Annotated in this window: 69 protein-coding genes, 1 rRNA gene and 2 other annotated features; of the genes, 1 reads left to right on the top strand and 69 read right to left on the bottom strand. The window is 41.0% G+C overall.

Translation table 11 applies throughout. The annotated features are described in order from the left end of the window. Positions 1-222: 222 nt before the first annotated feature. Together ACFX4I_RS20780 and ACFX4I_RS20775 are read right to left on the bottom strand one after the other, a co-directional pair. Complete coding sequence (locus ACFX4I_RS20780) at positions 223-753, bottom strand: ECF transporter S component (protein WP_377422738.1); 531 nt, start codon at positions 751-753, stop codon at positions 223-225. Between the two features lie 327 nt (positions 754-1,080). Continuing rightward, positions 1,081-1,629 (bottom strand): TetR/AcrR family transcriptional regulator, encoded by a 549-nt coding sequence (locus ACFX4I_RS20775; protein ID WP_377422736.1) that lies wholly within the window; start codon positions 1,627-1,629, stop codon positions 1,081-1,083. 170 nt (positions 1,630-1,799) lie between these two features. Here ACFX4I_RS20775 and ACFX4I_RS20770 point away from each other — a divergent pair, with 170 nt between their 5' ends. Next, a complete protein-coding gene (locus ACFX4I_RS20770; RefSeq protein WP_377422733.1) occupies positions 1,800-3,254 on the top strand; it encodes a DHA2 family efflux MFS transporter permease subunit in 1,455 nt (484 codons plus the stop codon). 170 nt (positions 3,255-3,424) lie between these two features. On the opposite strand, the gene rpsI is transcribed toward ACFX4I_RS20770, so the two are convergent. From rpsI to rrf, 67 genes are all read right to left on the bottom strand, one after another. Continuing rightward, entirely contained in the window at positions 3,425-3,817 is a 393-nt protein-coding gene (rpsI, locus tag ACFX4I_RS20765; RefSeq protein ID WP_057915234.1) for a 30S ribosomal protein S9, read from the bottom strand. A 20-nt stretch (positions 3,818-3,837) separates the two neighbouring features. Continuing rightward, complete coding sequence (gene rplM, locus ACFX4I_RS20760) at positions 3,838-4,275, bottom strand: 50S ribosomal protein L13 (RefSeq protein ID WP_034304960.1); 438 nt, start codon at positions 4,273-4,275, stop codon at positions 3,838-3,840. 267 nt (positions 4,276-4,542) lie between these two features. After that, the gene (gene truA / locus ACFX4I_RS20755) at positions 4,543-5,283 is read right to left on the bottom strand and encodes a tRNA pseudouridine(38-40) synthase TruA (protein WP_377422731.1); all 741 of its coding nucleotides are present in this window, start codon (positions 5,281-5,283) and stop codon (positions 4,543-4,545) included. A 14-nt stretch (positions 5,284-5,297) separates the two neighbouring features. Then, positions 5,298-6,095 carry an energy-coupling factor transporter transmembrane component T family protein gene (locus ACFX4I_RS20750; RefSeq protein ID WP_230301708.1) on the bottom strand — a complete coding sequence of 266 codons (798 nt, stop codon included), beginning with the start codon at positions 6,093-6,095 and terminating at the stop codon, positions 5,298-5,300. After that, the gene (locus ACFX4I_RS20745) at positions 6,095-6,961 is read right to left on the bottom strand and encodes an energy-coupling factor ABC transporter ATP-binding protein (protein WP_377422728.1); all 867 of its coding nucleotides are present in this window, start codon (positions 6,959-6,961) and stop codon (positions 6,095-6,097) included. Before ACFX4I_RS20745 ends, ACFX4I_RS20750 begins: the two co-directional genes overlap by 1 nt. Continuing rightward, positions 6,937-7,776 (bottom strand): energy-coupling factor ABC transporter ATP-binding protein, encoded by an 840-nt coding sequence (locus ACFX4I_RS20740; protein ID WP_377422749.1) that lies wholly within the window; start codon positions 7,774-7,776, stop codon positions 6,937-6,939. Before ACFX4I_RS20740 ends, ACFX4I_RS20745 begins: the two co-directional genes overlap by 25 nt. Before the next feature lie 373 nt (positions 7,777-8,149). Then, the gene (gene rplQ / locus ACFX4I_RS20735) at positions 8,150-8,512 is read right to left on the bottom strand and encodes a 50S ribosomal protein L17 (RefSeq protein ID WP_034304973.1); all 363 of its coding nucleotides are present in this window, start codon (positions 8,510-8,512) and stop codon (positions 8,150-8,152) included. 82 nt (positions 8,513-8,594) lie between these two features. Continuing rightward, the gene (locus ACFX4I_RS20730; RefSeq protein ID WP_034304976.1) at positions 8,595-9,539 is read right to left on the bottom strand and encodes a DNA-directed RNA polymerase subunit alpha; all 945 of its coding nucleotides are present in this window, start codon (positions 9,537-9,539) and stop codon (positions 8,595-8,597) included. Positions 9,540-9,716: 177 nt separating this feature from the next. Continuing rightward, complete coding sequence (rpsK, locus tag ACFX4I_RS20725; RefSeq protein ID WP_028390438.1) at positions 9,717-10,106, bottom strand: 30S ribosomal protein S11; 390 nt, start codon at positions 10,104-10,106, stop codon at positions 9,717-9,719. A 22-nt stretch (positions 10,107-10,128) separates the two neighbouring features. After that, a complete protein-coding gene (gene rpsM / locus ACFX4I_RS20720) occupies positions 10,129-10,494 on the bottom strand; it encodes a 30S ribosomal protein S13 (protein WP_063235804.1) in 366 nt (121 codons plus the stop codon). A gap of 22 nt (positions 10,495-10,516) precedes the next feature. Then, positions 10,517-10,630: a 50S ribosomal protein L36 gene (gene rpmJ / locus ACFX4I_RS20715; RefSeq protein ID WP_003156543.1), complete on the bottom strand. Its 114-nt coding sequence runs from the start codon at positions 10,628-10,630 to the stop codon at positions 10,517-10,519. 40 nt (positions 10,631-10,670) lie between these two features. Continuing rightward, on the bottom strand, positions 10,671-10,889 hold the full coding sequence (gene infA / locus ACFX4I_RS20710; RefSeq protein ID WP_028390440.1) for a translation initiation factor IF-1: 219 nt from the start codon (positions 10,887-10,889) through the stop codon (positions 10,671-10,673). A 565-nt stretch (positions 10,890-11,454) separates the two neighbouring features. Then, positions 11,455-12,108, bottom strand: coding sequence for an adenylate kinase (locus ACFX4I_RS20705; RefSeq protein WP_377422726.1), 654 nt, complete (start codon positions 12,106-12,108; stop codon positions 11,455-11,457). Between the two features lie 58 nt (positions 12,109-12,166). Beyond that, a complete protein-coding gene (gene secY, locus ACFX4I_RS20700) occupies positions 12,167-13,462 on the bottom strand; it encodes a preprotein translocase subunit SecY (protein ID WP_230301706.1) in 1,296 nt (431 codons plus the stop codon). Beyond that, positions 13,462-13,902, bottom strand: coding sequence for a 50S ribosomal protein L15 (gene rplO, locus ACFX4I_RS20695; RefSeq protein WP_063235801.1), 441 nt, complete (start codon positions 13,900-13,902; stop codon positions 13,462-13,464). Before rplO ends, secY begins: the two co-directional genes overlap by 1 nt. A gap of 32 nt (positions 13,903-13,934) precedes the next feature. Continuing rightward, positions 13,935-14,117 carry a 50S ribosomal protein L30 gene (rpmD, locus tag ACFX4I_RS20690; RefSeq protein ID WP_076372857.1) on the bottom strand — a complete coding sequence of 61 codons (183 nt, stop codon included), beginning with the start codon at positions 14,115-14,117 and terminating at the stop codon, positions 13,935-13,937. A gap of 16 nt (positions 14,118-14,133) precedes the next feature. Further along, positions 14,134-14,634: a 30S ribosomal protein S5 gene (gene rpsE, locus ACFX4I_RS20685; RefSeq protein ID WP_034304987.1), complete on the bottom strand. Its 501-nt coding sequence runs from the start codon at positions 14,632-14,634 to the stop codon at positions 14,134-14,136. Positions 14,635-14,656: 22 nt separating this feature from the next. Next, positions 14,657-15,019 (bottom strand): 50S ribosomal protein L18, encoded by a 363-nt coding sequence (gene rplR, locus ACFX4I_RS20680; protein WP_063235799.1) that lies wholly within the window; start codon positions 15,017-15,019, stop codon positions 14,657-14,659. Between the two features lie 32 nt (positions 15,020-15,051). Then, positions 15,052-15,588: a 50S ribosomal protein L6 gene (rplF, locus tag ACFX4I_RS20675; RefSeq protein WP_214794260.1), complete on the bottom strand. Its 537-nt coding sequence runs from the start codon at positions 15,586-15,588 to the stop codon at positions 15,052-15,054. 30 nt (positions 15,589-15,618) lie between these two features. Further along, entirely contained in the window at positions 15,619-16,017 is a 399-nt protein-coding gene (gene rpsH / locus ACFX4I_RS20670) for a 30S ribosomal protein S8 (protein WP_034304995.1), read from the bottom strand. 30 nt (positions 16,018-16,047) lie between these two features. Continuing rightward, a complete protein-coding gene (locus ACFX4I_RS20665) occupies positions 16,048-16,233 on the bottom strand; it encodes a type Z 30S ribosomal protein S14 (RefSeq protein ID WP_034304998.1) in 186 nt (61 codons plus the stop codon). A gap of 25 nt (positions 16,234-16,258) precedes the next feature. Beyond that, positions 16,259-16,798, bottom strand: a complete 540-nt coding sequence (gene rplE, locus ACFX4I_RS20660; protein WP_063235797.1) for a 50S ribosomal protein L5 — start codon at positions 16,796-16,798, stop codon at positions 16,259-16,261. A gap of 29 nt (positions 16,799-16,827) precedes the next feature. Next, positions 16,828-17,139, bottom strand: coding sequence for a 50S ribosomal protein L24 (gene rplX / locus ACFX4I_RS20655; RefSeq protein WP_063235796.1), 312 nt, complete (start codon positions 17,137-17,139; stop codon positions 16,828-16,830). Between the two features lie 43 nt (positions 17,140-17,182). Continuing rightward, the gene (gene rplN, locus ACFX4I_RS20650; protein ID WP_061440386.1) at positions 17,183-17,551 is read right to left on the bottom strand and encodes a 50S ribosomal protein L14; all 369 of its coding nucleotides are present in this window, start codon (positions 17,549-17,551) and stop codon (positions 17,183-17,185) included. A gap of 41 nt (positions 17,552-17,592) precedes the next feature. Continuing rightward, a complete protein-coding gene (gene rpsQ, locus ACFX4I_RS20645) occupies positions 17,593-17,856 on the bottom strand; it encodes a 30S ribosomal protein S17 (protein ID WP_034305007.1) in 264 nt (87 codons plus the stop codon). Between the two features lie 18 nt (positions 17,857-17,874). After that, positions 17,875-18,078 carry a 50S ribosomal protein L29 gene (rpmC, locus tag ACFX4I_RS20640; RefSeq protein WP_034305010.1) on the bottom strand — a complete coding sequence of 68 codons (204 nt, stop codon included), beginning with the start codon at positions 18,076-18,078 and terminating at the stop codon, positions 17,875-17,877. Further along, positions 18,068-18,502 carry a 50S ribosomal protein L16 gene (rplP, locus tag ACFX4I_RS20635; protein ID WP_053349061.1) on the bottom strand — a complete coding sequence of 145 codons (435 nt, stop codon included), beginning with the start codon at positions 18,500-18,502 and terminating at the stop codon, positions 18,068-18,070. Before rplP ends, rpmC begins: the two co-directional genes overlap by 11 nt. Before the next feature lies 1 nt (position 18,503). Continuing rightward, the gene (gene rpsC / locus ACFX4I_RS20630; RefSeq protein ID WP_063235795.1) at positions 18,504-19,160 is read right to left on the bottom strand and encodes a 30S ribosomal protein S3; all 657 of its coding nucleotides are present in this window, start codon (positions 19,158-19,160) and stop codon (positions 18,504-18,506) included. A 3-nt stretch (positions 19,161-19,163) separates the two neighbouring features. Beyond that, complete coding sequence (rplV, locus tag ACFX4I_RS20625; protein WP_034305017.1) at positions 19,164-19,505, bottom strand: 50S ribosomal protein L22; 342 nt, start codon at positions 19,503-19,505, stop codon at positions 19,164-19,166. A 17-nt stretch (positions 19,506-19,522) separates the two neighbouring features. Continuing rightward, the gene (gene rpsS / locus ACFX4I_RS20620) at positions 19,523-19,801 is read right to left on the bottom strand and encodes a 30S ribosomal protein S19 (RefSeq protein ID WP_034305018.1); all 279 of its coding nucleotides are present in this window, start codon (positions 19,799-19,801) and stop codon (positions 19,523-19,525) included. Positions 19,802-19,861: 60 nt separating this feature from the next. Beyond that, the gene (rplB, locus tag ACFX4I_RS20615) at positions 19,862-20,692 is read right to left on the bottom strand and encodes a 50S ribosomal protein L2 (RefSeq protein ID WP_053349063.1); all 831 of its coding nucleotides are present in this window, start codon (positions 20,690-20,692) and stop codon (positions 19,862-19,864) included. A gap of 26 nt (positions 20,693-20,718) precedes the next feature. Then, positions 20,719-21,003, bottom strand: coding sequence for a 50S ribosomal protein L23 (gene rplW, locus ACFX4I_RS20610; RefSeq protein ID WP_057915217.1), 285 nt, complete (start codon positions 21,001-21,003; stop codon positions 20,719-20,721). Next, positions 21,003-21,626, bottom strand: coding sequence for a 50S ribosomal protein L4 (gene rplD, locus ACFX4I_RS20605; RefSeq protein ID WP_053349064.1), 624 nt, complete (start codon positions 21,624-21,626; stop codon positions 21,003-21,005). Before rplD ends, rplW begins: the two co-directional genes overlap by 1 nt. A 25-nt stretch (positions 21,627-21,651) precedes the next feature. Beyond that, entirely contained in the window at positions 21,652-22,281 is a 630-nt protein-coding gene (gene rplC, locus ACFX4I_RS20600) for a 50S ribosomal protein L3 (protein ID WP_034305028.1), read from the bottom strand. Positions 22,282-22,321: 40 nt separating this feature from the next. Continuing rightward, positions 22,322-22,630: a 30S ribosomal protein S10 gene (gene rpsJ, locus ACFX4I_RS20595; protein ID WP_019244375.1), complete on the bottom strand. Its 309-nt coding sequence runs from the start codon at positions 22,628-22,630 to the stop codon at positions 22,322-22,324. Positions 22,631-23,050: 420 nt separating this feature from the next. Further along, positions 23,051-24,238, bottom strand: a complete 1,188-nt coding sequence (gene tuf, locus ACFX4I_RS20590; protein WP_034305030.1) for an elongation factor Tu — start codon at positions 24,236-24,238, stop codon at positions 23,051-23,053. Between the two features lie 120 nt (positions 24,239-24,358). Next, a complete protein-coding gene (gene fusA / locus ACFX4I_RS20585; protein ID WP_061440380.1) occupies positions 24,359-26,437 on the bottom strand; it encodes an elongation factor G in 2,079 nt (692 codons plus the stop codon). A gap of 44 nt (positions 26,438-26,481) precedes the next feature. Beyond that, the gene (gene rpsG / locus ACFX4I_RS20580; protein WP_057915212.1) at positions 26,482-26,952 is read right to left on the bottom strand and encodes a 30S ribosomal protein S7; all 471 of its coding nucleotides are present in this window, start codon (positions 26,950-26,952) and stop codon (positions 26,482-26,484) included. A gap of 41 nt (positions 26,953-26,993) precedes the next feature. Beyond that, the gene (gene rpsL / locus ACFX4I_RS20575) at positions 26,994-27,416 is read right to left on the bottom strand and encodes a 30S ribosomal protein S12 (protein ID WP_053349068.1); all 423 of its coding nucleotides are present in this window, start codon (positions 27,414-27,416) and stop codon (positions 26,994-26,996) included. A gap of 104 nt (positions 27,417-27,520) precedes the next feature. Further along, on the bottom strand, positions 27,521-27,769 hold the full coding sequence (locus ACFX4I_RS20570; RefSeq protein WP_034305040.1) for a 50S ribosomal protein L7ae-like protein: 249 nt from the start codon (positions 27,767-27,769) through the stop codon (positions 27,521-27,523). Between the two features lie 293 nt (positions 27,770-28,062). Continuing rightward, positions 28,063-31,662, bottom strand: coding sequence for a DNA-directed RNA polymerase subunit beta' (gene rpoC, locus ACFX4I_RS20565; protein ID WP_230301705.1), 3,600 nt, complete (start codon positions 31,660-31,662; stop codon positions 28,063-28,065). Between the two features lie 184 nt (positions 31,663-31,846). Continuing rightward, positions 31,847-35,416: a DNA-directed RNA polymerase subunit beta gene (rpoB, locus tag ACFX4I_RS20560; RefSeq protein ID WP_377422722.1), complete on the bottom strand. Its 3,570-nt coding sequence runs from the start codon at positions 35,414-35,416 to the stop codon at positions 31,847-31,849. A gap of 238 nt (positions 35,417-35,654) precedes the next feature. Further along, the gene (locus ACFX4I_RS20555; RefSeq protein WP_230301720.1) at positions 35,655-36,260 is read right to left on the bottom strand and encodes a class I SAM-dependent methyltransferase; all 606 of its coding nucleotides are present in this window, start codon (positions 36,258-36,260) and stop codon (positions 35,655-35,657) included. Between the two features lie 194 nt (positions 36,261-36,454). Beyond that, positions 36,455-36,814, bottom strand: coding sequence for a 50S ribosomal protein L7/L12 (gene rplL, locus ACFX4I_RS20550; RefSeq protein ID WP_034305050.1), 360 nt, complete (start codon positions 36,812-36,814; stop codon positions 36,455-36,457). Positions 36,815-36,877: 63 nt separating this feature from the next. After that, entirely contained in the window at positions 36,878-37,378 is a 501-nt protein-coding gene (gene rplJ, locus ACFX4I_RS20545; protein WP_034305052.1) for a 50S ribosomal protein L10, read from the bottom strand. A 39-nt stretch (positions 37,379-37,417) separates the two neighbouring features. Further along, positions 37,418-37,568, bottom strand: a sequence feature (ribosomal protein L10 leader region). Positions 37,569-37,614: 46 nt separating this feature from the next. Then, complete coding sequence (rplA, locus tag ACFX4I_RS20540) at positions 37,615-38,310, bottom strand: 50S ribosomal protein L1 (RefSeq protein ID WP_057276474.1); 696 nt, start codon at positions 38,308-38,310, stop codon at positions 37,615-37,617. A gap of 104 nt (positions 38,311-38,414) precedes the next feature. After that, entirely contained in the window at positions 38,415-38,840 is a 426-nt protein-coding gene (rplK, locus tag ACFX4I_RS20535; protein ID WP_034305057.1) for a 50S ribosomal protein L11, read from the bottom strand. 174 nt (positions 38,841-39,014) lie between these two features. Then, positions 39,015-39,548, bottom strand: coding sequence for a transcription termination/antitermination protein NusG (nusG, locus tag ACFX4I_RS20530; protein WP_230301702.1), 534 nt, complete (start codon positions 39,546-39,548; stop codon positions 39,015-39,017). Between the two features lie 257 nt (positions 39,549-39,805). Further along, positions 39,806-39,988, bottom strand: a complete 183-nt coding sequence (secE, locus tag ACFX4I_RS20525) for a preprotein translocase subunit SecE (protein WP_076372883.1) — start codon at positions 39,986-39,988, stop codon at positions 39,806-39,808. Positions 39,989-40,038: 50 nt separating this feature from the next. Then, entirely contained in the window at positions 40,039-40,188 is a 150-nt protein-coding gene (gene rpmG, locus ACFX4I_RS20520) for a 50S ribosomal protein L33 (protein WP_081113075.1), read from the bottom strand. 199 nt (positions 40,189-40,387) lie between these two features. Further along, positions 40,388-41,020 carry an RNA polymerase sporulation sigma factor SigH gene (gene sigH, locus ACFX4I_RS20515; protein ID WP_230301719.1) on the bottom strand — a complete coding sequence of 211 codons (633 nt, stop codon included), beginning with the start codon at positions 41,018-41,020 and terminating at the stop codon, positions 40,388-40,390. Between the two features lie 85 nt (positions 41,021-41,105). Then, positions 41,106-41,615 (bottom strand): NYN domain-containing protein, encoded by a 510-nt coding sequence (locus ACFX4I_RS20510; RefSeq protein ID WP_230301701.1) that lies wholly within the window; start codon positions 41,613-41,615, stop codon positions 41,106-41,108. A gap of 4 nt (positions 41,616-41,619) precedes the next feature. After that, positions 41,620-42,363, bottom strand: coding sequence for a 23S rRNA (guanosine(2251)-2'-O)-methyltransferase RlmB (rlmB, locus tag ACFX4I_RS20505; RefSeq protein ID WP_063235788.1), 744 nt, complete (start codon positions 42,361-42,363; stop codon positions 41,620-41,622). Next, positions 42,360-42,782, bottom strand: a complete 423-nt coding sequence (locus ACFX4I_RS20500; RefSeq protein WP_230301700.1) for a Mini-ribonuclease 3 — start codon at positions 42,780-42,782, stop codon at positions 42,360-42,362. The genes rlmB and ACFX4I_RS20500 overlap by 4 nt, the downstream gene beginning before the upstream one ends. A gap of 3 nt (positions 42,783-42,785) precedes the next feature. Beyond that, the gene (cysS, locus tag ACFX4I_RS20495) at positions 42,786-44,183 is read right to left on the bottom strand and encodes a cysteine--tRNA ligase (protein ID WP_098373570.1); all 1,398 of its coding nucleotides are present in this window, start codon (positions 44,181-44,183) and stop codon (positions 42,786-42,788) included. A 1-nt stretch (position 44,184) separates the two neighbouring features. Continuing rightward, positions 44,185-44,835 (bottom strand): serine O-acetyltransferase, encoded by a 651-nt coding sequence (gene cysE, locus ACFX4I_RS20490; RefSeq protein ID WP_141994055.1) that lies wholly within the window; start codon positions 44,833-44,835, stop codon positions 44,185-44,187. A gap of 84 nt (positions 44,836-44,919) precedes the next feature. Continuing rightward, positions 44,920-45,168: a binding site (T-box leader), on the bottom strand. Positions 45,169-45,210: 42 nt separating this feature from the next. Further along, positions 45,211-46,668, bottom strand: a complete 1,458-nt coding sequence (gene gltX / locus ACFX4I_RS20485; RefSeq protein ID WP_309519542.1) for a glutamate--tRNA ligase — start codon at positions 46,666-46,668, stop codon at positions 45,211-45,213. A 90-nt stretch (positions 46,669-46,758) separates the two neighbouring features. Then, positions 46,759-47,238, bottom strand: coding sequence for a 2-C-methyl-D-erythritol 2,4-cyclodiphosphate synthase (gene ispF / locus ACFX4I_RS20480; protein WP_377422718.1), 480 nt, complete (start codon positions 47,236-47,238; stop codon positions 46,759-46,761). A gap of 14 nt (positions 47,239-47,252) precedes the next feature. Beyond that, entirely contained in the window at positions 47,253-47,942 is a 690-nt protein-coding gene (ispD, locus tag ACFX4I_RS20475; protein WP_230301696.1) for a 2-C-methyl-D-erythritol 4-phosphate cytidylyltransferase, read from the bottom strand. A 21-nt stretch (positions 47,943-47,963) separates the two neighbouring features. Further along, entirely contained in the window at positions 47,964-49,061 is a 1,098-nt protein-coding gene (locus ACFX4I_RS20470; protein ID WP_076372901.1) for a PIN/TRAM domain-containing protein, read from the bottom strand. Positions 49,062-49,286: 225 nt separating this feature from the next. Beyond that, the gene (gene disA / locus ACFX4I_RS20465; protein WP_076372903.1) at positions 49,287-50,360 is read right to left on the bottom strand and encodes a DNA integrity scanning diadenylate cyclase DisA; all 1,074 of its coding nucleotides are present in this window, start codon (positions 50,358-50,360) and stop codon (positions 49,287-49,289) included. A 2-nt stretch (positions 50,361-50,362) separates the two neighbouring features. Beyond that, entirely contained in the window at positions 50,363-51,751 is a 1,389-nt protein-coding gene (gene radA, locus ACFX4I_RS20460) for a DNA repair protein RadA (RefSeq protein WP_076372905.1), read from the bottom strand. Between the two features lie 199 nt (positions 51,752-51,950). Continuing rightward, on the bottom strand, positions 51,951-54,392 hold the full coding sequence (gene clpC, locus ACFX4I_RS20455) for an ATP-dependent protease ATP-binding subunit ClpC (RefSeq protein ID WP_283932465.1): 2,442 nt from the start codon (positions 54,390-54,392) through the stop codon (positions 51,951-51,953). Positions 54,393-54,522: 130 nt separating this feature from the next. Continuing rightward, positions 54,523-55,599, bottom strand: coding sequence for a protein-arginine kinase McsB (gene mcsB / locus ACFX4I_RS20450; RefSeq protein WP_377422714.1), 1,077 nt, complete (start codon positions 55,597-55,599; stop codon positions 54,523-54,525). Next, a complete protein-coding gene (gene mcsA / locus ACFX4I_RS20445) occupies positions 55,596-56,147 on the bottom strand; it encodes a protein-arginine kinase activator protein McsA (RefSeq protein WP_098373578.1) in 552 nt (183 codons plus the stop codon). The genes mcsB and mcsA overlap by 4 nt, the downstream gene beginning before the upstream one ends. 21 nt (positions 56,148-56,168) lie before the next feature. Further along, positions 56,169-56,630: a CtsR family transcriptional regulator gene (locus ACFX4I_RS20440; RefSeq protein ID WP_048677843.1), complete on the bottom strand. Its 462-nt coding sequence runs from the start codon at positions 56,628-56,630 to the stop codon at positions 56,169-56,171. Between the two features lie 364 nt (positions 56,631-56,994). Further along, positions 56,995-57,071: ribosomal RNA gene (rrf, locus tag ACFX4I_RS26415) — 5S ribosomal RNA — on the bottom strand; the annotation flags it as partial.

Genomic DNA, 57,071 nt, shown 5'->3' with positions numbered 1-57,071 from the left:
CATGACAACTTCAGGCTTTATGGTCTATTAAGATAAAAAGGACATCCATGGTTAACGGATGTCCTCTTCTCAAATGATATAACATTTTATAATAGCGAATTCATTTAATACCCGCTTACTTAGCAGGATGTCTTTTTAAACTGCCTGAGGTTCAGAGCGCAGTACAACATCCAAAGATGGTGCAATACAAAGTTTGAAACGGCTTCCTATTTTTGTTCCACTTTATATCTGTCCAGCTCTTTTCTTTAATCGACCAGCAAGTGGCACTACAATTATTCCAGCTATTACGACCTGCATCACGTTTCCAGGGACGGAGCCGAATGGCTGTATCCAGTTACCGTAAAGGATAACTTCAGCAAAATAATAGCCCACGATTTTTATGATCAATGCAACGGCAACGGCCATAGTGTAAACAAGTTCTCTTTTGCCCGGTACCTTTTCGGATATAAGGCCTGCTAGAAAGCCCATTGCTCCTGCGATGACGAATGTAAACGGTGCCCATGCTGCCCATCCAGAGAAAAGATCGAAGAAGGCCATACCGAAGGCGCCTGCTATCGCTCCTGTTTTTTTGCCATAAACCAAAGCGGCTATAAAAAGGGGAACGTTACCCAGATGGATCAGGCCGCCGTTACCCATTATTGGGAGCTTAATGTTGATGAACATTGTCGCTACAAGGGTTAATGCAATGAATAGCGCATTGATGACCAAGGCTTTTGTTTTAGTTGTTTCAATCGGTGAGTATGTTGAATTCATATGAAGTCCTCTTTCTTTTTTTAAGTATTATCATACTCCTAAACAGGAACTTAATAAATATCGATTTCACAAAAAATTCTGTATTCCACAAATAAACTCATGTGTAAACAAATGGAACATAACTATCACCAACACCTGAAACCCCCTCACCGCGGCGTTTCATTTGCATTGAGTCTGGAAGACCGGGATGGAACTATAATAACTCAGAAGGTTCATGGGGCATGATGTGGTCAAATCTTTTTCCGGGCATAAAAAGACCCCCAACCAAATTATTGAACAAAACTGCGACCTTAATGAAATTCAGGGTCCATTCAAAAGGTTTTAGAATCATTGCACTCTGTACATTAAATAAATTTGGTTGGCAATATAATCTGAACTAAAATGAAGCCCCTTTCTTAACCACCATATTATAATGCCAACCAATGAGGCCGTTTTAATATCAATGTCAACATAATCAGCAGGTAAATCCTTCTTAGTATTCTTCCTTCTTATTTCTACTAATTGCTTTAATAAAGAAAACAATTGTTCCTCAAACTGATTCGTCTTAAATAAAATAAGTAAATAATTTCGATGGATATATAAATAATCAAGTAATTGTGTTAGCTGTTGTTTTTCTGATAAATCTTTTGCATGTATTAAAGCAAAAATTTTATCAGAAAGCTCATTTAAAATCTCATCGGTGATTTGCGTTAGTAAATCTTGAATATCCTGATAATGCAGGTAAAATGTTGTCCGGTTTAATCCTGCTTCGGCTGCGATTTTCTGAACCGTTAAATTTGAAATAGCAGGGTCCCCGGATAAGAGAGCAATTACAGCGTTCTTAAACATTTCCCTTGACCGAATTGTACGAGGATCTTCTTTCTTAGGAATAGACATTTTTAACTCCTTTATAGATTTTCTTCGACTTTCTCAACAGCATAAATTCCTATGTCGATTAGTGAACATTTTCAAGAAAACTGTTCATGGTAAGCAACATATATTTTTGTTACCATCGATTTTATCGACACGATGTTGAGAATGCAAGTCAAAAGTAAAGGAGTTTACGAATGAAAAATGATATAACAGAAAGAAATAAAAAAATTTTATTAATTGTACTGATTGCTGGCTGTTTTTTATCAACATTAAATCAGACTTTATTAAATGTTGCATTGAGTGGTTTAATGGACATATTTCATGTAACGGCTGCAACTGTACAATGGTTATCAACAGGATTTATGCTAGTAAACGGTGTTTTAGTGCCGATTACGGCTTTTTTAATGAAACGGTTTACAACAAGGCAGCTATTTATTAGCTCGATGTTCTTTTTGTTCATCGGATCTGCACTTTGTGCATGTGCGGTCAATTTTGGCATGCTGTTAACGGGAAGAATGATTCAAGCAATTGGTGCCGGGATTATAATGCCTCTAATGATGACAGTTATTTTATATTTATATCCTAGCGAAAAGCGTGGAAGTATTATGGGGACAATCGGCTTTGCGATAATTTTCGCTCCAGCCATAGCTCCTACCTTATCTGGTTTTATCATTGAATATGTTTCATGGAGATGGTTATTTATTGGGTTAACCCCATTTATAATAATCGTCATTGTTCTAGCGTTCAAATATTTAATGAATGTTGCAGAGACAACAAAAGCAAAATTAGATATCACAAGTGTCATTTTATCAACGATTGGTTTTGGCTCCATATTATTTGGATTTAGCAGCGCAGGAAGCAAGGGATGGGATAATCTCGTTATCATTACTACAATAATCGCCGGAATAATCGTGACGGCTCTATTCTGTTTACGTCAAATGAAATCATGCGATCCATTATTAAATTTATCTGTATTTAAGTACAAAGTTTTTACGCTCACATCTTTCATCAATGTACTAATTACGATGATTATGTATGCCGATTTAATTCTTTTACCAATTTACTTGCAGAATGGACGAGGTTTTACAGCATTTGAAGCAGGTTTACTGTTATTGCCTGGAGCTGTGATTAATGCCTTCTTGTCCCCTGTCACTGGTAAAATGTATGATAGATACGGTGCTAAACCACTCTTTATTTCAGGTTTAGTATTTATCATTGTTTCGATGTGGGGAGTCATAGATATAAACGAATCCACAACCTATATCTACTTAATGGTCCGTACCATTATATTACGAATTGGATTAAGCTTTATTACCATGCCTTTAAATACAGCAGGGTTGAATGCTTTACCAAGAGAATTGGGTTCCCATGGTTCAGCTGTAAATAATACCATTCGCCAATTGTCAGGTGCTATTGGAACAGCAGTTGTCATCACAGTATATACAATGCAAGCAACTTCACATGCTTCTGAGCTATCAGTGCAAAATGAAAATATTACAGCTATACAACTAGAGGCATCAGCTTCTATCTTTGGCTCAAGTGATGCCTATGTTTTTATGTTGATCCTATCTTTTGTGGCGTTAATTTTTGCATGCTTTATGCCGAAAAAAGCCGCAATTAAAAAAAGTGAAAGTGAATCCCCTAACTAAAATCGTTAACAATACGATCTTTATAATAAAGCATATCCGGGATATCCCGGGATATGCTTTATTATTTTTAATATATAAGTTCATGGACCGTGATGTGATCAAAATATTTTTCCGGACAAAAAAAAGACCCCAACCAAAATGGTTGAGAGCCTTTCGAAACGGTAATAGAATTAACGTTTTGAGAACTGAGGTGCACGACGTGCGCCTTTAAGACCGTATTTTTTACGTTCTTTCATACGTGGGTCACGAGTTAGTAAACCAGCAGTTTTAAGAGATGGACGGTATTCTGGATCAACTTGTAGCAATGCACGAGCGATACCGTGACGGATTGCTCCAGCTTGACCAGTGTATCCACCACCGCTAACGTTTACTAGAATGTCGTAATTTCCAGTAGTTTCTGTTGCAACTAGTGGTTGGTTAACAACTTCACGTAATGCTGCAAAAGGAATATATTCATTGATGTCACGACCGTTAATAACGATGCGACCTTCGCCTGGTACTAAACGTACACGAGCTACTGAGCTCTTACGGCGACCAGTACCATAATATTGAACTTGTGCCAAGATAGTAACCTCCTTAGTAATTATCCGCGTAATTCGTATACTTCTGGTTGTTGAGCAGCGTGTGGGTGCTCAGCTCCAGCGTATACGTGTAATTTTTTGTAGATTTGACGACCAAGAGAATTCTTTGGAAGCATACCTTTGATAGCAAGTTCAAGCATTCTCTCAGGGTAGTTTGTACGCATTTCAAGAGCAGTTCTAGTTTTAAGACCGCCTGGATGCATAGTGTGACGGTAATAAATTTTATCTGTCAATTTTTTACCAGTCAAGTGGATTTTTTCAACATTGATAAGAATTACATGATCACCAGTGTCAATGTTCGGTGTAAAAGTTGGTTTATGTTTACCACGTAAGATGGATGCTACTTCAGTAGAAAGGCGACCTAAAGTTTTGCCTTCAGCGTCAATCACATACCATTTACGTTCTACTTCATTAGCTTTCGCCATAAATGTCGTACGCATGGTTAACCTCCTAAAAAACTTTTTAATTTTTTATATTTATTTTCAATCACAATAAACTTCCGGGGCTTATCGTGGGATTAAAATACATACCATATTATATTAACTTCTCCCAGATTCATTGTCAAGGGAATGTTACACTAGGATAAGTTGTCTATAAAACACTCTCTGCAACTCCATGAAAAGGTCAGTATAGCGACAAAGCGCTCCATTACTGATTTCATCCCGTTTTCCAATTGTAAAAAAACTGGTATCAATTCGAAAATATTTTTATTTGTAAAATACTTTCCATAAATATAAGCCTTGGGCCGGCGCTGTTTTCCCTGCAAAACTGCGGTCCTTTTTGTCCAAAATCCCGCTCATGTCACGGGGTGACATCTTGCCGCTGCCGACATCCAGGAGCGTCCCAACCAAGATACGGACCATATTATACAAAAAACCTTCGCCAACGAAGCGGAAAACCATGAAATCATCGCTCTCTTCAAAATCGATTTCTTTTATGGTTCGAACTTTATCGACCACTTCCGTTTTTGCCGAACAAAAACTTGTAAAGTCATGTGTCCCTATCAAGTAGGAGATTGCTTCCCTCATCGCCTCCCCATCTAATGGGTAGGGATAATGATAGGCGTAATTTCTTTGGAACGGATCCCGTAGTTTCGAACGGGCTATGACATAACGGTACTCTTTCCCAGTTGTATGGAACCTCGCATGAAAATCGTCAGGCACGATTTCGACTTCCAGAACGATGATATCGGTCGGAAGAAGGGCGCTGAACGCCTTTACCCAATTTTTAGTAGGGAATGTAAGGGGCGATTCAAAGTGAAGTACTTGCCCCTTTGCATGGACCCCTGAGTCTGTCCTGCCTGAAGCAGTCACTTTTATAATTGTGCCTTTATGCATTTGGGCCAAGACTGCCTCGAATTCACTTTGTATGGTGCGTTTCTCTGGCTGCACCTGATAACCAGCAAAATCCGTGCCGTCATAAGCGATCACACATTTATATTTTGGCATAGTTCTCTTCCTTATTATGAACGTAATAAAAATAACATGACCGTTAGAACACCTATTGACACCATCAAAAGACTATCAATCGTCTTCCAGTCCAATTGGCGATATTTCGTGCGGCCTTCCCCGCCACGGTATCCTCTTGACTCCATGGCAGTTGCCAATTCCTCCGCCCGTTTGAACGAACTGACAAATAAAGGAACAAGCAGCGGTACAATCGATTTAACCCTGTCCTTTATCGGGCCAGATGAAAAGTCGACGCCCCTTGCAGTTTGGGCCTTCATGATTTTTTCCGTTTCCTCCATTAGCGTTGGAATGAATCGAAGGGCAATGGACATCATCAATGCCAGTTCATGTACAGGCATCTTCCACTTTTTCAAGGGCCCTAACAGCTCTTCCATCCCATCTGTAATGGATATCGGGGATGTCGTCAAAGTTAAAAGTGACGTAACAAGGATTAGTAAAGTAAATCTAACGGATATGAAAAAACCTTGAATCAGACCGCCTTCATAGATTTCAAACCAACCGTATTCAAAAAGCAATTCCCCTTCTTTCGTAAACAATATATGGAGAAGGAATGTAAATACGATCAAGAAAAAGATTGGTTTTAACCCATTATATAGATAGCGAAGCGGTATTTTGGAAAGACTGATCAAAAGGATGGTGAATACAGCAAGCAAACCGTAAGAAACGACATTATTCGCCAAAAAGACGACACAAACAAACAGGAACACGAGGAGCAATTTAGCCCTTGGATCCATCTTGTGCATCAGTGAATTTTTAGGGACATAACGCCCGATAATCATTTTATCCAGCATCAGCGGTTCCCCCGTTTCATGGCTTTATCTATTTCTATCGCTAAATCACCGATATTAAGACATGGATGATCAAATCGAACACCAAGTTCCTTCTGGAGCTTTAGTTGAAAACGGACCGTATCAGGAACATCCAGGCCCAGCTCCATTAATTGTTCCGGCTCTGAGAAAATTTCCTGGGGGGTTCCTTTTTTGAACACCGTACCCTTATGCATGATAATGATGTCATCCGCATACTTGGCTGCATCCTCCATGCTATGTGTCACAAGAATCGTTGAAATGCCCCTTGCTTTATGCAGATCATAAAACATATCCATGATTTCTTTGCGTCCTCGCGGATCCAGTCCCGCTGTGGGTTCATCAAGTACCAATACTTCCGGCTCCATGGCAAGTACCCCAGCGATGGCCACCCGCCGCATTTGTCCGCCGGATAAGTCGAATGGAGATTTCCCAAGAATCTCCTCATTCAATCCGACTTGCGCGATGGCTTTCCTGGCCAGTTTCTTAGCATCGATTTCAGAAACGCCAAAATTCATAGGTCCGAAACATATATCCTTTTCAACCGTTTCATCAAATAATTGATGTTCCGGAAACTGAAAAACAATTCCGACCTTTTGCCTTATTGGCCGCAAAGCCTTTTCTTTTCTTCCGGCTTCAATCGTCCGATCCCCAATGAAAACCCGACCCTTCGTAGGTTTTAAAAGAGCATTCAAATGCTGCAGTAGCGTGGATTTCCCGGACCCTGTATGCCCGATGATTGCGGTATAGGTTCCCGGCTCCATTGAAATATTGACATCATGAAGGGCTAGATGTTCAAAAGGAGTATTCACTTGATAGCGGTATTCTACATCATCGAGTGTAATTCGCATAAATCCTTCACCAACTCTTCCTCTGTCAAATGCCCATCAACTACACGAACACCATTTTTTTGTAACTCCTTGGTTAGTTTCACTGAAAAGGGAATATCCAGACCAAGAGCAATCAATTCTTCCTCTAACTCAAAAATATCCTTAGGCGGTCCTTCACGATATAACCGACCTTGGTTCATGACTATCATTCGATCAGCTTTCACTGCTTCCTCAAGATCATGGGTGATTGATATGACGGTGATCTCGTTTTCCTGTTTTAATTCCCTAACTGTTTCAAGCACTTCTTCACGGCCTCTTGGGTCAAGCATGGAGGTTGCTTCATCTAAGATGATTATGTCTGGCTGCAAGGCTATAACACCTGCTATGGCCACTCTTTGCTTTTGACCGCCGGATAGATGGTGCGGCTCTTGATTAAGAAAGGCATTCATTTTAACCTTATTTAACGCACCATGAACACGCTCCACCATAACCTGCTGAGAAACACCGGCGTTTTCTAAACCAAAAGCCACATCATCCTGAACTGTAGTGCCTACAAATTGATTATCTGGGTTTTGAAAAACCATGCCAATTTTCTGGCGTACATCCCAAACGGATTCTTCTGTCAAAAGTTGATCATTAATCGTAATGGTACCTGAGTTAGCGAACTGAAGACCATTCAGTAACTTTGCTAATGTCGACTTGCCAGAGCCATTATGTCCGACAATCGCAAGCCACTCCCCCTGATGAATATCAAAAGAAACATCATCCAAGGCGTTTCGAGACTGACCCTCATATTTAAAAACAATATTATTTAAAGAAACCAGCTTCTTCATTATGTGGCCCTCCTCATCCTCGACTGCACTCGTCTAAACTAAACTCTGCTCACTCCATATAAATATAAAGATAGTAGTTTTTCCTTCTGAAAATATAAAAAAACGCTGCACCCCTTCCACCGAAAGAATTTTCGGTAAATTAAGAGCAGCTAACAGCGGGCCTGTTACGAAAAACAGGTTATCTTATTATCGCTTATCAAAAGCGGGAAGGGATGCTTGAGCTAGACGTGAAGGCTCCCTGCATAATACAGGTTCCGCCAGCCATCGTAACACTCAATGCGAATTTCTAGATGACAGAATTTCTATTTTAAAAAAAGAAAAAGGGCATAGAACAAGTGAGTATATTCATTTGTCCCGCCCTTTTTCATCGTTGTTATTAAACTAATTCAATAACCACGACTGGTGCACCGTCACCGCGGCGTGGACCAACTTTCATGATACGAGTGTATCCACCTTGACGTTCTTCATAACGTGGAGCCACGTCACTGAATAGTTTTTGAAGGGCATCTGTGCCATTCTCAGCGTCAGCGATTTCGTTACGGATGAAAGATGCAGCTTGACGGCGTGCATGCAAGTCACCACGTTTACCAAGAGTGATCATTTTATCTACTACAGAACGTAATTCTTTTGCACGTGCTTCAGTAGTTTCAATGCGCTCATGGATAATAAGATCCGTAGCTAAATCACGAAGTAATGCTTTACGTTGTGCGCTAGTGCGTCCTAACTTTCTGTAACCCATTAGAGATTCCCTCCTTTGTTGAAGTTCTATATTGTGTGTCTATAACAAGGCTCACAACATAATGGATTGATCCGCCATGTTATCAGTCGTCTTTACGAAGACCTAAGCCTAATTCTTCTAGTTTCGCTTTCACTTCTTCAAGTGATTTACGTCCTAGATTACGTACTTTCATCATATCTTCTTCCGTTTTATGAGCTAGCTCTTGAACGGTATTGATTCCAGCACGTTTCAAGCAGTTGTAAGAACGAACAGAAAGGTCTAATTCTTCGATCGTCATCTCAAGAACTTTTTCTTTTTGATCTTCTTCTTTTTCAACCATGATTTCAGCATTTTGAGCTTCATCGGTTAAACCAACAAAGATATTTAAATGCTCTGTTAAAATCTTAGCTCCAAGTGCTACCGCTTCTTGCGGACCAGTACTGCCATCAGTCCAAACATCGAACGTTAACTTGTCAAAGTTAGACAACTGTCCAACACGTGTATTTTCAACTTGGAAAGATACGCGTGAAACTGGAGTGTAAAGAGCATCGATTGGAATTACACCAATTGGCTGGTCTTCTCTCTTGTTTTGAACAGCAGGAGTGTAGCCGCGGCCGCGACGTGCAGATAAACGCATACGCATATGACCGTTTTTACCAATTGTAGCAATATATAAATCCGGATTAAGAATTTCTACATCACTATCATGAGTGATATCAGCAGCCGTGATGACTCCGTCACCTTGAACGTCAATTTCCAGCGTCTTCTCTTCATCAGAGTAAATCTTTAGAGCTAGTTTTTTCACATTAAGAATGATAGATGTTACATCTTCCACGACGCCTTCAATTGTTGAGAACTCATGTAGCACTCCATCAATTTGTATAGCTGTGACAGCAGCACCTGGGAGTGAGGATAAAAGGATACGACGTAAGGAGTTACCCAATGTAGTACCATACCCACGCTCTAGTGGCTCTACGACGAATTTACCGTATTTGGTATCGTCGTTGATTTCAACCGTTTCGATTTTTGGTTTTTCTATTTCGATCATCAATAAACCCTCCTTCAAAACGTCAAAACCCCGGCAAGTAAACCAAGTCACTTAAACCGAAATTCCCCATGTATACGTTCCCGCTGTGCGCAACAACTGAAAATTAATCTTCTGTAAGAACGCAAACTCAGTATTATATCCCATTATTGACAGGAATACAAAATCTATACAGAAAAATTAAACACGGCGACGTTTTGGTGGACGGCATCCGTTATGTGGAACTGGAGTTACATCTTTAATTGCAGTTACTTCTAGGCCAGCAGCTTGAAGTGCACGAATAGCAGCCTCACGTCCAGCACCAGGTCCTTTAACTGTAACTTCAAGAGTTTTCATACCATGTTCAATTGATGTTTTAGCAGCTGTTTCAGCAGCCATTTGTGCAGCGAATGGAGTGGATTTACGAGATCCACGGAATCCTAGAGCTCCAGCACTTGACCAAGAAATAGCATTACCATGAGAGTCAGTGATCGTAACGATAGTGTTATTGAATGTTGAACGAATATGTGCAATACCAGTTTCTATATTCTTTTTCACACGACGTTTACGTGTATTAGTTTTACGTGCCATGAAAAGTAACCTCCTTTACTAATTATTTTTTCTTGTTAGCTACAGTACGACGAGGTCCTTTACGCGTACGAGCATTGTTTTTTGTATTTTGACCGCGAACAGGAAGACCACGACGGTGACGTAAACCACGGTAAGAACCGATTTCCATTAAACGTTTGATGTTTAGGGAGATTTCACGACGAAGGTCGCCTTCTACTTTAAGCTTGTCAATGATATCACGAATTTTGTTCAATTCGTCTTCCGTTAAGTCACGAACGCGAGTTTCTTCAGAAATGCCTGCTTCTGCAAGAATCTTAATCGCTGTTTGTTTTCCAATACCATATATATATGTTAATGAGATAACAATCCGTTTGTCACGGGGAATATCTACTCCAGCAATACGTGCCATGCTTGAGTGCACCTCCTTCTATTTAGCCTTGTTTTTGTTTATGTTTAGGGTTTTCGCAAATAACCATAACTTTACCTTTTCTGCGGATAACTTTACACTTTTCGCAGATTGGTTTGACTGATGGTCTGACTTTCATTGCTATCTAACCTCCTTATACAGATCGGAGCGTAACCGGATTATTTGAACCGGTATGTGATTCTGCCGCGAGTTAGATCATACGGGGAAAGCTCAACCGTAACTTTATCTCCAGGCAAAATGCGAATAAAGTGCATACGAATTTTACCGGATACATGAGCTAAAACAGTATGACCATTTTCTAATTCTACCTTAAACATTGCATTTGGCAAAGTCTCTTGTACTGTGCCTTCTACTTCAATTACATCATCTTTCGCCATTAAAGTGATTCTCCCTTCTCTATGCGTGAACCTATTAAAGGTACACATCTTTCCGTCAACATTACTACAGTCCAATTATCCTCATAAGTCTTACAATTCTGCATCAAGTATTCACCATTTTGTAGAACCAGGCTTAAACTGAGGACCTTTATCAGTTGGACCGAAATGAGGATTTTATGGGTCCTCATGTAAGTCTTGACCGATTCCGTGACCGACATACTCTCGAAATAGAGAAGCAATTAGTCTCGACATAGGTTTGAATAGCATGGGAGATGTTTGAAAGGCGCACGCCTGACATAGCTTCTTTCAACCCTCTATATCACGACTCTTTAGGAATCCCAATAGAGTCACTGCATTTCTTCATCAATTTTGCCGACCGGATATGTCCATGAAGATCACTTAAAAAGTAATCGCCCAATTCAGGGAATACCAAGTACAAGAACCTGATTAATAAATGTGCGAATGCTCTCGCGAAATCCATTATACCCTTTGTATTATAGGAATGCACCAAGTTTAATTAGTAAGTTATAAAAATGGTATGAATTTCATAAATCAATACGAATGATTAATTTTGTAAAGCACCAAGCAACACATCGATATTTTCAAATACCTTATTAATATCTTGCTGTCCGTTAATGTTGACCAAGTATCCTTTGTCTCCGTAGAAATCAAGAAGTGGTTTGGTTTGTTTCAAATTCACATCTAAGCGATTTTGAACCGTTTCTTCATTATCGTCGGCACGTTGATATAATTCTCCGCCGCAGCGGTCGCATACATCATCTTTAGCAGGAGGATTGAATACAAGATGGTATGTCGCACCACATGATTTGCAAATACGACGTCCTGTCAATCTTTCCATTAAAATGTTTTTATCAACATCGATATTAATGACAAAATTTATTTTGCGATCTAAATCAGTTAGAATGCTTTCAAGTGCCTCTGCCTGTGCCACAGTACGTGGAAATCCATCAAGCAAAAATCCTTTTAGGCAGTCTTCCTTGCTTAAACGTTCACGTACGATGCCAATGGTAACTTCATCAGGTACCAATTCGCCTTTGTCCATGAATGATTTCGCCTTTAGACCTAATTCTGTTCCATCTTTGATAGCTGTTCGGAACATATCTCCAGTAGAAATATGAGGGATATTATATTTTTCTACGATTTGTTCAGCTTGAGTGCCCTTACCAGCACCCGGCAGACCCATTAACACTAGATTCAATTTTCTTCCCCCTCAAACTCTATAATGGGTAAAGGGAACAAGCCGTTCCCAAAACTCATTACTTTATAAAGCCCTTATAGTGTCTCTTCACAAGTTGTGATTCCAGCTGCTTCATCGTATCAAGGGCAACCCCCACTACGATCAGCAAACTGGTACCGCCAATCTGTGCAGATTGAGGTAAATCAGCAAGCTTAATGAAAAATACCGGTAAAACGGCAATGATGGCTAAAAATATAGAGCCTACAAACGTTAAACGGTATAAAACACGTGTTAAATATTCTTGTGTACTCTTACCTGGACGAATCCCCGGCACATAGCCACCTTGCTTTTTCAAATTCTCAGCCATTTGTTCAGGGTTAACCTGAATGAATGCATAAAAATACGCAAAAGCAATGATAAGAGCAACATATATGATCATACCAATTGGCTTGGTGTAATCAAGATTTGTTGATATCCAACTAGTCACGCTGTTCTTTCCAAAGAAAGAAGCGATTGTAGTGGGAGTAATGATAAATGCCATTGCAAAGATTACCGGAATAACCCCCGCAGCATTTACTTTCAATGGTAAATGAGTAGACTGGCCACCCATTTGTGTACGACCTACCGCAGCACGTTTCGCATACTGAATAGGAATTTTACGTAATGCCTGCTGAATGAAGATAACAGCAACCACGATTGCTAATACTGCTAAAATAATGAGGATAATCGTTATGATTCGTAAGAATAATTGATCACCGGCATTTTCGAATTGTTGGGCGTAAATCTGATTTGCCGTATTTGGCAAACTAGCTACGATACCAGCAAAAATTATGATGGAAATCCCATTACCCACACCCTTAGCAGTGATCAGCTCCCCTAACCACAAAAGAAAAGCTGTTCCTGCCGTTAAGACAGTCGCAATAAGCAGGTATGTTGCAATTCCAGGATTTTCAATCAACTGGCCACCTGACATATTATTGAACCCATAAGACATACCAACTGCTTGGATAAATCCTAGGATAATAGTGAAGTAACGAGTGAATTGAGCTAATTTACGGCGCCCTGCTTCTCCTTGTTTAGACCATTCAGTGAACTTAGGAACAACATCCATCTGTAATAGTTGAACGATGATAGATGCCGTGATGTATGGCATGATACCCATCGCTAATATGGAAAAGTTTTTTAGTGCTCCGCCGCCAAAGGTATTTAAAAGACCGATGACGCTCAGCTGGTCCTGTTCAGCGAGAAAATCGGCATTCACATGCGGTACAGGTATAAATGTACCGATGCGATAGACGATTAACATTAGAAGGGTAAAAATAATCTTATTCCTTATTTCACCCACGCGCATAAAATTGGAGATCGTGCGAAACATTAGATCACCTCTGTTTTACCGCCAGCAGCTTCGATAGCTTCTTTAGCAGTAGAAGAGAATTTGTGAGCTTTAACAGTAAGCTTTTTCTCAATGCTTCCTTTTGCAAGAATTTTGATTCCTGCTTTTTCTTTACTTACAACTCCAGTCTCTAGTAAAAGAGCTGGTGTTACTTCAGTACCGTCTTCGAAAAGATTTAACGTATCAAGATTCACGATAGCATAGTCTTTACGGTTGATGTTGGTAAATCCACGTTTAGGCAAACGTCTGAATAGAGGAGTTTGACCCCCTTCAAATCCAAGACGCACACCGCCGCCGGAGCGAGCGTTTTGTCCTTTGTGTCCTTTACCTGCTGTTTTACCGTTACCAGATCCAATACCGCGACCTTTACGTTTACGTTCTTTACGAGAACCTTCTGCAGCTTTTAACTCATGAAGTTTCATGTTGGCACCTCCTTGTTAAGTTAAAAATTATTTTATTGTTCTTTTACAGTAACAAGATGAGCAACTTTGGTAATCATACCGCGAATCGCAGGGTTATCTTCTTGAATAACCGTTTGATGCATTTTGCGTAAACCCAAAGTGTTAACTGTAACACGTTGATCTTCAGGACGACCAATCAAGCTGCGAGTGAGGGTAATTTCTAATTTATTAGCCATAATTCGATTTCCCTCCTTATCCTAACAGTTCTTGTACTGATTTCCCACGTAACTTAGCTACGTCTTCAGCACGTTTCAATTGCTTCAATCCTTCAATTGTTGCGCGAACCATATTAATAGGTGTATTAGTACCTAGAGATTTAGACAAGATATCACTTACTCCGCCTAATTCAAGTACCGCACGAACAGGACCACCAGCAATTACTCCTGTACCTTCAGAAGCTGGTTTCAATAGAATGTGACCTGCGCCATAGCGACCGTTCACAAGGTGAGGAATAGTAGTTCCAACCATTGGTACAGTAATTAGATTTTTCTTAGCATCCTCAATAGCTTTACGGATAGCATCCGGAACTTCTTGAGCTTTACCAGTACCAAATCCAACATGACCATTTTTATCACCAACAACAACTAGTGCAGTGAAACGGAAACGACGTCCGCCTTTAACAACTTTAGCTACACGATTTACTGTAACTACGCGTTCTTCAAGTTCTAATTTATTAGGATCAATGCTACGCATCTGTTATGTCCCTCCTTATCCATTAAAATTCTAAGCCGTTTTCACGAGCAGCGTCAGCCAATGCTTTAACACGACCATGGAAGAGGTAACCACCGCGGTCAAATACCACAGCTTTGAAACCTTTTTCAACAGCACGTTTCGCAATAAGTTCGCCAACTTTTTGAGCTGCTTCAGCATTGCTACTAGCTTCGATACTGATCTCTTTATCAAGAGTTGAAGCACTTGCTAATGTTACGCCTTTTGCATCGTCAATTAATTGTGCGTAAATGTGTTTGTTTGAACGGAACACATTTAAACGAGGACGAGCTTCCGTTCCAGAAAGCTTAGCACGTACACGTGCATGTCTTTTCTGACGAGTAGCATTTTTATCAAGCTTCGTAATCATTTACGTCACTCCTTTCGTTTACTTATGCGGCATTACTTACCGGTTTTACCTTCTTTACGACGAACGAATTCGCCTTCGTAACGAATCCCTTTACCTTTATACGGTTCAGGTGGGCGAACATCACGGATATTAGCTGCTAGAGCTCCTACACGTTCTTTGTTTGCACCTTTGATGATTACTTTTGTATTAGAAGGAACTTCGACTTCAACGCCAGCTTCTGGCTCTATTTCTACAGGGTGGGAATATCCTACGTTAAGGATAAGCTTAGTACCTTGCTTTTGTGCGCGGTACCCAACCCCAATAAGTTCAAGTGATTTTACAAATCCTGTTGATACACCTTCAACCATGTTAGAGATAAGTGCGCGAGTAGTACCGTGTAAAGAACGGTGAGCCTTCTCGTCAGACGGACGTGTAACAGTTAACACGTTCTCTTCAACAACGATTGAAAGGTCAGGATTGAATGATCTAGTTAATTCACCTTTAGGTCCTTTAACAGTTACTTCACTTCCAGTAACAGTAACTGTTACGCCTGCAGGGATTTCAATAGGTTTTTTACCTATACGAGACATAATGTGCACCTCCATTCTTGTGAAAATGTATTACCAAACGTATGCTAAAACTTCTCCGCCAACTTGTTTAGAGCGAGCTTCCTTGTCTGTTAAAACTCCGTGAGAAGTAGAAACAATTGCGATACCTAAACCGTTAAGAACGCGTGGTACCTCTCCAGTTTTTGCATATACACGCAAACCAGGTTTGCTGATACGTTTTAGACCAGTGATAACACGTTCGTTGTTTGCACCGTATTTTAAGAAGATACGGATAATACCTTGTTTGTTGTCTTCGATTAATTCAAAGTCACGTACGAAGCCTTCACTTTTTAAGATCTCAGCAATTTCCTTTTTGATCTTTGAAGCAGGAACTTCCAGTTTTTCGTGACGAACCATATTCGCATTACGGATGCGAGTAAGCATATCTGCAATAGGATCTGTCATGACCATTATATTTTACCTCCTTCCCAAACTCGGGTTTTACCAGCTAGCTTTTTTAACGCCAGGAATTTGTCCTTTATATGCAAGTTCGCGGAAACAAATACGACAAAGTTTAAATTTACGTAATACAGAATGTGGACGTCCGCAACGTTCGCAACGTGTATATTCTTGTACTTTAAACTTTTGTTCGCGTTTTTGCTTTACGATCATAGACTTTTTAGCCACGATTTCGCCTCCCTTTATTTAGAGATTACTTTTGGAACGGCATTCCAACTTGAGTAAGTAGTTCACGAGCTTCTTCGTCAGTGTTGGCAGTCGTTACGATAACGATGTCCATACCACGAACTTTGCTCACTTTATCGTAATCAATCTCAGGGAAGATAAGTTGTTCTTTAACGCCTAATGTATAGTTCCCACGTCCGTCAAAAGATTTCTTTGAAACGCCGCGGAAATCACGTACACGCGGTAAAGATACAGATACTAGCTTATCAAGGAATTGATACATACGTTCTCCACGTAATGTAACTTTCGCTCCGATAGGCATACCTTCACGCAAACGGAAGCCTGCGATTGATTTTTTTGCTTTTGTTATAACAGGTTTTTGACCAGTGATCAATGTAAGTTCTTCAACAGCTGTATCTAAAGCTTTCGAGTTAGATACTGCGTCACCCACACCCATGTTAATAACGATTTTCTCAATGTTTGGTACTTGCATTACTGATTGATAGTTGAATTTGCCCATCAATGATGGTGTAATTTCACTTTTTAATTTTTCTTTAAGGCGGCTCATTGCTTAGTGTACCTCCCTTCATTTATGACTTATTTATCTAAAGTTTCACCTGATATTTTAGCTACGCGTACTTTTTTACCATTTTCAATCTTATATCCAACACGAGTCGGTTTACCTGATTTAGGATCAAGTGGCATTACATTGGATACGTGAATAGCAGCTTCTCTGCTGATAATTCCACCTTGTGGATTAAGTTGAGATGGCTTGGAATGCTTTTTCACGATGTTAATTCCTTCAACAAGTACACGATTTTGTTTCGGATATGCAGAAAGAATTGTTCCTTGTTTGCCTTTGTCCTTACCAGAGATGACTACGACTTTGTCACCTTTTTTAACATGCATTAGCTTGGCACCTCCTTGAAAGGCTTTATACAAATTTTACATATTATAGAACTTCTGGAGCTAGAGAAACGATCTTCATGAAACTATTGTCACGTAATTCACGAGCAACAGGTCCAAAAATACGAGTTCCACGTGGGCTCTTATCGTCACGGATAATTACACATGCGTTTTCATCAAAACGAATGTAAGAACCGTCAGGACGACGCATACCACGTTTTGTACGGACAACAACAGCCTTAACGACTTCACCTTTTTTAACAACGCCTCCTGGTGTTGCCTGTTTAACTGTACAAACGATGACATCACCGATGTTTGCAGTTTTACGGCCAGAACCACCTAGGACTTTAATTGTTAGCACTTCACGAGCACCTGAATTGTCAGCGACTTTTAAACGAGATTCTTGTTGAATCATGTACGGTACCTCCCTTCGGAATTAGCTTAATCCGAACTATATTAAATGATTACTGCTTTTTCTACTACTTCTACAAGACGGAAGCGTTTTGTAGCTGAAAGTGGACGAGTTTCCATGATACGTACTACGTCGCCTGCTTTAGCTTCGTTTAGCTCGTCATGAGCTTTTAACTTTTTAGAGTATTTCACGCGTTTACCGTATAAAGAATGCTTTTTATAGGTTTCTACGACAACTGTTACTGTTTTATCCATTTTGTCGGATACTACGCGTCCAGTGTAGATTTTGCGTTGGTTGCGTTCGCTCATTCTGCAAACCTCCATTCATTATCGATTAGTGACACCGATCTCTCTTTGACGAACAACTGTTTTCATACGAGCAATCGATTTGCGAACTTCACGGATGCGAGCTGTATTTTCAAGTTGTCCAGTAGCTAACTGGAAACGAAGATTAAATAGTTCTTCTTTAAGAGATTTTAGTTTTTGTTCAATTTCAGCAGTGGTTAGATCTTTGATTTCATTAGCTTTCATTTGTTTCACCACCAATTTCCTCTCTTTTTACAAACTTACATTTGATTGGAAGTTTGTGTGCTGCAAGGCGCAATGCTTCTCTTGCCACCTCTTCAGATACACCAGAGATTTCAAACAATACTTTGCCCGGTTTAACTACTGCTACCCAACCTTCAGGAGCACCTTTACCGGAACCCATCCGTACTTCAAGCGGCTTAGCTGTGTAAGGTTTGCTTGGGAAGATTTTGATCCAAACTTTTCCTCCACGTTTCATATAACGAGTCATCGCAATACGAGCTGCTTCGATTTGGCGGTTCGTGATCCAGGAAGCTTCTTGAGCTTGAAGTCCAAATTCTCCGAAATGAACTTCAGTGCCGCCCTTAGCCATCCCTCTCATTTTACCGCGGTGTTCACGACGGTATTTTACGCGTTTTGGCAATAACATATTATTTTCCTCCTTCCTCAGATTTCTTCTTAGTAGGAAGAACTTCTCCACGGTAGATCCAAACTTTCACGCCTAGCTTACCGTAAGTAGTATCTGCTTCAGCATGAGCATAATCTATGTCAGCACGAAGTGTGTGAAGTGGAACTGTTCCTTCGCTGTAATGTTCAGCACGAGCAATATCAGCACCGCCAAGACGACCAGAAACTTGTGTTTTGATTCCTTTTGCGCCAGAACGCATAGTGCGTTGAATAGCTTGTTTTTGAGCACGACGGAATGAAACACGGTTTTCTAATTGACGAGCGATGTTTTCAGCAACCAATTTTGCGTCAAGATCTGCTCTTTTAATTTCAATGATATTGATATGAACTCTTTTGCCAGTTAGCTGGTTCAAAGCTTTACGTAGTGCTTCGACTTCAGTACCGCCCTTACCGATAACCATTCCTGGTTTAGCAGTGTGAACTGATACATTGATGCGGTTAGCAGCACGTTCGATTTCAACCTTGGATACAGAAGCATCATTTAAGCGTTTCGCAATATATTCACGAACTTTAATGTCTTCATGCAAAAGAGTAGCGTAGTCTTTATCAGCGTACCATTTGGATTCCCAATCACGAATGATCCCGATACGCATACCGATAGGATTTACCTTTTGACCCACAGATTACCCCTCCTTCTTTTCTGATACAACGATTGTAATATGACTAGTACGTTTGTTTATTGCACTCGCACGACCTTGAGCGCGAGGACGGAAACGTTTTAATGTTGGTCCTTCGTTAACGTATGCTTCTGAAACGACTAGGTTATTAATATCCATTTCGTAGTTGTGTTCTGCATTTGCGATAGCAGATTTCAGAATTTTTTCTACGACTGGAGAAGCAGATTTTGGTGTTAAGCGAAGAATCGCTACTGCTTCACCTACTTGTTTTCCTCGAATTAAATCTGCGACTAAACGCACTTTACGAGGAGCTATACGAACTGTTTTAGCGACAGCTTTAGCTTGCATGAGATGCCCTCCTCTCATTAACGTCTTGTTTTCTTGTCATCACTTGCGTGACCTTTATAAGTGCGTGTAGGCGCGAATTCGCCTAGTTTGTGACCTACCATATCTTCTGTTACATAAACCGGCACATGCTTACGACCGTCATAAACGGCGATTGTGTGTCCGATGAATTGCGGGAAGATTGTTGAGCGACGAGACCAAGTTTTTACTACCTGTTTCTTGTCAGCTTCATTTAATTTTTCAACTTTTACCAATAAATGATCATCAACAAAAGGCCCTTTTTTTAAGCTACGACCCATGCGAGTACCTCCCTTCGTGACTGTTCTACGGTTCTATATATGAACCGTAGGTCAATCCCGTTATTTTTTACGACGACGTACGATAAATTTATCGGATTTATTTTTCTTCTTACGAGTTTTGAATCCAAGAGTAGGTTTACCCCATGGAGACATTGGTGATTTACGTCCGATTGGCGATTTACCTTCACCACCACCGTGTGGGTGATCATTCGGGTTCATTACTGATCCACGAACTGTTGGGCGTTTACCTAACCAACGGTTACGTCCAGCTTTACCAATGTTGATAAGTTCATGTTGTTCATTACCAACTTGACCGATAGTAGCACGGCAAGTTGCAAGAATCATACGAACCTCACCTGAGTTTAAACGTACAAGTACATAACGACCTTCTTTACCAAGGACTTGAGCAGATGTTCCTGCTGAACGGACTAATTGTCCACCTTTTCCTGGTTTAAGTTCGATGTTATGAATTACTGTACCAACTGGGATGTTAATAAGAGGAAGAGCGTTACCCACTTTAATGTCAGCTTCTGGACCTGACATAATTTCCAAACCTACTTCTAGGTTTTTCGGAGCTAGGATATAACGTTTTTCTCCATCAACGTAATTAATTAATGCAATGTTTGCAGAACGATTTGGATCGTACTCAATAGTAGCAACGCGTCCTGGTATACCATCTTTATTCCGTTTGAAATCGATGATACGGTATTGACGCTTGTGGCCGCCACCTTGATGACGAACTGTTAACTTACCTTGGTTATTACGGCCGCCTTTGCTGTGTAAAGGAGCAAGTAATGATTTTTCCGGTTTGTCTGTAGTGATCTCAGCAAAATCCGAAGTTGTCATATTACGTCGACCGTTAGAGGTAGGTTTATACTTCTTAATCGCCATTTGTATTTCCCTCCTTCTCTAATGAATTAAGCTTCGAATAGCTCGATTTCTTTGCTGTCAGCAGTTAATTTAACAATAGCTTTACGGCGCTTGTTAGTATAGCCTGCATGTTTGCCCATACGTTTAAATTTACCTTTGTAGTTCATGATGTTTACTTTCTCAACTTTAACGCCGAAAATTTCTTGAACAGCATCTTTAACTTGAGTTTTGTTAGCTCTAACATCAACTTCAAAAGTATATTTCTTTTCAGCCATTACGTCTGAAGAGCGTTCAGTGATTACGGGGCGCTTAATGATATCGCGTGCATCCATTATGCAAGCACCTCCTCTACTTTTTCGACAGCTGATTTAGTCAAGATCAATTTGTTGTGTGAAACAACATCAAGAACGTTAAGACCAACAGCTTCAACTACAGTAACACCAGGGATGTTACGTGCAGAAAGAGCAACTTTCTCATCTAAACCGTCAGTAACAACTAACGTTTTAGTATCAACAGAAAGATTTTTAAGTACTGCTACAAATTCTTTTGTTTTTGGAGCTTCGAAAGACAAGCTTTCAAGTACCAAAATGTTCTCTTCCAATGCCTTTGCAGACAATGCAGATTTAATAGCTAAACGACGTACCTTTTTAGGTAGCTTGTAAGCGTAAGATCTTGGAGTAGGTCCAAAAACAACGCCACCGCCACGCCATTGTGGAGAACGGATAGAACCTTGACGCGCACGTCCAGTTCCTTTTTGTTTCCAAGGTTTACGTCCACCGCCTGCAACTTCAGAACGGTTTTTAACTTTATGAGTTCCTTGACGTAAGGAAGCTCGTTGCATGATGATTGCTTCAAATAATACATGATTATTAGGTTCGATACCAAAGATGGATTCATTTAGTTCGATGTCGCCAACTTGTGAACCTGTTTGGTTGAACAATGTAACTTTTGGCATTCTATTGCTCCTCCTTTCTCAGAAATTACTTTGCTTTAACAGCAGTTTTAACTTTGATCAATGCTTTTCTAGCACCAGGTACATTACCTTTAATCAATAGTAGGTTGCGTTCAACATCAACTTTAACGATAGCTAAGTTTTGAACAGTAATTTGTTCTCCGCCCATACGTCCTGGTAATAGTTTACCTTTGAATACGCGGTTTGGAGCTACAGGACCCATTGAACCTGGGCGACGGTGGTAACGAGAACCATGAGACATAGGTCCGCGAGATTGTCCATGACGCTTGATAGAGCCTTGGAAACCTTTACCTTTTGAAATTCCTGATACATCTACTAAATCGCCTTCAGCGAAAATACTAACATTGACTTCTTGACCGATCTCATATTCAGTAAGATCCGTTCCGCGGAATTCGCGAATGAAGCGCTTAGGAGTAGTATTTGCTTTTTCAACATGGCCCTTTTCAGGTTTGTTAGAAAGCTTTTCGCGTTTGTTTTCAAAACCAACTTGAACTGCTTCATAGCCATCAGTTTCAACAGTTTTCTTTTGAAGAACCACGTTATTAGCAGCTTCGATAACTGTTACCGGAATAAGTTCACCGTTTTCAGCAAAAACTTGAGTCATACCGATTTTTCTTCCTAAGATTCCTTTGGTCATAAGTCACACCTCCTAGAGTAATTGTTCATATTTATATGAATTATAATTTGATTTCAATGTCAACGCCTGATGGTAAATCTAAACGCATCAATGAATCAACTGTTTGTGGAGTTGGATTAACGATGTCGATTAGACGTTTATGCGTACGCATTTCGAATTGTTCACGAGAATCTTTGTATTTATGAACCGCACGTAGGATCGTATATACCGATCTTTCAGTAGGTAATGGAATTGGACCAGATACAGCCGCACCAGAACGTTTTGCAGTTTCAACAATTTTCTCAGCAGATTGATCAAGAATTCTGTGATCATATGCTTTTAAACGGATACGAATTTTTTGTTTTGCCATAATTTTCCCTCCTTTTCGCCTATTTTAAAATAGACCTTCTCAATGGAAATTTCCCACACACTCGCCATGGCAAAGCGGCCGGGTGTGTCAGCAACCTTCCATATCATCGCAGTCAAAGACCAACATTGTCTATTATACATAATGCACAAGTAAAATGCAAGTTAAACTTAAACTTTTCTTGTGCAACACACTTTTATTATTATACATACTATCACAAGTATTTACAAGTAGATTCTACATGGTCTTTCATATCCATTTTCTTCAATTCGAAATTGGGTATGAAACTTAATAAATTCACTAATTTTTTTATCGATATTATAGAAAAAAAATGAAAAACCTTTAGAAAATAGAAAAGAAGCAGATGGCGTCCCATCTGCTTCTCCCGGAAGGCGTCCCTTCCAATATTGTTTTATGAATCAATTACTCTGTGATTGTAGCAACTACGCCAGCGCCTACAGTACGTCCACCCTCACGGATAGAGAATTTAGTACCTTCTTCGATAGCGATTGGAGCGATAAGTTCTACAGTCATTTCGATGTTGTCTCCAGGCATAACCATTTCTACGCCTTCAGGAAGGTTACAAATACCAGTTACGTCAGTTGTACGGAAGTAGAACTGAGGACGGTAGTTTGTAAAGAATGGAGTGTGACGTCCACCTTCTTCTTTAGAAAGAACATAAACTTCAGCTTTGAACTTTGTGTGTGGAGTGATTGTACCTGGTTTAGCAAGTACTTGTCCACGTTGGATATCTTCACGGGATACACCACGAAGTAGTGCACCGATGTTGTCACCAGCTTCAGCATAGTCAAGAAGTTTACGGAACATTTCAACACCAGTCACTGTTGTTGGTTTAGACTCTTCGTTGAAACCGATGATGTCAACAACGTCACCGACTTTAACTTGTCCACGCTCAACACGGCCAGTTGCAACTGTTCCACGACCAGTGATTGAGAATACATCCTCAACTGGCATCATGAATGGTTTTTCAGTGTCACGAGTTGGTTCTGGGATATACTCGTCAACAGCTGCCATTAATTCATGAATTTTTTCTTCCCAAGCTTCGTCTCCTTGAAGAGCTTTTAGTGCAGATCCTTTGATAACTGGAATGTCATCGCCAGGGAATTCGTATTCAGATAGAAGATCACGGATTTCCATTTCTACTAATTCAAGAAGTTCTTCGTCATCAACCATATCGCATTTGTTCATGAATACTACAAGGAATGGTACACCTACTTGACGAGAAAGAAGGATGTGCTCACGAGTTTGTGGCATTGGGCCATCAGCAGCAGATACTACTAGGATCCCGCCGTCCATTTGTGCAGCACCTGTGATCATGTTTTTAACATAGTCAGCATGTCCTGGGCAGTCAACGTGTGCATAGTGACGAGTAGCTGTTTCATACTCAACGTGTGCAGTAGAGATTGTGATACCACGTTCTCTTTCTTCTGGTGCACCATCGATTTGGTCATAAGCGCGAGCTTCTGCGCCACCAGATTTAGCAAGTACAGTTGTGATTGCAGCTGTTAGAGTTGTTTTACCATGGTCAACGTGACCAATTGTTCCAACGTTAACGTGCGGTTTTGAACGATCAAATTTAGCTTTTCCCATTAGGAATTCCTCCTTAAAATTATAAATAAAAGATTAAGTATATAGGGCTGTGAAAGAAGACTAATTCTTCCATCACAGCTTACATAAGATAGTTATACTTTAATAAGAGATGAAAATCAATTATTCACCTTTATTTTTTTTGATGATTTCTTCAGAAATGCTCTTAGGTACTTCTTCATAATGATCGAAGTGCATAGAGAATGTTCCGCGTCCTTGAGTGTTAGAACGTAAAGATGTAGCATATCCGAACATTTCAGATAGTGGAACCATCGCTTTAACCATTTGCGTGTTACCGCGAGCTTCCATACCTTCTACGCGACCACGACGAGATGTGATATCTCCCATGATGTCGCCTAGGTAATCTTCTGGAATAACTACTTCCACTTTCATGATTGGTTCAAGGATTACAGGCTTACATTTTGATGCTGCATTTTTAAGTGCCATCGATGCAGCAATTTTAAATGCCATTTCGTTAGAGTCAACGTCATGGTAAGATCCGTCAAATAATTTTGCTTTAATGTCGACTAGCGGGTAACCAGCAAGTACACCACGGTCAAGTGAATCAACTAATCCAGCTTGTACAGCAGGGATATATTCACGTGGTACTACACCACCGACGATAGCATTTTCAAATTCGAATCCTTTACCTTCTTCGTTTGGACCAAATTCGATCCATACGTGTCCGAATTGTCCACGACCACCTGATTGGCGAACGAATTTACCTTCAACTTTAGCTGAACCACGGAAAGTTTCACGGTATGCTACTTGAGGAGCACCAACGTTAGCTTCCACTTTAAATTCGCGACGCATACGGTCAACAAGGATGTCCAAGTGAAGTTCACCCATACCAGCGATAATCGTTTGACCAGTTTCTTGGTCAGTATGCGCACGGAATGTTGGATCTTCATCTTGTAGCTTTTGTAAAGCTTGACCCATTTTGTCTTGGTCTGCTTTGGATTTCGGTTCAACTGACAGTGAGATAACTGGTTCTGGGAATACCATGGATTCAAGAATTACTTGGTTCTTGTCGTCACATAGAGTATCACCAGTTGTAGTATCTTTCAAACCAACAGCAGCAGCGATATCCCCTGCATATACAGTTGAGATTTCTTCACGGCTGTTTGCATGCATTTGAAGGATACGTCCAATACGTTCACGCTTACCTTTTGTTGAGTTGATTACATAAGATCCTGATTCTAATGTACCTGAGTACACGCGGAAGAATGTAAGTTTACCAACGTAAGGGTCAGTCATAACTTTAAACGCTAAAGCGGAGAACGGTTCAGAATCATCTGAATGGCGTTCTACTTCATCTTCTGTATCCGGTAGAGTACCTTTAATAGCCGGCACGTCTAATGGAGATGGAAGGAAGTCGATAACGTTATCAAGCATTAATTGAACACCTTTGTTTTTGAAAGCTGATCCACAGATAACTGGGAAGAATTCAACGTTAACAGTTGCTGTACGAATAGCTGCTTTTAATTCAGCAATGCTGATTTCTTCGCCGCCAAGGTATTTTTCCATTAAGTCTTCATTAACTTCTGCTACTGCTTCAATTAACTTTTCACGGTATTCTTCAGCTAATTCCCGATGTTCTTCAGGAATTTCACCAACAGTGATATCAGTTCCTAGATCATTGGCATAGAAATGAGCTTTCATTTCAATAAGGTCGATGATTGCAGAGAATTGATCTTCAGCACCGATTGGTAACTGAACCGGGTGAGCGTTAGCTTGTAAACGGTCGTGGATTGTTCCAACTGAATATAGGAAATCCGCACCGATTTTGTCCATTTTATTTACGAATACGACACGTGGTACACCATAAGTTGTAGCTTGGCGCCAAACTGTTTCAGTTTGAGGCTCAACACCTGATTGGGCATCAAGTACAGCTACAGCTCCATCAAGTACACGCAATGAACGTTCAACTTCAACTGTGAAGTCTACGTGTCCTGGCGTATCGATGATGTTTACACGGTGACCTTTCCACTGTGCAGTTGTTGCAGCGGATGTGATCGTGATTCCGCGTTCTTGTTCCTGTTCCATCCAGTCCATTTGCGAAGCACCTTCGTGTGTTTCACCAATTTTATGAATTTTACCAGTATAGTATAGGACGCGTTCTGTTGTTGTCGTTTTACCAGCATCGATGTGAGCCATGATACCGATATTACGAGTGTTTGCTAAGGAGAACTCTCTTGCCATTTGTCTTTCTCCTTCCTTCTATAAGGATTTTATAGTGTTTGATCTTACCAGCGATAATGTGCGAAAGCTTTGTTGGCTTCAGCCATTTTGTGAGTATCTTCACGTTTCTTAACAGCTGCTCCAGTATTGTTAGCAGCATCCATGATTTCATAAGCTAAACGCTCTTCCATCGTTTTTTCTCCACGAAGACGAGAGTATTTCACTAACCAACGAAGTCCTAGAGTTGATTTGCGGTCTGGACGCACCTCAACTGGTACTTGGTAGTTAGCTCCACCTACACGGCGTGCTTTTACTTCTAATACAGGCATGATGTTTTTAAGTGCTTGATCGAAAACTTCGATCGGCTCATTGCCAGTACGTTCTTTGATTAAATCAAATGCAGAGTAAAGAATTTTTTGTGATTTACCTCTTTGTCCATCAACCATTAATTTGTTGATTAAGCGAGTCACAAGTTTAGAATTATAAATCGGATCTGGTAATACGTCTCTTTTCGTTACAGGTCCTTTACGAGGCATTATATTTCCTCCTTTCAAGAAAGTTTAATTTTTATTTGAGATTATTTTTTTGCTGCTTTCGGACGCTTAGTACCGTATTTAGAACGGCTTTGCATACGATTGTTAACTCCAGCAGTATCAAGAGCACCACGTACGATATGGTAACGTACCCCTGGTAAATCCTTTACACGACCGCCACGGATAAGAACCACGCTGTGTTCTTGTAGGTTGTGACCGATACCTGGGATATAAGCTGTTACCTCGATACCGTTTGTTAAACGTACACGCGCATATTTACGTAACGCGGAGTTTGGTTTTTTCGGTGTCATAGTACCCACACGAGTGCAAACACCACGTTTTTGCGGAGATGATACGTTAGTTTGTGCTTTTTTAAAGCTGTTGTAGCCTTTGTTAAGTGCTGGAGATTTTGAATTAACCTCTTTAGACTCGCGTCCTTTACGCACTAATTGATTAATAGTAGGCATTACATTTTTCCTCCCTTCACGTTTTCATTTCTAGTACCACACATCCAGGTGGTTCATAAATGGGTAAAAACAAAGTTTTTGCAAATATAATTGCAAAAACATTTTTACTTTTTAATGGCAACAGTTGCTGCTCCGACATCAATACCACATGCTTTGCCAAGCATTCTCATCGAATCAACATATGTGATAGGAACATCCAATTCTTTGGCGGTCTCAACGACACGCCCAGTCAAGTATATATCTGCATCATCAGCGATGATAACTTCTTGAATTAAATTGTTTTTAAGAGCTCTAACTGCTTGTTTCGTCCCTATAATCACTGACTTTGCCTGTATTACTTTTTCATAAGACATGGTCCATATCCTCCAAAGTTACAGGGTAACATAGGAGCACCTTTGCTATAGTATCATTATTAGTCGGATACTGTCAACTTCTTTCAAAAAAATAATTCAAGCAAAAGGTTTTCCTTACATAATTCTATTAAGATTATCTATTTGCCTAAAGGGAATATATCTGATCCTCGTTCGGCCTTTCAGTCAGCCATGAGTAATAAGAGAGACCAGCTCAATAAATTCTGAACCTTCAGCTCCAATAGGATACAGGAGTGCTGTTTTCAGTTTAAATTATTGAGCTGGTCCTTTTTCCTTTAATCCACTGTTACAGTATCGGTACTTTCTTCACCAACTACGACAGGGTTTGCTTTTCTGTATCTAAGCATTCCCGTTCCTGCAGGGACAAGTTTACCGATGATGACATTTTCTTTAAGACCAAGCAATTCATCACGTTTTCCTTTAATCGCTGCATCAGTCAAGACTCTGGTTGTTTCTTGGAATGACGCTGCGGACAAGAAGGAATCCGTTTCTAGGGATGCTTTTGTGATACCTAGCAATACAGGACGACCTGTAGCTGGTAATTTGTTAGTCAGCAATGCATCTGTGTTTGCAGTAGTGAACTGGTTAACATCCAATAATGTTCCTGGAAGCACTTCAGTTTCGCCTGCATCAAGCACACGGACTTTACGCATCATTTGTCTAACCATTACCTCGATATGTTTATCACCGATCTCAACACCTTGCATCCGGTATACTTTTTGAACTTCATGAAGCAGGTATTCCTGAACAGTAAGCACATCTGTAACCTTCAGCAATTCTTTCGGATCGATGGAACCCTCTGTTAACTCTTCACCACGACGGACAGGAGTATCAACAGTTACTCTTAAACGCGCAGTGTATGGCGCAGTATACGTGCGTGATTCAACTGCACCTTGAACAACGATTTCCTGTTGTTTATCCCGAATTTCATTAATCGAAACAACCGTTCCTTCGATTTCGGAAATGACAGCTTGACCTTTAGGATTTCTCGCTTCAAATATCTCTTGGATACGAGGAAGACCTTGAGTGATATCGTCCCCAGCAACCCCACCTGTATGGAATGTACGCATCGTCAACTGTGTACCAGGTTCTCCGATTGATTGAGCGGCAATAATACCGACTGCTTCGCCCACTTCAACTTCTTGACCGGTAGCCAAGTTACGTCCATAACATTTTTTACATACACCATGGCTGGTATTACATGTAAATGCAGAACGGATCCATGCTGTTTCAATTCCAAGTGATTCAATATAGTTAGCAAGATCTTCAGTAATAAGGTCGTTTTCAGCCACGATTACTTCGTTTGTTTCTGGATGTCTGATCGCTTTTCTTGCATAACGGCCAATTAGGCGCTCTTCAAGATGCTCAATTATTTCAGTACCCTCTCTCAAGGCTGAAATTTTCAAGCCGCGGTCCGTTCCGCAATCGTCATCACGGATGATGACATCTTGTGCAACGTCAACAAGTCGACGGGTAAGGTAACCGGAATCGGCTGTTTTAAGTGCTGTATCGGCAAGACCTTTACGCGCACCATGTGTAGAGATGAAGTACTCCAACACGGTTAAACCTTCACGGAAACTTGATTTGATCGGTAATTCAATGATACGTCCAGCCGGGTTGGCCATCAAACCACGCATACCCGCAAGCTGCGTAAAGTTGGAAGCATTACCACGGGCACCGGAGTCACTCATCATGAAGATCGGGTTGCGTCGGTCCAGTGAGTCCATAAGTTTGGACTGAATGGTATCCTTGGCAGCACTCCAAATTGAAATGACGCGATCATAACGCTCATCCTCAGTAATAAGACCGCGTCTGAATTGTTTCAAGACGTTATCCACTTTGGTTTGAGCCTCAGTAATGATTTCTTGTTTTTCTTTTAAAACGACGATATCAGCCACACCAACGGTAATACCAGCTTTTGTCGAATATTTGAATCCAAGATCTTTCATCCGGTCAAGCATTTTGGATGTTTCGGTAATTTTAAAGCGTTTAAAGACTTCCGCAATAATATTTCCAAGAATTTTTTTCTTGAAAGGATCTATAGCAGGTTGGGCCTTAATCAACTCAGGGATATTAGCGCCTTTTTCCACAAAATATTTCTCTGGAGTTTTCGTTTCCAAATTATATCGTGTCGGTTCGTTAATATACGGGAATGATTTAGGTAAAATTTCATTGAAGATCAGTTTACCAACAGTCGTAATAAGAAGTTGGCCGTTTTGTTCTTCAGTGAAAGTCTCATTATTTAGTGACGATGCATGTACGGCACAACGGGAATGTAAGTGTACATATCCGTTTTGGTATGCAAGTAATGCTTCACTTGTATCTTTAAAGATCATACCCTCACCGATAGCGCCTTCTCTTTCCAATGTTAAGTAATAGTTACCTAATACCATATCTTGAGAAGGTGTAACGACAGGTTTACCATCTTTAGGGTTCAAAATGTTCTGTGCTGCAAGCATAAGCATGCGTGCTTCGGCTTGGGCTTCAGAAGATAGAGGAACGTGGACCGCCATTTGGTCACCATCAAAGTCAGCGTTGTAAGCTGTACATACGAGCGGATGCAAACGAATTGCGCGACCTTCAACCAAAGTTGGTTCAAATGCTTGGATCCCAAGTCTATGAAGAGTCGGTGCACGGTTCAATAGTACTGGGTGTTCTCTAATAACTTCTTCTAATACATCCCATATTTCAGGAGATAAACGTTCAATTTTACGCTTAGCGGATTTGATGTTATGCGCTAGACCTCTTTGAACAAGCTCCTTCATAACGAATGGTTTGAATAATTCAATCGCCATTTCTTTCGGAAGACCACATTGGTACATCTTTAAGTTTGGTCCGACTACGATAACGGAACGGCCAGAATAATCAACACGTTTACCAAGAAGGTTTTGACGGAAACGGCCTTGTTTACCTTTTAACATGTGAGATAAAGATTTTAACGGACGGTTACCAGGTCCAGTTACCGGACGGCCGCGACGGCCATTATCGATAAGAGCATCGACGGCTTCTTGCAGCATACGCTTCTCGTTTTGAACGATAATGCTTGGTGCTCCAAGATCCAGTAATCTTTTCAACCGATTATTACGGTTGATAACACGGCGATATAAATCATTTAGATCAGATGTGGCAAAACGTCCTCCATCAAGTTGAACCATAGGACGAAGTTCCGGTGGAATGACCGGAAGCACGTCAAGGATCATCCATGAAGGCTCATTTCCGGAGTTACGGAATGCTTCAAGTACTTCCAAGCGTTTGATTGCACGGGTTCTGCGTTGTCCTTGAGCTGTTTTAAGCTCCTCTTTCAACGACTCTACTTCCTTTTCCGTATCAATATCTTGCAAAAGTTTTTTAATAGCTTCCGCACCCATGGCAGCTTGGAACTTCTTACCGTATTTTTCACGGTATGTACGATATTCCTTTTCAGAAAGAAGCTGTTTCTTTTCTAAAGTTGTATCGCCCGTTTCAGTTACGACGTAAGATGCAAAGTAAATGACTTCTTCCAATGCACGTGGAGACATGTCAAGTACAAGTCCCATACGGCTTGGGATCCCTTTAAAATACCATATATGTGAAACTGGAGCTGCCAGCTCAATATGACCCATACGCTCACGACGCACCTTAGCACGAGTGACTTCAACGCCACAACGGTCACAGACTACGCCTTTATAACGAACACGTTTATATTTTCCGCAATGACATTCCCAGTCCTTTTGAGGTCCAAAAATTCTCTCACAGAATAAACCGTCTTTTTCTGGCTTTAACGTACGATAGTTGATTGTTTCTGGTTTTTTAACTTCTCCATGGGACCAAGAACGAATCTTGTCTGGTGAAGCAAGACCAATTTTCATATACTCAAAATTATTAACGTCTAACAAGGGGCCTACCTCCCTTTTAATCTCCAGGTTTAACCCTTGATTGCCGTCAAATATCAGGCAATCTTACACCGGATGATGGTTGATTGAATCAATAAGGCTCTAACGAGGCAGCATGATCTTCAAAGGAACATCTTGCTGCCAGTCAGAGCGGGTAATATATAACTAGATATGTTTATATTTAATTTTATTCTTTGACAGGTGCCCCTACTTCGGAAACAACCATATCTTTAGTTTCTGAATCAAGGCTTAATTTGTCTGCTTGGTTGGCTTCTTCTTCATCTTCCAAATCACGCATTTCGATTTCACGATCTTCGGCATTAAGAATTTTAACATCCAATCCTAAACTTTGAAGCTCCTTAATCAATACTTTGAAGGACTCAGGAACGCCTGGTTCAGGGACATTTTCACCTTTGACAATCGCTTCGTACGTTTTAACACGACCTACGACATCATCTGATTTAACGGTTAGGATTTCTTGTAATGTATAAGCAGCACCATAAGCTTCAAGTGCCCATACTTCCATCTCACCGAAACGTTGTCCACCAAATTGCGCTTTACCACCAAGTGGTTGCTGCGTAACAAGGGAGTAAGGTCCAGTTGAACGTGCATGAAGTTTATCATCGACCATATGTGCCAGTTTGATCATATACATGACACCAACTGATACACGGTTATCGAATGCTTCACCTGAACGGCCATCATAAAGGACAGTTTTTGCATCACGGGACATCCCGGCTTCTTCAATCGTACCCCAAACATCTTCCTCAGTGGCACCATCGAATACAGGAGATGCTACATGAATGCCAAGTGCGCGTGCAGCCATACCTAAGTGAAGCTCCAACACCTGACCGATGTTCATACGTGAAGGTACACCCAATGGGTTTAACATGATGTCGACTGGAGTGCCATCTGGTAAATAAGGCATATCTTCTTCAGGAAGGATCCTGGAGATTACCCCTTTGTTACCATGTCGGCCAGCCATTTTATCGCCTTCATGGATTTTACGTTTTTGAACGATATATACACGTGCTAGTTGGTTTACACCAGGAGGCAGTTCATCGCCGTCTTCTCTGTTGAATACTTTAACATCAAGAACGATTCCGCCGCCGCCGTGAGGTACACGAAGTGATGTATCCCTTACTTCACGTGCTTTTTCACCGAAGATTGCATGTAATAGACGTTCCTCAGCAGTCAGTTCCGTTACACCTTTTGGCGTCACTTTACCAACAAGAAGGTCTCCGTCTTTCACTTCAGCACCCACACGGATAATTCCGCGCTCATCAAGATTGCGAAGCGCATCTTCCCCTACGTTAGGGATATCACGGGTGATTTCTTCAGGCCCTAATTTTGTATCGCGTGATTCAGATTCATATTCTTCAATATGAATAGAAGTGTACACATCATCTTTAACCAATCGTTCACTCATGATGATGGCATCTTCATAGTTATATCCATCCCATGTCATGAAGGCAACCAATACGTTACGTCCAAGTGCCAACTCACCTTTTTCCATTGAAGGACCATCAGCAAGAATTTCACCTTTTACAACGTTGTCGCCAACACTTACGATAGGGCGTTGATTATAGCACGTTCCTTGGTTAGAACGAATGAATTTTAATAGACGGTATTTATCAAGATTTCCTTTTACTTGCTGTCCGTCAACTTCACTTACCCTACGTACCCATACTTCACGTGATTCAACGTGCTCTACGATACCAGGGTGTTTACAGATTACAGCAGCACCGGAGTCTTTCGCTGAAACATACTCCATACCCGTTCCTACTCGAGGGGATTCCGGTTGCAGCAAAGGAACTGCTTGACGTTGCATGTTCGCTCCCATAAGGGCACGGTTGGAGTCATCATTTTCCAAGAAAGGAATACATGCTGTCGCAGCAGATACAACCTGTTTAGGAGATACATCCATGTAATCTACGCGGTCACGCGGAACAACGGTATTTTCACCGCGGAAACGTGCAACAACATCATTATCAAGGAATGAACCGTCATCTGACAGTCGTACATTCGCTTGGGCAACTACATAATTATCTTCCTCATCAGCTGTTAAGTAGTCGATTTGGCTCGTAATTTTACCTGTTTCAGGGTCCACACGGCGGTATGGTGTTTCAATGAAGCCATATGGATTAACCTTTGCAAAACTGGATAACGAGTTAATCAAACCAATATTCGGTCCCTCAGGCGTTTCGATCGGACACATGCGGCCATAGTGGGAATAATGAACGTCACGTACTTCAAAGCCAGCACGCTCACGGGTCAGACCACCAGGTCCCAATGCAGATAGACGACGTTTATGCGTCAATTCAGCCAACGGGTTCGTTTGATCCATGAATTGAGAAAGCTGTGAGCTTCCAAAGAACTCTTTAATGGATGCAATGACTGGACGAATGTTGATTAGTTGCTGTGGAGTGATTGTATTCGTATCCTGGATGGACATTCTTTCACGTACGACACGCTCCATACGGGATAAACCAATTCTAAATTGGTTTTGCAGCAATTCACCAACAGAACGAAGACGACGGTTACCTAAATGGTCAATGTCATCCGTGATTCCCACACCATGCAATAAGTTAAAGAAATAGCTAATGGAAGAAATAATATCAGCCGGTGTAATGTTTTTGACCTGGTCGGTCACATAGGCATTACCGATGATATTGATCACTTTTTCGCCTTCAGCATCGTTTGGTGCAAACACTTTAATAGGTTGAAGAAGAGTTTCTTCCTCTACTACACCACCTGATGGATGGAATGTTTTGAATCCGATTCCAGCTTCGATATGAGGCAGAATCCTATCAAGGGTACGACGATCAAGCATTGTCCCTTTTTCAACGATGATTTCACCTGTTTCAGGATCAATCAAAGTCTCTGCAATACGTTGTCCGAATAAACGGTTCTTAATATGCAGTTTTTTGTTTATTTTATAACGGCCTACATTAGCTAAATCATAACGTTTCGGATCAAAAAAGCGTGATACTAAAAGACTTTTCGCGTTTTCGACAGTAGGCGGTTCACCTGGGCGTAGACGCTCATAGATTTCTAGTAATGCTTTTTCTACACTCTCGGTGTTATCCTTTTCAAGAGTGTTGCGAAGATATTCGTTATCTCCGATCAAATCGATGATTTCTTGATCTGTTCCGAATCCAAGGGCACGCATCAATACCGTGATCGGTAATTTCCTGGTGCGGTCGATTCGAACATACACAACATCCTTGGCGTCTGTTTCATATTCGAGCCATGCGCCACGGTTAGGAATAACGGTCGCAGAGAATCCAAGCTTACCGTTTTTATCCATTTTCCCATTGTAGTAAACACTCGGTGAGCGCACTAATTGGGATACAATTACCCGTTCAGCACCATTGATGACAAATGTACCTGTTTCAGTCATCAGCGGGAAGTCCCCCATAAATACATCCTGGTCTTTCACTTCCCCTGTTTCTTTGTTAACAAGGCGCACTTTCACACGAAGTGGTGCAGAATACGTAACATCGCGTTCTTTTGTTTCTTCCACAGAATACTTCGGCTCAGCTAAGCTGTAATCGATGAATTCTAACGATAAATTACCTGTAAAATCCTCAATAGGAGAAATATCCTGGAACATTTCCTTTAAACCTACATCTAGAAACCATTGATAAGAAGCTGTTTGAATTTCAATCAGGTTCGGAAGATCCAAAACCTCACTGATTCTTGCATAACTTCTACGTTGGCGGTGTCGTCCATACTGAACAAGTTGACCTGTCAACTGATTCACCCCTTAAATCAAGCGTTATAAGGATCCATTTGCCTCGGAAAAGGAATCATTTCCATAGACAAAAAGAAAATGGTTTTTATTTTAAAAACCACTATTTCTCATAAAACGAACTATTATTTATATATTTTTCCCATATTATCCATTGGTTATACACCAATGGTATAAAAATTGCATAGTTACGGAATTATATATATGCATTTTATAATACTAACATAGCGAAAATTTAGAGTCAAACCTTTTTGGCTAATAGTATATAGTAACCTTTTTTCTTAACGGGCACTTCAATATTTCCAAATAATTGCTCCATTTTATCCATTGCGGAAGGAGCCCCTTGTTTTTTTTGAATGACAACCCATAATTCTCCACCAGCTACCAAACTGCGATAGCTTTCTTCTAAAATTTCGTGGACTACACTTTTACCTGCGCGAATGGGAGGGTTCGTAAGAATCGCCGCGAATTGATTGGAGCCAACTTTGTCAAAACGATCACTTTCGTAAATCTTCACATTTGCAATCCCATTGGAAGCGGCATTCTCTTTTGACAATTCAACTGCCCGGCTATTTATATCAATCATTTCTATCGTTCTATCGGGATAAGCTGCCGCAATCGATATTCCGATTGGTCCATAACCGCAACCAACATCGAGAATATCTCCTTCCACAGCTTCATTAAGGTTAAAACTCTCAACCAAAAGACGCGATCCGAAATCAACTTCTTTTTTCGAAAAAACACCGTTATCACTTTTGAAGCGAAAGGCACGTCCCTTTAATGTGAAATCCCAAAATTTCGGATTGCTTACGACATCCGGTTTATGTGAGTAGTAATGCTCGGTCAGAGTCATCTCCCCCTATCAGAAAGGAATATTGAAGATTTAATGAGAGAAGAGAATTGAAGAATGGATGCTTGCACGCCGGAATGTCCGAATAACGAAACCCTCGTTATCAAACCATTAACGGCTAGTTTCCGTCATTTCTTTAAAATGAAGAAAAAAAGCCCGCCAGTGATAGCGAGCTTTTTGTTTATGCAAGATTACTTAACTTCAACGCCAGCTCCAACTTCTTCAAGTTTAGCTTTGATTTCTTCAGCTTCTTCTTTAGAAGCAGCTTCTTTGATTGCTTTTGGAGTGTTGTCAACAAGTTCTTTTGCTTCTTTAAGTCCAAGACCTGTAACTTCACGTACAGCTTTGATAACTTTGATTTTTTGATCTCCAGCAGATGTAAGGATTACATCAAACTCAGTTTTTTCTTCAGCAGCAGCGCCACCAGCAGCAGCTACAGCTACAGGTGCAGCAGCAGTTACGCCAAATTCTTCTTCGATTGCTTTTACAAGGTCGTTTAATTCTAAAACAGTCATATTTTTAACTGCTTCAATGATTTGATCTTTAGTCATTTTTATTTCCTCCTCGAAATGGTTGGTTTTTTTTTGAATCAGTAGGCTAAATAAGCAGTTAGCTTACGCGCCTTGTTCTTCTTTTTGCTCTGCAACAGCTTTTGTAGCAAGAGCAAGTCCGCGCATAGGTGCTTGAAGCACGCTGAGTAGCATTGAAAGTAGGCCTTCGCGTGAAGGTAGTTCTGCAAGAGCTTTAATTTCTTCAGCAGTTGCAACATTTCCTTCGATAACTCCAGCTTTGATTTCTAACGCTTCATGTTTTTTCGCAAAATCGTTAAGGATTTTTGCTGGCGCAATAACATCTTCAGTTGAGAATGCAATTGCGTTTGGTCCTGTTAGTGATTCGTTCAAAGCGCTAAGTTCAGCACTTTCCGCAGCACGGCGAGTCATAGAGTTTTTGTAAACTTTAAACTCAACGCCAGCTTCACGAAGTTGCTTACGAAGTTCTGTTAATTCAGCAACAGTCAATCCACGGTAGTCAACAACTACTGTTGATTGGCTTGCAGTTAACTTATCAGTAATCTCAGCAACGATTTTTTGCTTTTGTTCAATAATTGCGTTCATCCTTACACCTCCTGTAGATTTGCTTGAAAACATTTATACCGTTTCAAAGAAAAAGCCTTCATCTCTATTGCAGACATGAAGGCAGTAATTTCAAAAGTCATAGTCAAGGACTATTATTATCGAATTACCTCGGCAGGGAATTAAGCTCGTAACGAGCACCTACTGTCTACGGTACAAATGATATTCATTTATTCACAACAAAACTTATTATAACAATAATAGTTTTGGAATGTCAATTATTTATTGAAAGTAGAAGGATCAACTTTCACGCCAGGGCCCATTGTAGTTGTTACAGAAACGTTTTTCATGTAAGTTCCTTTAGCAGCCGCAGGTTTAACTTTCATTAATGTATCATAGATAGTAGTGAAGTTTTCCACTAGTTTAGCATCCTCGAAAGATACTTTACCGATTGGAGCATGGATGTTACCAGCTTTATCTACGCGGTATTCAACTTTACCAGCTTTGATTTCGTTAACAGCTTTTGTTACGTCGAATGTTACTGTGCCAGTTTTAGGGTTAGGCATTAAACCTTTAGGTCCTAATACACGGCCGAGTTTACCAACTTCACCCATCATGTCTGGAGTCGCAACGATTACATCGAATTCGAACCATCCTTGTTGGATTTTGTTGATGTAGTCAGATTCGCCAACGTAGTCAGCACCAGCAGCTTCCGCTTCTTTTGCTTTTTCGCCTTTAGCGAACACTAATACACGTTGAGTTTTACCAGTACCATTCGGCAGAACAACAGCTCCACGAATTTGTTGGTCAGCTTTCTTAGGGTCTACGCCTAAACGGAAAGCCACTTCAACAGTCGCATCGAATTTTGCGAAGTTTGCTTTTTTAGCAACTTCGATTGCTTCAGTTACAGCATAAGCCTTAGAAACTTCTACAAGCTTAGCTGCTTCAAGATACTTTTTACCTTTTTTCGCCATGATATAAATCCTCCTAAATTGTGGTTTTAACGGAATGACCTCCCACGAATAAAGGTTGCGAGTATCAATCGCAACCCCGTAGAAACAAATAGCAATTACATGGATTAGTCTTCGATGACAATACCCATGCTGCGAGCAGTACCTTCAACCATACGCATTGCAGCTTCAACGCTTGCAGCGTTTAGGTCAGGCATTTTAGTTTCAGCAATCTCGCGCACTTGATCACGCTTGACTGTAGCAACTTTATTACGGTTAGGTTCACCAGAACCAGACTCAATACCAGCTACTTTCTTAAGCAATACTGCAGCCGGCGGAGTTTTTGTAATGAATGTAAATGAACGGTCTTCAAATACCGTAATTTCAACAGGAATAATTAGACCAGCTTGATCTGCTGTACGAGCGTTGAACTCCTTACAGAATCCCATGATGTTTACACCAGCTTGACCTAATGCAGGACCGACTGGCGGTGCCGGATTCGCTTTACCAGCAGGAATTTGCAATTTAACCATTTTAATTACTTTTTTAGCCACGAGACACACCTCCTTATAAGTCCGTGATGTGGTAATAGGGTAATACCCTCCCACTCATCTTGAATTCTTTATATATTAATAAAGAATGCTTGTATCGTTGAGGCCTAAAAATTGAAACATACTGACCTTTGAAATTTTACCACTTTCAAAAGGCAATTTCAAGTTTTTTTCCGTTTATAATTTTTCCACTTGATTAAAATCAAGTTCAACCGGTGTATCACGACCGAACATATTGACTAGGACCCTTACTTTCCCTTTGTCTTTATCAAGTTCTTCAATTGGCCCTGCAAAGGTTGCGAAAGGTCCTTCTTTAACTTGAACCGTTTCACCGATTTCAAAATCAACTTCGATTTTGCTTTCATCTACGCCCATTCGTTTAAGGACGACTTCAATTTCTTCCGGAAGCAATGCAGTCGGTTTTGACCCAGCTCCAGATGAACCTACGAAACCTGTTACGCCAGGCGTATTCCGGACAACATACCATGAATCATCCGTCATGATGATCTCAACCAACACATAACCTGGAAATACTTTCTTTTTGGTCACTTTCTTTTTGCCATCTTTCACTTCTGTTTCTTCTTCTTCTGGAACTACAACGCGAAAGATCTTGTCTTCCATCCCCATAGTTTCAACACGTTTTTCCAAGTTAGCCTTAACCTTGTTCTCATAACCTGAATAGGTGTGAACTACATACCAATTCTTTTCCATGTGTTAGGACTTTAACGTCCTTCCCTCCCTGCAATCAATCATTTTCTTTATTAATCTTTATCTTTGAACGTTTTAGCCAAAAAACCATACCGGCGTCATCCTGACTTAACTAGAAAATATTGTGATGATTCATATTACAGCAGTGCTCGATTTTGAGCTTCTTCATTTATTAAAAAAGACAAATTAAAAAACCCGTTTCCGGGCTTTTCTGCTGACACATATTATTCTATCACTATTATACCTTATTTTCGAATCTCTTATTCAATAACTAAGCGAATTAATTCGGAAATACCCAAATCGACCACTGTAAAGAATAAAGCCATAAACAATACAGTCGTTACTACCACGATTGTATATTTGGTAAGCTCTTTGCGTTTCGGCCAGCTTACTTTTCGCATTTCGCGAGCGACTCCGCTGAAAAATTCGGTAAAACGTTTCATGAATGTACCTCCAAGCATTAGAAGCTTCTGTCAATCTATTTATAAAACGGTTATTTCGTTTCTTTATGAATCGAGTGTGAGTTGCATGTACTGCAAAATTTCTTGATTTCCAGTCGTTCGCCGCTTGTCGATTGTTTGCTCTCATAACTATAATTTCTTGAACCGCAATCAGTGCATGCAAGAACTATTTTTTTTCGCATTAGATACACCTATCCTATCTACTATATCCATAAAACCTTATCACGGCTGTTTTTTATTGTCAATATCAAAGCGGGTTTCACCCATTATGGACACCGGAAATCAAACATCGGTTACTTAACATCCATTAAAACTTTTAGTGAATAATAAACTTCCATGTGGAGAAGGGACAGATGAAATTAAGCGGAAAAAGCGGAGGGATTATAAACTGATTTCCCTTACTTCCAGATAGCGCTCGAGCTTTCTTTTCACCCGCTGAAGGGCGTTGTCGATTGACTTAACATGCCGGTTCAACTCTTCCGAAATTTCTTGGTAGGTTTGTCCATCCAGGTAAAGAGCTAACACTTTTCTCTCAAGATCACTCAGGAGCTCGGCCATCTTTAATTCGATATCGTCAAACTCTTCTTGGTTGATGATCAGTTCTTCCGGGTCCAAAACTTTCGTACCCGATATAATATCCATTAGAGTTCGGTCCGATTCCTCATCATAAATGGGCTTGTCCAGGGAAACATAGGAATTGAGCGGAATATGTTTTTGACGTGTTGCTGTTTTGATAGCTGTAATGATCTGCCTCGTAATGCATAGTTCTGCAAATGCTTTAAAGGAAGATAATTTATCCCCTTTAAAATCACGGACGGCTTTATATAAACCAATCATACCTTCTTGCACGATGTCTTCCTTATCGGCACCAATCAAGAAATAAGTCCTTGCTTTCGCTCTTACAAAATTACGATACTTTTGGATCAAATAATCCAGCGCCTCACTGTCTCCAGTGTGCACCATCCCTATCAATTCATCATCCTCAAACTGCAGATACTTTTCGTTCAGCTTCATTCCGAATTTGAGACCCACATTATATCCCCCTGACCTGACTCAGATAGAAATATTATACAGCAGGTAAATTTTACCCGTCAATGGTTCAAATTTTACCTCGGCGCCATTTTTCGAAAATTTCTGCCACTTCTTCACTTAAAGGAATCTTTGCCACGGGTCTTATCGTCGTTGTTTTTCTTACATCTTTCTTGATTTCGCCTTGAATTTCTTCCATTTCAACAAGCAGTTCACGAGCGGATTTCCTTAGGGCCCCTTGGCCAAAGATCACCCACTGTTCCGTGAAGTCAGAGGTTGCCACTTGAATTTGCGTTTTGACATTATTCAGTTCAATGGCCATCTTTTCTATTCTTTCATCCGCAGTTTCATTTTCTTTTGTAAAAATTACGTCAACTTTGTGATTTTTGAATATGCGGGCAATTCCCTGAACATATTGAGCGTCAAATACAATAATTACACGGTATCCGGTAAATGCTTGATATTCCGCCATCATTTCTATCAACCGGTCTCTTGCAGCAGCAAGATCCCGTTCTTTTAATTCCCTCAGTTCCGGCCAAGCTCCAATAATGTTATAACCGTCCACCAACAGAATATTCATTCCATCATTGCCCTAGAGGATTTCTTTTTCTATAAACCTCATACATCAATAAACCGGCCGCTACCGATGCATTTAACGAAGTTACTTGTCCTGCCATAGGGAGACGGATGAGAAAATCACATTTATCCTTCATTAACCGTGCCATGCCTTTTCCTTCGCTGCCGATAACAAGTCCGATAGGCATCTTTCCGTCCATGTTACGGTAATCATCGCTGCCTTTCGCATCGGTACCGACTATCCATACCCCTCGCTCTTTCAACTCTTCCACCGCTCTTGCCAAATTTGTAACGCGAGCTACCGGAATATATTCGATTGCACCCGTCGAAGCTTTTGCCACTGTTGCCGTCAAGCCCACCGCTCTTCTTTTTGGAATGATGATTCCATGGGCCCCGACTGCATCAGCCGTCCTCATGATCGAACCTAAATTATGCGGATCTTCAACTTCATCAAGGATCATGAAAAAAGGTGCTTCGTCCCGTTCAGCCGCTTTTGCGAATAAGTCATCCAGCTCCACATATTCATATGCAGCCACTTGTGCGATAACGCCTTGATGGATGCCTTCTGCCATTTGGTCAATTTTTTTCTTCGGTACGATTTGCACGAATACCTTCTTTTCCTTCGCCAGACCGATGAGTGGTTGCATCGAGCCTTTTTGCGAGCCCTCGGCTATCCAAATTTTATTAATATCCCGTTCGGAGCGAAGTGCTTCCAATACGGGGTTTCTGCCAATGATATATTCTTCACTCATGGGTTACTCCCCTTTTCTTCTTCAATGTATTCAATGGATTTTTTGATGAGTTCTTCCATTCTTTCTATTCGACCGGATAAATACAAAAATCCTATAAGTGCCTCGAAGGCTGTACTGTAGCGATACGTTTGCACATCTGTATTCTTCGGTACCGTACCGGATTTTGCATTTCGGCCGCGCCGAACGACAGCGGATTCCTCTTCCGATAACCAATCTGACTCCAGGAAAAAGTGGATGATTTTATTTTGCGCTTTAGCAGCTACAAAAGATGTAGCTTTTTTGTGTAGCAGATTGGGCTTGACCGCTCCTTTTTGAATGAGGTGATGCCGTATATACGTTTCGTATACAGCATCACCTATATATGCCAAAGCAAGACTGTTCAGCATTTTTGCATCTACCTTACTATCGTAATGAAGCATTAATTACCCTCTTTTCCATCTTGTACCTTGAGGGGTATCCTCTAATATGATATTCATGTTTTTCAAGCGATCACGAATTTCATCAGATAACCCAAAATTGCGGTCTTTCCGCGCTTGAATTCTCTGCTGTATCAAGCCTTCAATTTCTTCATCCAAAAGCCCCTCTTCTTCAAGGGACAACCCTAGGACAGAAAATAGGATGTTGAATTTATCAAGGAAAGCATCAATCACTTCCTTGTCTGTGTTTTTCTCCATCAAGTAATAATTTGCCTGTTTGGAAAGTTCAAAGAGCATGGATATTGCATTAGCTGTGTTGAAATCATCATCCATTTCTTTAATGAATTGTTCATGTAATTCATTCAGCTTCCCCAACCAAACATCATTATTCTCAGTCAATCCGTCACTTACTTGAAGGCGATGCTTTAAGTTTTGATAAGATGTCCTTAAGCGATCGAGGGACGCTTTTACATTTTCAAGCACTTCTTCACTATAATTGATAGGATGACGGTAATGTACAGATAACATAAAGAAGCGTAACACTTGTGGATCATGCTTCTGAATGATGTCATGCACAAGGACGAAATTGCCTAAGGACTTAGACATTTTTTCATTCTCAATATTTATATACCCGTTATGCATCCAATAATTCGCAAAAGTCTTACCCGTCAATGCTTCGGATTGTGCAATTTCATTTTCATGATGCGGGAAAGCCAGATCTTGACCTCCAGCATGAATATCGATTGTATCACCCAAATACTTCTTGACCATTGCGGAGCATTCGATATGCCAGCCAGGTCGCCCTTTACCCCATGGGCTCTCCCAAGATATTTCATCATCCTTGGCCGTTTTCCAAAGGGCAAAATCAAGGGCATCTTGTTTTTTCTCCCCTATTTCAATACGTGCCCCCACTCGTAGCTCATCGATGGACTGATGTGAAAGTTTTCCATAACCCTCAAACTTACGAGTTCGGTAATACACATCCCCTTCAGATTCATAAGCGAATCCTTTCTCAATTAATGCCGAGATGAATTCAATGATTGCATCCATGTTCTCCATTACGGTTGGGTGAGCATCGGCTTTTTTGCAGCCCAATGCCGACACATCTTCAAAATAAGCCTTGATGAAACGCTCAGATATGGTTGGAACATCTTCCCCCAATTCTTTTGCCGCACGAATCAGCTTATCATCCACATCCGTAAAGTTCGAAACGAATTGCACATCATATCCACGGTAATCCAAATACCTACGGACGGTATCGAATACGATTGCCGGTCTCGCATTACCAATATGAATGTAATTATAGACAGTGGGTCCGCATACGTACATCTTCACCTTTCCCTCTTCCATCGGGACGAAGGTTTCCTTTTTTCTTGTAGCTGTGTTATATATTTTAATCGCCATATTATAGACTCCTTTCTTTCTGCTTCTGTTCAGCCATCTTCGCTCTTAAGGCCCTGATTTCACTATCCAATTCCTTAAAGCGATCGGCGATTGGATCAGGAAGATCACAATGATTTAGATCTTTGTTGATTTTGATTCCATCTTGAATGACCACTTTACCTGGAATGCCCACCACTGTGGAATTAGGTGGCACTTCCTTTAAAACGACCGATCCTGCACCGATTTTTGAGTTTTCCCCAACAGTGATGGAACCCAGCACTTTTGCTCCTGTAGCAATCAAAACGTTATCCTTTATCGTAGGATGACGTTTCCCCTTTTCCTTTCCTGTCCCTCCAAGGGTTACACCTTGAAAGACAGATACATTGTCGCCAATTTCACAAGTTTCGCCAATGACGATCCCCATTCCATGGTCAATGAAGAAACGACGGCCAATCGTAGCCCCTGGATGAATTTCAATTCCGGTAAAAAACCGACTGATCTGAGATATACTTCTTGCCAGGAAAAAGAATTTCTTCTTAAATAGTGCGTGAGCCATCCTATGACTCCAAATCGCATGTAAACCCGCGTACGTCAATATGACTTCCAAATAGCTGCGCGCAGCAGGATCTTGATCAAAAACCACTTCGATATCCTCTTTAAACATCTTTAACAAAATGATTCCCCCCTATGTTCCGTACTTTTCCAACATCCCCTTTGAAGCTTTTAAAGCATATAAAAAAGCGTCTCTGTCCAAATAGACAGAGACGCTTTAAGCGCGGTTCCACTCTGTTTGGAATGTACGAAGCAGGTAAAGCTTTTTCCTGTTTTTTCATCCCCAACTTTAATCCCTGTAACGGAGGACATTCCGCCTGTGCCTACTATAGGTTAGTTCAGCAAAGGACTCAAGGGTGCATTTCAGAAAACGAGAGGCTTGAACCACTTTCAGCAGGTTATGGTTCTCTCTAAAAAGCTTCGTTTACTTACTTCTCCCCATCTACGCGTTCTTTTGTAAGATTATTAAATACTATATTACATTTTTGACAAATTGTTAATATAAAATACTCTGAATACGCTGTTTAATTTTTTCTTTGCCGAGTAATGAAATTGCCTTAGGCAAGTCAGGACCATGTGTTTGACCCGTGACGGCCGCCCTTATCGGCATGAATAATTTTTTCCCTTTATGGCCTGTGCTTTTTTGTACGGCTTTAATCGACTTCTTGATTTCATCCGCGTTAAATTCTTCAAGGCCATCGATCTCCTGAAGGAAAGCTTTCATGACTTCCGGTACCTGTTCTTCAGCCAGTACTTCCTTGGCTTCTTCCTCGAACACGACCTCATCCTTGAAAAACAGTTCAGATAGCTCGACTATTTCCGCTCCATAGCTCATCTGCTCTTGAAAAAGGGAAACTAGCCCATGTACCCACTCTTCTTCTTCTGCGGTCAGTGTCTCTGAAACCTTCCCGGCTTTAATTAAGTGAGGCATTGACAATTCCACTGCACGATTTCCGTCCAATTGCTTTACATATTGGTTATTCATCCATGTAAGCTTTTGTTTATCGAAAAGTGCGGGTGATTTAGACAGCCGATCAGCATCGAAAAGATTAATGAATTCTTCCTTCGTGAAAATCTCTTCTTCCCCGACCGGAGACCATCCTAGTAATGTAATGAAATTGAATAAAGCTTCAGGTACATAACCAAGCTCTTCATATTGCTCAATGAATTGAATGATGGACTCATCACGTTTACTCAGTTTCTTCCTGCTTTCGTTTACAATCAGCGTCATATGTCCGAATACCGGCGGTTCCCAGCCGAAAGCTTCATAAATCATCAGTTGTTTTGGAGTATTGGAGATATGATCATCACCGCGAAGGACATGGGAAATCTTCATCAAGTGATCATCGACGGCCACTGCAAAGTTATAGGTTGGAATGCCATCTTTTTTAACGATGACAAAATCACCAAAGCCATCCGCTTCAAACGAAACCTCATCCTTAACCATATCTTCGAAAGTAAGGACCTTCCCAGCTGGAACGGCAAAGCGAATGCTAGGTTTTCTTCCTTGAGCCACTAGTTCCGCTTGCTCTTCTTCAGTTAAATGCTTGCACTTCCCTGAATATTTTGGCGTTTCATTCCGTTCGACCTGTCCTTCACGCTCTGCTTCAAGCTCTTCTTCCGTACAATAGCATTTATATGCCAAACCCTTATCGAGAAGCTCTTGATACAATTCCTGATAAAGGTCGTTCCTTTCGGATTGACGATATGGCCCGAATTCACCGCCAACATCAACACCTTCATCCCAATCCATACCAAGCCATTTCAAATATTTAAGCTGACTTTCCTCTCCGCCTTCAATATTTCTCTTTTGGTCGGTATCTTCAATACGGATGATGAATTTCCCGCCTTTATTTCGTGCGTATAAATAATTAAACAAAGCAGTCCGTGCATTACCAATATGTAAATGTCCAGTCGGACTCGGTGCATAGCGAACTCGAATATCGCTGCTCATGATATATATAGACCTCCCAGTCGTTCTATTCTATTGTATATATTATCATTTAAATACATTGGGATAAAGGCATCCACTCTAAAAACGAAATTAGTTTGATTTAACCAATAAAACCACAGCCTGTGCCGCGATTCCTTCGCTCCTGCCTGTAAATCCAAGTTTCTCGGTAGTGGTCGCCTTTACATTAATTCTGTCTATCGACGCATCTAAAAGTTCAGCAATCCTGCCTCGCATTTCCTCAATATACGGTGCCATTTTCGGGCTTTGCGCAATGATTGTACAGTCCGCGTTGCCTAGGGAATATCCTTCTTTTTTTACGATCGCCCAAATAAACTGCAGCAGTTTTGCCGAATCGGCATCTTTAAATTCAGGATCTGTATCTGGAAAATGCTTACCGATATCTCCTGCACCAATTGCCCCCAAGCAGGCATCAGCAACTGTATGCAGAAGGACATCCGCATCCGAATGACCTAACAAACCTTTCTCATACGGAATCGTAATCCCCCCAATAATCAAAGGTCTCCCCTCCACAAGTTGATGAACGTCATATCCTTGTCCTATTCTAAACATATCATTCTCCCCAATCATCGTTTTCCATGTTGTTGTTTATGTAAAATCGCTTCTGCAAAATAAAGGTCTTCCTGAGTCGTAATTTTAATATTATCATAATTGCCCTCAATAATAACTACCTGTTCATTGATCCGCTCTAGCAAGCTTGCATCATCCGTCCCTAAAAATGCTTCAGCTTCTGCCTGTTCATACGCACTTTTTAATATGGATACACGAAAAGCTTGTGGAGTTTGTACCGCCCACAAGCTTGATCGTTCCACTGTTTCCACTACCTTTTTGTTTGACGCTTTTTTAATCGTATCCTTAACGGGCACTGCAATTACGGCACCTCCATGAAGGGAGGCGGCAGTAGTCAATTCACTGATTTGCCCAAGATTGATAAAAGGGCGGGCACCGTCGTGGACCAGGATGATTTCTTCTCCTGCATGTTGCAGTCCATTATAAACGCTTTGTTGGCGCTCCTTGCCACCCTTGACCAGTTTCTTGACCTTTTTAAGCCCATACGCTGAAATCAATTGACTGAAATAATCCTTTTCTGCCGGGTTTATCGAAAGGATGATTCCCCGGCAGTCAGGATCTTCTTCGAAGACACGCAGTGTATAAACAATAATCGGGATACCCGATAGTTCAATAAAAAGTTTATTCTTGCCCGCCTTCATTCTTTTGCCTTGCCCAGCTGCAGGTATCACTACTTCATAAAACATAACGGTTTCTCCTACTCTTCTTTATAATGCTTTTTCTAATAGTTTCGGTTTAGCGAATATCATACGGCCTGCAGAAGTTTGCAATACACTTGTGACAAGTACATCGATGCGTTTCCCGATATGGTCACGGCCACCCTCGACAACAATCATGGTGCCATCGTCTAAATAAGCGATGCCCTGGTTCTGCTCTTTCCCGTCCTTGATGACCTGAACATTCATCTCTTCCCCAGGAAGGACAACAGGTTTTACAGCATTTGCAAGGTCATTGATATTAAGAACCGCCACATTTTGAAACTCGCATACTTTGTTTAAATTGAAATCATTGGTAACGACCATTCCGCCCGATATTTTGGCAAGTTTCACTAGTTTACTGTCCACTTCCTGAATGTCTTCAAAATCCCCCTCGTACATCTCCACTTTAATCGGAAGGTCTTTTTGAATCCGATTCAGGATATCCAAACCTCGTCTTCCACGATTCCTTTTCAATGCATCAGATGAATCGGCAATGTGCTGCAGTTCGTTTAATACGAATTGAGGAATGACTATGGTACCCTCCAGAAAGCCTGTCTGACAAATATCCGCAATTCTACCATCAATGATGACGCTTGTATCGAGAATCTTCAGCCGCTTGCTATACCCCTCTTCATCCTCTTCGCTCGCTTCACCATCAGTGTTCTTTTTCTTATTGCTTTTCGTGAATAAACTCAATAGCTCATCACGCTTTTTAAAGCCCACCTGAAAACCAAGATAACCAAATAAAAGCGTAAGGATGATGGGAACCACTGTATTTAAAATAGGAACCTTGATGGCACTGAAGGCGGAGCCAACCAAGAACGCCGCAAGCAGTCCCACTAAAAGACCGACGCTGCCAAAGATTATATCCGTAATTGGTATCTTTACTAGCTGTTCCTCCAGCCACTTCATAAAATAGATCACATGATCTACTGCCCAAAAAGTTATAAGATAAAAGATAATGGCACCCAACAGTACACTTACATAAGGATTGTTTATTAAAGCAATATCATCTGCATGTAAAACAATTAATAATTCTGGAATAAGTAACATACCAAGTGTTCCGCCGACTATTAAGAAGCATGCTTGTATAATGCGTTTTAACATCCCTTTCACCTCCTTCTACTCATTATTGACCAATAAAATAAAATGAAACCTTCGAAAGTTCGTTTTCATTATATACGTTAAATTCACATGAGGAATTAGTGGATTTACAAATATGATTTCTTCTCTTTTTCGTAATATTAGCCTAGCACCCTGAGTTTTGAGTGTCAAAAATAAACACCAATCAATTTCAAGCTAGTTCAGCGGAATTTAAAAGGCCAGCTGCACCTACATCCTTCTATTTGTGACAAGCTGATTTTTCAAAATCCGGAGTCCTTCTTTGATTTTATTGGCGCGGACTTCGCCTATGCCCTCCACATCGTCAAGGTTTTCAACCGTAGCTTTATTGACTTCACTAAAGCTTCCGAACTGTTTCACTAAATTTTCGATGATCAAACCCGGCAAGCGTGGAATTTTATGAAGAATACGGTAACCACGGGGATGTACTGACTCATCAAGGTGTATGTATCCATGATAGCCCAGCACCTTTAGAAGAATGCTTTCATCCAGTTTTTCCTGCATGGCCAACTCTTGAAGCCTAAAAATGATTTCCTCGGGATTTTCATCATTACTGGAGGTATAATCCTTGATAAGCCATTTTCCTTCCGTTTCAATATCTGCCAGGATTTCATTCATTTGCAAACGGATCAATCTTCCTTCCGTACCAAGCTCATTAAGGTACGTTAATAGCTCCGCCTTGATTCTGAGCACCATTACATATCGGTGAAATACCTGCAAAAGGTCGGCATAGGTCACGATTTCCTCAAACTCGAGTGCTCCTAAAACCGATATGCTCTGCTGCAAGACCACCTTGTATTTTTCCAAGGTCTGGATGGCTAAATTAGCCTTGGCAAGTATGACTCCTATATCTTTAAGGGCGTATCGGAAATTGCCTTGATATAAAGTGATGACATTCCGACGTTGTGAGATTGCGATGACCAACGACTTGGTCTCCCTTGCCACACGTTCCGCTGTCCTATGCCGCATTCCCGTTTCAGTGGAAGGTGTACTGTTATCCGGAACTAGTTGGGCATTTGCGAAAATGATCTTATCGGCTGTTTCATTTAAAATGATGGCCCCGTCCATCTTTGCCAACTCATATAATGTGCTGGGGGTACAGCTGCAGTTGATTTCGAAGCCACCATCCACGATCACCCGCACCTTCTCATTATATCCGACCACTATCAAACCACCTGTGTTTGCCCTCAGGACATTTTCAATCCCCTCCCGAAGCGGGGTACCCGGAGCAACAATTTGCAGGATTTCCAATTTTGTTTTCTCATACCCTTTTTTATCTGTCATACTTACCCCCCTAACGATTGTTTAAGAGCCTCCGAAACAGATGAAACACCAACGATCTTAATCCCTTTCGGCGCGGTCCATCCCCCTATATTATTAGCCGGTATGATAACCCGCTCAAACCCTAATTTTGCTGCTTCCTGCACCCTTTGTTCAATTCTTGACACCCTTCTTACCTCACCAGTCAGCCCCACTTCACCAATGATGCAATCGGCAGGGTTTGTTGGTTTATCACGGAAGCTTGAAGCAATGCTTATTGCGACAGCGAGGTCAATTGCAGGTTCATCCAGCTTGACACCACCAGCAACCTTTAAATACGCATCTTGGTTTTGGAGCAGCAAGCCCACTCTCTTTTCCAGAACAGCCATTAAAAGCGAAACTCGATTGTGGTCGATTCCCGTGGCCATTCGCCTCGGATTGCCAAAACTCGTAGGTGAAATCAATGCTTGAATTTCGACTAGCACCGGCCTTGTTCCCTCCATGGACGCGACGACTGTAGAACCCGAGGCTCCCTGCGACCGTTCTTCAAGGAAAATTTCCGATGGATTCGCGACCTCTTCCAATCCATGTTCTTTCATTTCAAAAATACCCATCTCATTCGTCGAACCAAAGCGATTTTTAACCGCACGTATAATTCGATATGTATGGTGTCTTTCACCTTCAAAATATAATACAGTATCAACCATGTGCTCAAGCAGCCGTGGCCCCGCGATGGCTCCCTCCTTTGTAACGTGTCCGACGATAAAAATCGCAATTCCGTTCGTTTTAGCAATGCGCATGAGTGAGGCTGTGCACTCCCTCACTTGTGAAACGCTTCCCGGGGCGGATGTAACCTCCGAATGGTATACCGTTTGAATGGAGTCAATAATGACCAAATCCGGTTTTACATCCGTAATTGCCTGTTGGATATAATCCATATCGGTTTCAGCATAAACGAATAGATTTTCCGACATGGTCCCAAGCCGATCCGCTCTCAATTTGGTCTGCTTGACTGATTCTTCACCTGAAATATAAAGCACTTTTTTCTGTTTATGCGCCAATTGGGATGATACCTGTAAAAGCAGGGTGGACTTACCGATACCCGGGTCCCCTCCGATCAATACAAGTGATCCCTGTACGATCCCGCCCCCAAGAGCACGATTCAATTCCATTAAATCCGTCTTAATCCGGGGTTCTTTTTCTGATTGAATAGTCGTTATGGGTGCTGCCTTCTCCCGTTCCCCGGAACCTCTAACCTCTGAATTGGTAAAAGCGCCTTTTCTAGCAGGTTTAACGATTTCGGTTTCCTCGACCATTTTGTTCCATTCACCGCATCCTGGGCATTTCCCCATCCATTTTGGGGACTCATATCCACAAGACTGACACATAAATTTTGTTTTCTTCTTTACAGCCATAAATTACTCCTTTTCCTTTGGAAAAAATATCTATATTAAGGATATTATACCTCGGTTTTATTTAAACCTTCTTAAGGCTAAGTTTTTTTAAAAAAAATATTCATTCTGCTTATCCCATTTATACTCAAATCTACCTATAGATAAAAAACAGAGGTACACTGCAAAAGAATCTGCGTGTACCTCGAAGTTTAGGATCAGGTTATTCACTTACATTAACAGGCTCGCCTTGTCGGATTGCAAACTCATTATTCACGACATCCATTACGACCGTTTGCCCTTTTTTCACATTGCCCTTAAGCAACTCTTCGGATAGATAATCTTCTACATGCTTCTGAAGTGCCCTGCGGATTGGCCGTGCTCCATATTCCGGATCAAAACCTTCCGTAGCAATTTTTTCTCTGGCCGCATCTGTCAGCTCCAAGTATATCTCCTGTTCTTTCAAACGGGTAGTAAGCTGATTTGACATTAATGTAACGATTTGTTTCAAATGATCCTTCTCTAATGAGTGGAACACGATAGTTTCATCAATACGATTCAGGAATTCCGGACGGAATGCACGTTTGAGTTCTTCCATCACTTTCCCTTTCATATTTTTATAGTCCTGGCCAGTATCCTGGATGTTAAAGCCGACATACTTATCAGTTTTCAAGGCCGACGCCCCTACATTCGATGTCATAATCAGGATGGTATTCCTGAAATCGACAGTACGCCCCTTGGAATCTGTCAGTCTTCCGTCTTCCAATACTTGAAGAAGAATATTGAAGACATCCGGATGCGCCTTTTCTATTTCATCAAGCAGAACGACGGAGTATGGTTTCCTCCGCACTTTTTCCGTTAACTGACCGCCTTCTTCGTATCCAACATATCCTGGAGGGGATCCAACAAGACGTGAAGTCGAATGTTTCTCCATATATTCGGACATATCGATGCGGATCATGGCATCTTCATCACCAAAAATGGATTCAGCTAAAGCACGGGCTAGCTCGGTTTTACCGACCCCTGTAGGTCCCAAGAAGATGAATGAACCAATTGGACGTTTAGGGTCTTTCAAACCTGCCCTTGCACGTCGTACTGCTTTAGAAACCGCAATGACAGCCTCTTCCTGCCCAATAACACGATCATGTAGGATTGACTCCATATTAAGCAGTTTGTCTGACTCTGTTTGCGCCAATTTAGTGACTGGAACTCCCGTCCAACTGGATACGACGTGTGCAATGTCATCTACAGTCACTTCACTGTTCTCCTGCCCTTGTTTTTCTTTCCAAGTTTTTTTCGTTTCTTCCAATTGTTCTCTTAAGCGTTGTTCTGTATCGCGAAGCGAAGCAGCTTTTTCAAATTCCTGACTCTGAACGGAAGCATCCTTTTCCTTACGAACATCATCCAGCTTCACTTCAAGTTCTTTTAAGTTAGGTGGCGTTGTGTATGAACGCAGCCTAACCTTGGAACCAGCTTCATCAATCAAGTCAATCGCTTTATCCGGTAAAAAGCGATCGGAAATATAACGGTCGGATAATTTGACTGCGGCATCAATCGCTTCGTCAGTAATCGATACGCGGTGATGTGCCTCATAACGGTCACGCAGCCCCTTGAGAATTTGGATGGATTCCTGAATAGTCGGCTCATCGACTTGGATTGGCTGGAAACGACGTTCAAGCGCAGCATCCTTTTCAATATACTTCCGGTACTCATCCAAAGTGGTGGCACCGATACATTGTAATTCACCTCGGGCCAATGATGGTTTAAGGATATTGGAGGCATCAATGGCACCTTCTGCACCACCTGCACCAATCAATGTATGCAATTCATCGATGAATAGGATGATATTACCCGCCTGACGTATTTCATCCATAACTTTCTTCAACCGGTCCTCAAATTCACCCCGGTATTTAGTACCAGCCACAACAGTACCCATATCAAGTGTCATTACGCGTTTATCACGTAAAATTTCAGGTACCTCATTATTGATGATCTGTTGGGCAAGCCCTTCAGCAATGGCTGTTTTACCAACCCCAGGTTCACCGATTAATACCGGGTTATTTTTTGTACGACGGCTTAATACCTCGATGACACGCTGTATTTCCTTACTTCTTCCGATAACGGGATCCAAACTTCCTTCCCTGGCAATCGCCGTTAAATCACGGGCAAGGCCATCCAGTGTCGGCGTGCTTGCATTTGAAGCGGCTGAACCTTGATGACCACCTGATTCATTGCTTCCCAGAAGTTGCAATACTTGTTGTCGAGCTTTATTTAAACTTACTCCCAGATTATTCAATACACGGGCAGCTACACCTTCCCCTTCTCGTATAAGACCTAGAAGAACATGCTCTGTCCCAACATATGAGTGACCTAATTTTCTTGCCTCATCCATGGAAAGCTCAATGACTTTCTTTGCTCTTGGGGTATAATGTATCGTTTGAGCCGTATCCTGTCCACGGCCAATTAAATTTTCCACTTCTTTCTGAATCTTATCCGAACCCAATCCAAGAGCATATAACGCTTTGGCAGCAATACCATCACCTTCTCGGACCAGGCCCAATAAAATATGTTCCGTGCCAATATTATTATGACCTAAACGGATTGCCTCTTCTTGGGCTAATGCTAATACTTTCTGGGCTCTTTCAGTAAAACGACCAAACATCATAGGGAATTCCTCCTTAAGAATTTTCGTTTTGAATAAAGTTGCTGGCAATTCTCTAAGTTGTGGCAGAAGCTTCTTCTTGCTCCATATCTATTACATGAAATTTGATACTCCCTAAAGAGGTCAATGACCTTTATAAGGAGGAAGATTCCGTGAAATTCAAGCGTTCCCGGATGAGTGCTGCTCTACGGATATCCCTTTCATGGGGTCTTAAAGGGCCGCCTGCGTACTTTTGTAAAAATCCCGACTGCGTCAAAATCATCAACTCATTTAGAATGCTTTTAGAAATATTCTTTATATACCCAAGATCTATCCCTAATCTAACATCGGAGATACAGGTAGCTGCTTCCTTGGTCTCGATGATGCGAGCATTGGACAAAATCCCATATGAACGGAAAATTCTATCTTCTAATTGTATGTGGGAAGTCCTCGCTAATGCATCCCTCGCTGACCGTTCCTGGGCTATGATTTGTTGCACTACACTTGTTAGATCTTCAACGATATCCCTTTCCGACTTTCCAAGAGTAATTTGATTGGAGATTTGAAAAATATTCCCCAAGGCTTGACTGCCCTCTCCATAAATCCCTCGAACCACCAACCCCAATTGGTTGATAGCCGGTATGATATTATTCATCTGCTGTGTAAGGACAAGGCCCGGCAGATGCATCATGACTGAAGCCCTTAATCCTGTTCCCACATTAGTCGGACAACTAGTTAGGTATCCTCTTTCCTCATCATATGCATAGTCTATGGATTCTTCAATCCAATCGTCAAGAACATTTGCAATCTTTAAGGTTTCCTTTAGCTGCAACCCCGACATTAAACATTGAATACGGAGATGATCCTCTTCGTTTATCATGATACTTATTTCTTCATTTTCCGAAAGGAGACATGCGCTTTTCGCTGAATCTTCAACTAAATGGGGACTGATTAAATGTTTTTCAACGAGAACTCGCTTTTCCAGTGGCTGCAATTGGTCAATCTCTAAAAGTTCCAGTTTTCCAATCTCCGGTGTTACTTCTTCTTCGATTCTTTTTTTGACCAATTCAATGATTTTTTTAGCTTCTTCGTTAGAAAAGGAGGTTGGGAAGGTAAAGTCTTTAAAATTCCTGGCCAGCCGAATCCGCGAACTCAATACAATATCGATTTCCGGCCCTTCGGCACTCATCCAGGAACTCAAGGCGTTTTCTACAAACTTTTCCAAGCTCATAATTCCTCGCCTCCCTCTTGCGCTTCATACCTTTTTTCAAGGGAACGAACCTTATCTCTTACCTCTGCCGCTTTCTCAAACTCCTCTTGATCAATGTGGACCTTTAAAACTTCTTTCAAATCCAAAATTTGCTTTCGAAGATATATGGTGCCACCAATCCTTTTTGGAATTTTCCCTATATGTGCTGTATTGCCGCTATGAACCCTCTTTAAAATGGGATTTAACTGTTCATTGAACGTTTTATAACATTCGGCACAGCCAAACTTACCAATATGGACAAATTCTTTATAAGATCGATGACAATGCGGGCAACGTCTCTCTTCCGTTTTGGGAAATGCATTTGCCTTTGTCTGTTGAATATTCGACTCCATATTCAACAATCCTGCTAATAAATTATTTATTGAAAAACCAGGTCCTCCTGCATCCATGAACATTTCACCTTTTTCCTGAGCACATTTCTCACAAATCATGACTTCAGTCTTTTTTCCATTGATGATTTTGGTGAAGTGCAGGGTAGCAGGCCTTTGATGACATTCTTGGCAAATCAACGTTCATCACCTCTGCCAGTTTCATTTATATTTTAAAGTCGTAAGCATCGCAGTTAAAATTCTTGCCCTAAGCTCATCGCGGTCAGGTAGGTCGATATAAATCACCGATCTATCTATGACGCTCATCATAATCTTTGCTTCTCTTTCATTAATGACGTCTTCATTCATCAGCCTTGAAATTACTCCTTCAGCCATCGATTGGGTTACCCTAGAACCAATAAGCGATAATAATTGGTTGATAAGTTGCACGGAATCCTGTGATTCCACTTTCATGATGCGTATATAACCGCCGCCTCCACGCTTACTCTCCACAACATAACCTCTCTCGATGGTAAACCTGGTATTGATTACGTAATTGATTTGAGAAGGAACACACTGAAATTTATCTGCTATTTCACTTCTTTTAATCTCTAAGATATCTTTTTGACTTATTTCAAGTACTTGCTTCAAATAAGTTTCGATAACATCAGATATGTTTCTCACTCAGCCTCCTCCATTCTGACTTTGACTATATTTGACTATTATTATACAAGGAATAATGCATTTTGCAACTTAAACGCACTTTCTCTTTCTGTATTATCCATTTTCTCCAAATTATATGTAGTTACATACCCCATTGAACATTAAAGTTGAAATATCTTACATAAATACCCTAAAAAGATACATGCAAAACCTGATATTATTCTTCTCTCTTAAGGTTTCACCACTTAAATTCGGCCCAATTCCTCCTCATGATATTGTAACCAATACAAATAAGGCCAGCCCTATGCTGTCCCTGAAAATAAAAAACCTTTTTTAAAATTACGAACAACAAAAAGACCAGCCGGATGGCTGATCTTTTTAAATGGCTTGGCGGCGTCCTACTCTCACAGGGGGAAACCCCCAACTACCATCGGCGCTGAAGAGCTTAACTGCCGTGTTCGG

This window comes from Peribacillus sp. YIM B13472 (genome assembly GCF_042788005.1).
Classification (GTDB): domain Bacteria; phylum Bacillota; class Bacilli; order Bacillales; family DSM-1321; genus Peribacillus; species Peribacillus simplex_E.
The sequence above is the reverse complement of the archived record's forward strand: the minus strand, read 5'-3'. Positions and strand labels throughout refer to the sequence as shown.

Coding starts and splice junctions, on each gene's coding strand:
- ACFX4I_RS20780 (WP_377422738.1), bottom strand. CDS start 753: ATGAATTCAACATACTCACCGATTGAAACAACTAAAACAAAAGCCTTG.
- ACFX4I_RS20775 (WP_377422736.1), bottom strand. CDS start 1,629: ATGTCTATTCCTAAGAAAGAAGATCCTCGTACAATTCGGTCAAGGGAA.
- ACFX4I_RS20770 (WP_377422733.1), top strand. CDS start 1,800: ATGAAAAATGATATAACAGAAAGAAATAAAAAAATTTTATTAATTGTA.
- rplM (WP_034304960.1), bottom strand. CDS start 4,275: ATGCGTACGACATTTATGGCGAAAGCTAATGAAGTAGAACGTAAATGG.
- truA (WP_377422731.1), bottom strand. CDS start 5,283: ATGCCAAAATATAAATGTGTGATCGCTTATGACGGCACGGATTTTGCT.
- ACFX4I_RS20750 (WP_230301708.1), bottom strand. CDS start 6,095: ATGCTGGATAAAATGATTATCGGGCGTTATGTCCCTAAAAATTCACTG.
- ACFX4I_RS20745 (WP_377422728.1), bottom strand. CDS start 6,961: ATGCGAATTACACTCGATGATGTAGAATACCGCTATCAAGTGAATACT.
- rplQ (WP_034304973.1), bottom strand. CDS start 8,512: ATGGGTTACAGAAAGTTAGGACGCACTAGCGCACAACGTAAAGCATTA.
- ACFX4I_RS20730 (WP_034304976.1), bottom strand. CDS start 9,539: ATGATCGAAATAGAAAAACCAAAAATCGAAACGGTTGAAATCAACGAC.
- rpsK (WP_028390438.1), bottom strand. CDS start 10,106: ATGGCACGTAAAACTAATACACGTAAACGTCGTGTGAAAAAGAATATA.
- rpsM (WP_063235804.1), bottom strand. CDS start 10,494: ATGGCACGTATTGCTGGAGTAGATATTCCCCGTGACAAACGGATTGTT.
- rpmJ (WP_003156543.1), bottom strand. CDS start 10,630: ATGAAAGTCAGACCATCAGTCAAACCAATCTGCGAAAAGTGTAAAGTT.
- infA (WP_028390440.1), bottom strand. CDS start 10,889: ATGGCGAAAGATGATGTAATTGAAGTAGAAGGCACAGTACAAGAGACT.
- secY (WP_230301706.1), bottom strand. CDS start 13,462: ATGTTTCGCACGATCTCCAATTTTATGCGCGTGGGTGAAATAAGGAAT.
- rplO (WP_063235801.1), bottom strand. CDS start 13,902: ATGAAACTTCATGAGTTAAAAGCTGCAGAAGGTTCTCGTAAAGAACGT.
- rpmD (WP_076372857.1), bottom strand. CDS start 14,117: ATGGCTAATAAATTAGAAATTACCCTCACTCGCAGCTTGATTGGTCGT.
- rpsE (WP_034304987.1), bottom strand. CDS start 14,634: ATGCGTAGCATTGATCCTAATAAATTAGAACTTGAAGAACGCGTAGTT.
- rplR (WP_063235799.1), bottom strand. CDS start 15,019: ATGATTACGAAGCTTGATAAAAATGCTACTCGTCAGAAAAGACATGCA.
- rplF (WP_214794260.1), bottom strand. CDS start 15,588: ATGTCTCGTATAGGTAAAAAACCTATTGAAATCCCTGCAGGCGTAACA.
- rpsH (WP_034304995.1), bottom strand. CDS start 16,017: ATGGTCATGACAGATCCTATTGCAGATATGCTTACTCGCATCCGTAAT.
- rplE (WP_063235797.1), bottom strand. CDS start 16,798: ATGAGCCGCCTTAAAGAAAAATTAAAAAGTGAAATTACACCATCATTG.
- rplX (WP_063235796.1), bottom strand. CDS start 17,139: ATGCATGTTAAAAAAGGTGACAAAGTCGTAGTCATCTCTGGTAAGGAC.
- rplN (WP_061440386.1), bottom strand. CDS start 17,551: ATGATTCAACAAGAATCTCGTTTAAAAGTCGCTGACAATTCAGGTGCT.
- rpsQ (WP_034305007.1), bottom strand. CDS start 17,856: ATGAGCGAACGCAACCAACGCAAAATCTACACTGGACGCGTAGTATCC.
- rpmC (WP_034305010.1), bottom strand. CDS start 18,078: ATGAAAGCTAATGAAATCAAAGATCTAACCACTGCTGAAATTGAACAA.
- rplP (WP_053349061.1), bottom strand. CDS start 18,502: ATGTTATTGCCAAAACGCGTAAAATACCGTCGTGAACACCGCGGTAAA.
- rplV (WP_034305017.1), bottom strand. CDS start 19,505: ATGCAAGCTAAAGCTGTCGCTAAAACAGTTCGTATAGCTCCTCGTAAA.
- rpsS (WP_034305018.1), bottom strand. CDS start 19,801: ATGGGTCGTAGCTTAAAAAAAGGGCCTTTTGTTGATGATCATTTATTG.
- rplB (WP_053349063.1), bottom strand. CDS start 20,692: ATGGCGATTAAGAAGTATAAACCTACCTCTAACGGTCGACGTAATATG.
- rplW (WP_057915217.1), bottom strand. CDS start 21,003: ATGGATGCACGCGATATCATTAAGCGCCCCGTAATCACTGAACGCTCT.
- rplD (WP_053349064.1), bottom strand. CDS start 21,626: ATGCCAAAAGTTACATTGTTCAACCAAACAGGTTCACAAGTTGGCGAC.
- rplC (WP_034305028.1), bottom strand. CDS start 22,281: ATGACCAAAGGAATCTTAGGAAGAAAAATCGGTATGACTCAAGTTTTT.
- rpsJ (WP_019244375.1), bottom strand. CDS start 22,630: ATGGCAAAACAAAAAATTCGTATCCGTTTAAAAGCATATGATCACAGA.
- tuf (WP_034305030.1), bottom strand. CDS start 24,238: ATGGGAAAAGCTAAATTTGATCGTTCAAAACCGCACGTTAACGTTGGA.
- fusA (WP_061440380.1), bottom strand. CDS start 26,437: ATGGCAAGAGAGTTCTCCTTAGCAAACACTCGTAATATCGGTATCATG.
- rpsG (WP_057915212.1), bottom strand. CDS start 26,952: ATGCCTCGTAAAGGACCTGTAACGAAAAGAGACGTATTACCAGATCCG.
- rpsL (WP_053349068.1), bottom strand. CDS start 27,416: ATGCCTACTATTAATCAATTAGTGCGTAAAGGACGCGAGTCTAAAGAG.
- ACFX4I_RS20570 (WP_034305040.1), bottom strand. CDS start 27,769: ATGTCTTATGAAAAAGTAATACAGGCAAAGTCAGTGATTATAGGGACG.
- rplL (WP_034305050.1), bottom strand. CDS start 36,814: ATGACTAAAGATCAAATCATTGAAGCAGTTAAAAATATGACTGTTTTA.
- rplJ (WP_034305052.1), bottom strand. CDS start 37,378: ATGAACGCAATTATTGAACAAAAGCAAAAAATCGTTGCTGAGATTACT.
- rplA (WP_057276474.1), bottom strand. CDS start 38,310: ATGGCGAAAAAAGGTAAAAAGTATCTTGAAGCAGCTAAGCTTGTAGAA.
- nusG (WP_230301702.1), bottom strand. CDS start 39,548: ATGGAAAAGAATTGGTATGTAGTTCACACCTATTCAGGTTATGAGAAC.
- secE (WP_076372883.1), bottom strand. CDS start 39,988: ATGAAACGTTTTACCGAATTTTTCAGCGGAGTCGCTCGCGAAATGCGA.
- rpmG (WP_081113075.1), bottom strand. CDS start 40,188: ATGCGAAAAAAAATAGTTCTTGCATGCACTGATTGCGGTTCAAGAAAT.
- sigH (WP_230301719.1), bottom strand. CDS start 41,020: ATGAAGCTGAACGAAAAGTATCTGCAGTTTGAGGATGATGAATTGATA.
- ACFX4I_RS20510 (WP_230301701.1), bottom strand. CDS start 41,615: ATGAATATTCTGTTGGTGGACGGTTATAACATTATTGGAGCTTGGCCG.
- rlmB (WP_063235788.1), bottom strand. CDS start 42,363: ATGAGTGAAGAATATATCATTGGCAGAAACCCCGTATTGGAAGCACTT.
- ACFX4I_RS20500 (WP_230301700.1), bottom strand. CDS start 42,782: ATGCTTCATTACGATAGTAAGGTAGATGCAAAAATGCTGAACAGTCTT.
- cysS (WP_098373570.1), bottom strand. CDS start 44,183: ATGGCGATTAAAATATATAACACAGCTACAAGAAAAAAGGAAACCTTC.
- gltX (WP_309519542.1), bottom strand. CDS start 46,668: ATGAGCAGCGATATTCGAGTTCGCTATGCACCGAGTCCGACTGGACAT.
- ispF (WP_377422718.1), bottom strand. CDS start 47,238: ATGTTTAGAATAGGACAAGGATATGACGTTCATCAACTTGTGGAGGGG.
- ispD (WP_230301696.1), bottom strand. CDS start 47,942: ATGTTTTATGAAGTAGTGATACCTGCAGCTGGGCAAGGCAAAAGAATG.
- ACFX4I_RS20470 (WP_076372901.1), bottom strand. CDS start 49,061: ATGTTAAAACGCATTATACAAGCATGCTTCTTAATAGTCGGCGGAACA.
- disA (WP_076372903.1), bottom strand. CDS start 50,360: ATGACAGATAAAAAAGGGTATGAGAAAACAAAATTGGAAATCCTGCAA.
- radA (WP_076372905.1), bottom strand. CDS start 51,751: ATGGCTGTAAAGAAGAAAACAAAATTTATGTGTCAGTCTTGTGGATAT.
- clpC (WP_283932465.1), bottom strand. CDS start 54,392: ATGATGTTTGGTCGTTTTACTGAAAGAGCCCAGAAAGTATTAGCATTA.
- mcsB (WP_377422714.1), bottom strand. CDS start 55,599: ATGAGCTTGGAAAAGTTTGTAGAAAACGCCTTGAGTTCCTGGATGAGT.